Genomic DNA, 54,881 nt, shown 5'->3' on the forward strand with positions numbered 1-54,881 from the left:
TCTCTTTACATCTTAGATGAGGCAAACAAGAATGTTTATTTGTCTTCAAGAAACCTACCTAAGACTAAAGTTCTTACTTACAACGAAATTAGCTCTTATGACCTAATCAATGCAGGTGAGATCGTATTCTTAGAAGGTGCTATCGAGAAATTCCAAGAAAATTTAAAGAAATAAGTCATGTCTATTATTATTAAACCAGTTATCTCAGAAAAGGCTAATTACCTTACAGATTTAAGAGGTTCTTATTCTTTCTTAGTTGATACTAAGGCGAATAAAATCCAGATTAAAAAAGCTGTTGAAGCAGCTTACGGTGTAAAAGTAGCAGACGTTAACACAATGATTTATGCTCCGAAGGTTTCTTCAAAATACACTAAAAAAGGTCTTCAAGTAGGAAAGACAAACAAATTGAAAAAAGCGGTAATCAAACTTGCTGAAGGTGAGGTTATCGATATTTTTGCTGTAAATTAATTATTAATTATAAATAATAGTAATGTCTGTTAGAAAATTAAAACCTATCACCCCGGGACAGAGATTCAGAATTGTAAATAATTTTGAGGAAATTACTACCAACAAACCAGAGAAATCTCTAACAGTTGGTATTAAAAAGTCAGGTGGACGTAACCAAACTGGTAAAATGACCATGCGTTACACCGGCGGTGGACACAAAAAGAAATACAGAATTATTGACTTCAAAAGAAACAAAGCAAACGTTGAAGCAACTGTAAAATCTGTAGAATACGATCCAAACAGAACTGCATTTATCGCTTTATTAGAGTACGCAGACGGAGAGAAGAGATATATCATCGCTCCAAACGGTATCAAGGTGGATCAGAAAGTAATTTCTGGTGAAAGCGTAGAACCAAATGTAGGGAACGCAATGAAGTTGAAAAACATTCCTTTAGGTACAGTAATTTCTTGTGTTGAAATGAAGCCTGGTCAAGGTGCAATTTTAGCGAGAAGTGCTGGTTCTTCAGCTCAATTAACTTCAAGAGACGGAAAATATGCAATCATTAAATTGCCTTCAGGAGAATCTAGAATGATCCTTACTGAATGTTATGCAATGATTGGATCAGTTTCTAACTCTGACCACCAGTTAACTGTATCAGGTAAGGCTGGTAGAAGCAGATGGTTAGGTAGAAGACCAAGAACAAGAGCGGTAGTAATGAACCCAGTAGATCACCCAATGGGAGGTGGTGAAGGACGTTCTTCCGGAGGTCACCCAAGATCTAGAAACGGTAAACCGGCTAAAGGTTACAAAACTAGAAAGAAAAACAAAGTGTCTAACCGTTACATCGTATCTAAAAGAAAATAATTATGGCAAGATCACTTAAAAAAGGACCGTTCATTCATCATACTTTAGATAAGAAGGTTCAGGCAAATATAGAGGCTAATAAAAAAACAGTTATCAAAACTTGGTCTAGAGCATCAATGATTTCTCCAGACTTCGTAGGGCAAACTATTGCAGTACACAACGGGAAATCTTTTATCCCTGTTTATGTTACAGAAAACATGGTGGGTCACAAGTTAGGCGAATTTTCTCCAACAAGATCTTTCAGAGGTCATGGTGGTAACAAAAACAAAGGAAGCAGATAATCATGGGATCAAGAAAAAGAGAAAGTGCATTAGCACGTAAATTAACAAATCAAGATGTAGCGAAAGCGTTACACAATGATTGCCCGTCTTCTCCAAGAAAAATGAGATTAGTTGCTGATATCATCAGAGGAGTAGAAGTAGAAAAAGCTTTAAGCATTCTAAAATATTCTAAAAAAGATGCGGCAAACAAATTGGAGAAAGTTCTTCTTTCTGCAATGGCAAACTGGCAGACTAAAAACGAAGGTGCTGATATTGAAGAGGCAAACCTTATCGTAAAAGAAATTTTTGTAGACAGTGCAAGACAATTGAAGAGACTAAGACCAGCTCCACAAGGTAGAGGGTACAGAATCAGAAAAAGATCAAACCACATTACACTAATCTTAGGTACAAAAGCAAATTAATCAAGGTATGGGACAGAAGACAAATCCAATTGGTAACAGATTAGGTATCATCAGAGGATGGGATTCTAACTGGTTTGGTGGAAACGATTATGGAGACAGAATCGCTGAAGACTACAAAATCAGAAGATACCTTGAAGCAAGATTATCTAAAGGTGGGATTTCAAGAATTTATATTGAAAGAACATTAAAATTAGTAACAGTTACAATTACTACTGCTAGACCGGGACTTATCATCGGTAAGGGAGGTCAGGAAGTTGATAAATTGAAAGAAGAGTTGAAGAAATTGACTAAAAAGGATATTCAGATCAACATCTTCGAAATCAAAAGACCTGAGCTTGATGCAGTATTAGTTGCAGATAGCATTGCTAAGCAAATCGAAAACAGAATCTCTTACAGAAGAGCTGTGAAGATGGCTATTGCAGGTACAATGAGAATGGGTGCAGAAGGTATCAAAGTTCAGATCTCTGGTAGATTGAACGGTGCTGAAATGGCAAGATCAGAATCTTTCAAAGACGGAAGAATTCCTTTGTCTACTTTCAGAGCAGATATCGATTATCACATTGGTGAGGCACTTACTCAGTACGGAAAGCTAGGTGTAAAAGTTTGGATCATGAAAGGTGAAGTTTACGGAAAAAGAGAACTTTCTCCACTAGTGGGACAACAGAAAAAAGGAGGTCAGTCAGACAGAGGAAACAGAGGAGGAGACAGAGACAACAGAAGACCTAGAAAAAACAACAACAATAATAACAATAATAATTAAAAATTTTAGATAGAAATTTTGAATTTTAAATTACCGTTACTTTTTTAAAATAAAAAAAATCTAAAATCTAAAATCTAAAATCTAAAATTTAGAAATTATGTTACAACCAAAAAGAACCAAATTCCGTAGAGTTCATAAGATGAAAATGAAGGGGAATGCCCAAAGAGGTAGTCAACTTGCTTATGGAACTTTCGGGATTAAGGCGACAGAAGGTGCTTGGATCACTGCAAGACAAATTGAAGCTGCTCGTATCGCTGCGACAAGATATATGAAGAGAGAAGGTCAACTATGGATCAAAATCTTCCCGGATAAGCCAATTACTAAAAAGCCAGCGGAAGTACGTATGGGTAAAGGTAAAGGTGCTGTGGAATATTGGGTAGCTGTAGTAAAACCAGGTAAAATTATGTTCGAAATTGGAGGTGTTCCTTACGAGATCGCTAAGGAAGCTTTAAGACTTGCGGCACAAAAATTACCAGTAGTTACTAAATTCATCGTTGCTAACGATTTTGTTAAACCTCTTTAATCTTTGAATACAATGAAAAAAGCTGATATTAAAAATTTAAGCGCGGGTGATATTCAAGCTCAATTAACTGAAGCAAAAGCTCAATATTCTAAATTGAAATTGGCTCACGCAATCAGTCCAATTGAAAACCCGATTCAAATCAAAGATTTGAGAAAAACAATCGCTAGACTAAATACTGAGTTAACTAACAAACAATAATTTCATTTTACAATGGATAGAAATTTAAGAAAAGAAAGAATCGGAGTGGTTTCCAGTAATAAAATGGAAAAAACTATTGTTGTTAGCGAAACTACAAGAGTAAAGCACCCGATGTACGGTAAATTCGTTTTGAAAACGAAAAAATATACTGCACATGACGAGAACAACGAGTGCAACGAAGGAGATACAGTTTTAATTTCTGAAACTAGACCTTTGAGCAAGAGCAAGAGATGGAGATTAGTAAGAATCATTGAAAAAGCTAAGTAATAATGTTACAAACAGAATCAAGATTAAAAGTTGCTGATAACACAGGTGCTAAAGAAGTACTAGTTATTAGAGTTCTGGGAGGAACCAGAAGAAGATATGCTTCAGTTGGTGATAAAATCGTTGTTACTATCAAGGATTCTACACCATCAGGAAACGCTAAAAAAGGTCAGGTATCTAAAGCTGTAGTAGTAAGAACTAAAAAAGCAGTGAGAAGAAAAGATGGTTCATACATCAAATTCGAAGACAATGCTTGTGTATTACTAAATGCAGCGGGAGAAATGAGAGGAACACGTGTTTTCGGACCCGTTGCTCGTGAGTTGAGAGACAAAGAATATATGAAAATCATTTCATTAGCTCCTGAAGTACTTTAATATTTAAAATTTTAAAAAAAATGTCAAAGTTAAAAATAAAAAGAGGAGATAACGTAATCGTAACTACAGGTAAGAAAGGTCTTAAAGGTAGTACTGGTGAAGTTATTGAAGTGATCAAAAAAGAAGGAAGAGACCCTAGAGTTATCGTTGCAGGACTTAACATCGTTAAAAAACACGTTAAGCCTTCAGCTTCTAACCCTCAAGGAGGAATCACTGAGAAGGAAGCTTCTATTCATATCTCAAACGTAGCTTTAGTTGGTAAAGACGGGAAAGCTATCAAAGTAGGTTACAAAATCGAAGGAGATAAGAAAGTAAGAATCAACAAAAAAACGGGTGAAACTTTATAATTTTAAATAACACATGGAATATATAGCAAGACCCAAAAAAGCATATAAAGAAACGATTGTTCCTGCAATGATGGAAGAATTCGGATACAAATCAGTAATGCAGGTACCAAAGCTTGAGAAAATTATCTTATCTCAAGGTTTAGGAGACGCTACTGCTGATAAAAAAATCATCGATTATGCTGTAGAAGAACTTACGAACATCACTGGTCAAAAGGCAGTTGGTACTATCTCTAAGAAAGATGAAGCTGCTTTCAAATTGAGAAAAGGTATGCCTGTAGGTGCTAGAGTTACTTTAAGAGCTAACAAAATGTATGAGTTCTTAGACAGACTTACTGCTTCTGCTTTACCACGTATTAGAGATTTTTCTGGTATTAAGGCTGATGGTTTCGATGGTAGAGGTAATTATAACTTAGGTATTACTGAGCAAATTATCTTCCCTGAGATCGTGATTGACAAAGTGAAAAAAATCCAGGGGATGGACATCACTTTCGTGACAACTGCGAAAACAGATAAAGAAGCTAAAGCATTATTAACTCACTTCGGTTTACCATTTAAAAAGAACTAAGAAATGGCTAAAGAATCAATGAAAGCGCGTGAGCGCAAAAGAGAAGCACTAGTTGCTAAATACGCTGACAAAAGAAAAGCTCTTAAAGAAGCAGGTGATTACGAAGGTTTACAAAAACTTCCAAAAAACGCTTCTCCTGTAAGATTACACAACAGATGTAAACTAACAGGTAGACCAAGAGGATACATGAGAACGTTTGGTATTTCCAGAGTAACTTTCAGAGAAATGGCAAACAACGGTCTTATCCCGGGGGTTAAGAAAGCTAGTTGGTAAGCAATAAAAATTTTACAGCTGACTTTTATATTTATATAAGTCAGCTGTATTTTAATAAATAGAGTACAAAATTAAGTCGGCTTAGGGGCAGAGAAAAAAGTAAATAGTATTTAAATTTTTTTTTGTACTTTTGCAGCCGCTCAGGAAAATTATTTTTTTCTGGGAAACTAATCTTCGTTTTAGCTATGTTTATTAGAATAAAATGAAATTAAAAAAATCAAAGTGACAATTAAGTTGTTGAGATACTGAAGGTAAAGAGATCAGGTGAAGAAACATTCGGAGCCAATAGTCTTTAATCTTCAAGTCTTTTCAATACTGGTTGTCATTAACCAATAATTTAAAACAAAGAAATGGTAACAGATCCAATTTCAGATTTCCTAACTAGAGTAAGGAACGCACAAAGCGCAGGCCACAAAGTGGTGGAAATTCCTGCATCGAAAATCAAAAAGGAGATTACTAAGATCTTATTTGATCAAGGGTATATCTTAAACTACAAGTTTGAAGATAGCGCTGTTCAAGGTACGATCAAAATCGCTTTAAAGTACGACAAACAAACTAGCAAACCGGCTATCAAGTCTATCCAAAGAGCTTCTAGACCAGGTTTGAGACAGTACAAAGGTTCAGCTGAGCTTCCAAGAGTACTAAACGGTTTGGGTATTTCTATCATCTCTACTTCTAAAGGAGTAATGACTGACAAGAAAGCTAGAGAAGAAAAAGTAGGCGGTGAAGTAATCTGCTATGTTTATTAATTTTTAATCAAAGGAAAATGTCAAGAATTGGTAAAGCAATTATAACAGTTCCTGCAGGAGTTACGATCACTGAAAAAGAAGGTGTAGTAACTGTAAAAGGTCCTAAAGGAGAACTTTCTCAGGAGCTTACAGCAGGGATTACTATTGAACAAAAAGATGGAGAACTGAACGTAAACAGACCATCTGACACTAAACAACACAAAGCGCTTCACGGTTTATACAGAGCGTTGATCAATAACATGATTGTTGGTGTTAATACAGGTTTCGAAAAGAAACTAGAACTAGTAGGGGTAGGATACAGAGCTTCTCATTCAGGTCAAAAACTTGAGTTGGCTTTAGGATTCTCTCACGGTATTGTACTAGAACTTCCAGGTGAAGTAAAAGTTGATACATTGACTGAAAAAGGTAAAAACCCAATTATTACTTTAACGTCTCACGATAACCAACTTCTGGGAATGGTTGCTGCAAAGATCAGATCTTTCAGAAAGCCTGAGCCATACAAAGGAAAAGGTGTTAAATTCGTAGGAGAAATTGTTAGACGTAAAGCTGGTAAATCTGCTTAATAAATTATAAGTATTATGGCATTAAGTAAAGTAGAAAAAAGAATAAGAATCAAAAGAAGAGTAAGAGGGAAAATCTCCGGATCTTCTGAATTGCCAAGATTATCTGTATACAAAAGTAATAAGGAAATTTACGCTCAGTTAATCGATGATATCAGTGGAAAAACTTTAGCTTCCGCTTCTTCAAGAGAGAAGGGGGTTGATGCTAAAGGAACTAAAACTGAAGTTTCTGTTGCTGTAGGTAAGGCTATCGCTGTGAAAGCTGCTGCTGCAGGAATCGAAAATATTGTTTTTGATAGAAACGGATTCGTATATCACGGTAGAGTTAAGGCTTTGGCTGATGGTGCGAGAGAAGGAGGACTTAAATTCTAATCATTTAAATTTCGGAAAATATGTTAGGACTAGATAATATAGAAAGAGTAAAACCGGGAGGATTAGAACTTAAAGATCGTCTCGTAGCTGTTAACAGAGTAACAAAAGTAACAAAAGGGGGTAGAGCTTTCGGATTTTCTGCTATTGTTGTAGTAGGAAACGAAGAAGGTATTATCGGTTTCGGATTAGGAAAATCTAAAGAGGTTGCTTCTGCAATTGCTAAAGCAGTTGAAGACGCTAAGAAAAACCTTGTTAAAGTTCCTGTAATGAACCACACTATTCCTCACCAAACTACTGCTAGATACGGTGGTGCAGATATCTTCTTAAGACCTGCTTCTCACGGTACAGGACTTATCGCCGGAGGTGCGGTAAGAGCGGTATTGGAATCTGCTGGTATTCACGATATCCTTTCAAAATCTAAAGGATCTTCTAACCCTCACAACGTGGTGAAAGCTACTTTCAAAGCGTTATTAGACATCAGAAGACCTGAAGAAATTGCTAGAATGAGAGGAGTTTCACTAAGTAAAGTGTTTAACGGTTAATATATAAACAATGGCAACAATCAAAGTAAAGCAAGTAAGAAGCGCTATTGGAAGAACGAAAACCCAAAAGAGAACGCTTGAAGCATTAGGATTAAAGAAACTTCACCAAGTTGTAGAACACGAAGCTACTCCTTCTATTTTAGGAATGATAGCTGCAGTTAGTCATTTACTTGAAGTTCAAAAATAATTTTTAAAATAATTTTAAAATGAATTTAAACAACATAAAACCAGCTGCAGGATCTACTTTCAATTCAAAAAGAATTGGTAGAGGTCAAGGTACTGGAAAAGGAGGTACTGCTACGAAAGGTCACAAAGGACAGAAAGCAAGAGCCGGTTACTCTCAGAAAATCGGTTTTGAAGGAGGTCAGATGCCTTTACAAAGAAGATTACCGAAATTCGGATTCAAAAACGTAAACAGAAAAGAGTTTAGAGGGGTTAACCTGGATACGATTCAGACTTTAATTGAAAATAAATCTATCACTGGAGATATTACAAAAGAAGTTCTTATTGAAAACGGGATAATTACTAAAAACGAATTAGTGAAAATTATGGGTAGAGGAGAATTGAAATCTGCGGTTTCTATCTCAGCTGACAAATTCACTAAATCTGCTGAAGAGCTTATCGCTAAAGCAGGTGGAAAAGCAATTACCTTATAATAGTAACTAATGAAAGAATTTATACAAACACTCAAAAATATTTGGAGTCTTAAAGAGCTTAGAGATAAAATTCTCTTTACTTTGGGAATTATCCTTGTGTATAGATTCGCATCTTATATCTCACTGCCTGCAATTAACCTTGCAGAGGTGGGAGATCTCTTAGAGCATTATAAAAATCAAGGCGGTAACAAGCAAGGAGCAGGTCTCCTTGGCTTGCTTTCGTCGTTTACGGGGGGAGCTTTCAGCCACGCTTCCGTAATGGCGTTGGGTATCATGCCTTATATTTCTGCTTCTATTATTGTTCAGTTGATGGGGATGGCTATCCCTTATCTTCAGAAGCTTCAGAAAGATGGAGAGTCAGGTAGAAATACATTGAATCAAATTACAAGATGGTTAACGATCGGAGTTTGTTTAGTACAGGCACCTTCTTATTTAACCTCTATTACTCAATTATTCTTACCATATGCTCAGTTCCAGTCTGCATACTATGTAGAGCCAAATTCTATTATGTTCTGGTTGCCAAGTATTGTAATCTTGGTGGCAGGTTCAGTATTCGCAATGTGGTTGGGTGAGAAAATCACTGACAAAGGTATCGGAAACGGTATCTCTATCCTGATTATGGTGGGGATTCTTTCAAGATTACCTGAAGCATTCGTACAGGAAATGGCCGTGCAGAACGGAAAAGGAGGGATGGGATCAATCATGATCCTTATTGAAGTGATATTCTGGATGTTGGTGGTTCTTTTAGCTGTAATCTTGTCGGTTGCTGTTAGAAAAATCCCGATTCAGTATGTAAGCAGAGCTCAAGCAAGAGGAGGTGTAAACAGAAATCTCATGCAGGGCGCAAGACAGTGGATTCCATTGAAAGTAAATGCTGCGGGTGTAATGCCGATTATCTTTGCTCAGGCATTGATGTTCGTACCCGGATTATTAACCAAGTTCGATGAGTCCAATACTTTTCTTGCAGGTTTCAAGAATGTTTTTAGCTGGCAGTACAATGTATTGTTCGCGCTATTAATTATTATCTTCTCGTTTTTCTATACTGCAATTACGATTCCGGTGAACCAAATGGCTGATGACTTGAAGAGAAACGGAGGTTTAGTACCGAAAGTAAGACCCGGTAAAGAGACCGCTGATTATTTAGATGATATTTTATCAAAAATTACCTTGCCAGGTGCAATATTTTTATCTATCTTTGCAATCCTTCCGGCAATTGTGCATGGAACCTTTGTTCAGACAGATGCGTTCGCCCTATTTTTCGGGGGAACATCACTATTGATTATGGTGGGTGTAATTTTAGATACAGTTCAACAGATTAATACGTATCTGCTGAACCATCATTATGATGGCTTAATGCAGTCTAAATTATCAAGAACGACTGGATATTAATTTATGGCGAAACAAAAACATATTGAACAAGACGGCGTTATAACGGAAGCACTTTCGAACGCTCAGTTCCGTGTAGAACTAGAAAATGGGCATATTCTTATCGCTCATATTTCTGGTAAAATGCGAATGCATTATATTAAACTTTTACCCGGAGATAAGGTAAAATTAGAAATGTCTCCTTACGATTTAACGAAAGGGAGAATTACATTTAGATATTAAAAACAATCTGCCAAATGGAGCACTCGTTCCATTTGGCTATTGTTAAAAAATAAATACTATCAAAATGAAAGTAAGAGCATCAATTAAAAAAAGAAGTGCTGATTGCAAAATCGTACGCAGAAAAGGTGTACTGTTCGTAATCAACAAGAAGAACCCAAAATTTAAACAAAGACAAGGCTAAAATTAAATTATGGCGAGAATTTCAGGTATTGATTTACCAAAAAACAAAAGAGGAGTTATCGGTTTAACTTATATTTATGGTGTTGGAAGAAGTACTTCTTCTGAAATCCTTAAGGCTGCCGGTATCAGCGAAGACAAAAAAGTCAACGAATGGAATGACGATGAATTGGCTGCAATCAGAACGTATATCTCAGAAAACGTAAAAGTAGAAGGAGAATTAAGATCTGAAGTGCAATTGAACATCAAGAGATTGATGGACATAGGATGCCAACGAGGAATACGTCACAGACTTGGATTACCTTTAAGAGGCCAGAGAACGAAGAACAACTCTAGAACTAGAAAAGGAAAGAGAAAAACTGTTGCTAACAAGAAAAAAGCTAGTAAATAATCGTTAGGAATTATGGCAAAACAAACTAAAGTAGTTAAGAAAAGAAAAGTAAAAGTTGAAGCTATTGGTGAAGCTCATATTCAGGCTTCTTTCAATAACATCATCATTTCTTTAACAAATAAAAACGGAGAGGTTATCTCTTGGGCTTCTGCCGGTAAAATGGGTTTCAGAGGTTCTAAAAAGAATACTCCATTTGCTGCTCAGATGGCAGCTGAAAATTGCTCTGCTGTAGCTCACGAAGCTGGTTTAAGAAGAGTAAAGGTGTTTGTGAAAGGTCCTGGTGCAGGTAGAGAATCTGCGATCAGATCTATCCACAATTCAGGAATTGAAGTTTCAGAAATCGTTGACGTGACTCCTATGCCACACAACGGATGTAGACCACCAAAAAGAAGAAGAGTTTAATTTTTAGAATTTACCCATTATGGCAAGATATATTGGACCTAAAACTAAGATTGCTAGAAAGTTTGGTGCTGCAATCTACGGAGATGACAAAAACTTCGAGAAGAGAAAAAACCAACCGCCAGGACAACACGGTCCTAACAAAAGAAGAGGTGCTAAAAAATCTGAATACGCAGTTCAGTTAGCTGAAAAACAAAAAGCTAAATATACTTACGGTATTTTAGAAAGACAGTTTGCTAACTTATTCGATAAAGCACACAGAAGTAAAGGTGTAACTGGTGAAGTTCTATTGCAACTTTGCGAGTCTAGATTAGATAACGTTGTTTACAGATTAGGTTTTGCTAAAACTAGATCTGGAGCTAGACAATTGGTTTCTCACAGACACATCACTGTGAACGGAGAAATTCTTAATATCCCTTCGTATTTGGTAAAAGCTGGTGATGTAATCGCTGTAAGAGAGAAATCTAAGTCTCTTGAAGTTGTTACTAATGCATTGGCTTCTAAAGCAAATTATGAGTGGTTACAATTCAACGATGAGAAGAAAGAGGGTACCTTCATTTCTGCTCCTGAAAGAATCCAAATCCCGGAAGACATCAAGGAGAACCTTATCGTCGAACTTTACTCTAAATAATTTTTTAATCAAATTTTTGCTCAACCCAATAATATGGCAATTTTACAATTCATAAAACCCGATAAAGTAATTTTACTTAACTCTGATGATTTTAGAGGTCAGTTCGAATTCAGACCACTAGAACCAGGTTTCGGGCTTACAATCGGTAATGCTTTGAGAAGAGTGTTGCTTTCTTCTCTGGAAGGATACGCTATTTCATCTATCAAAATAGAAGGTGTAGAGCACGAATTTTCAACTATTCCAGGAGTAATCGAAGACGTTACCGAAATTATTCTTAACCTTAAGCAGGTAAGATTAAAAGCTACGGCAGAAAACCAATCTAACGAGCAGGTTGTTGCTAAAGTTTCGGGACAAACGGTTATTACTGCTGGTGATTTAGGTAAATCTATCAACGGATTTGAGGTGCTAAACCCTGATTTAGTGATTTGTAACCTAAACAGTGATGTAACTTTCGAAATTACTTTCAACATTGAAAAAGGTAGAGGATATGTTCCTTCAGAACAAAATAAGTCGAACAATGCGCCTGTAGGTACTATTGCTATCGATTCTATTTTCACGCCAATCAAGAAAGTTCAATACAGCATTGAAAATTATCGTGTAGAGCAAAAAACAGACTACGAAAAACTTGTATTAGATATAGAGACTGATGGTTCTATCAGCCCTCAAAATGCTTTAACTGAAGCTTCTAAGATATTAATTTATCACTTCATGTTGTTCTCTGATGAGAGAATCACTCTTGAAACTGAAGCTGTAAAAGCATCTATCCAATATGACGAGGAAACTCTTCATACAAGACAACTACTTAAGTCTAAATTAGCAGATATGGATCTTTCTGTAAGAGCCCTTAACTGTCTTAAAGCTGCTGAAGTAGAAACTCTTGGAGAATTGGTTTCTTACAGTAAGTCTGATTTGATGAAATTCAGAAATTTTGGTAAAAAATCTTTGACAGAACTAGAAGAATTAGTGCATTCAAAAGGTCTTAACTTCGGTTTCGACGTTGCAAAATATAAATTAGACGCTGATAATTAATTAATAATGAGACACGGTAAAAAATTCAATCACTTAGGAAGAACAGCCTCTCACAGAAGCGCTATGCTTTCTAATATGGCTTGTTCTCTAATTGAGCATAAAAGAATCAACACTACTGTAGCTAAAGCTAAGGCTTTGAGAGTATATGTTGAGCCTCTATTAACAAAAGCAAAAGAAGATACTACACACAATAGAAGAATTGTTTTTTCATATCTTCAAAACAAAGAGGCAGTTACTGAATTATTCAGAACTGTAGCTCCTAAAATCGCTGAGAGAAACGGTGGTTATACAAGAATCATCAAAACAGGTTTCAGACCAGGTGATGCTGCTGATACTGCTCTTATCGAATTGGTAGACTTCAACGAGCTTTACAATCCTAATGCTGAAGAGAAGAAAACTACAAGAAGAAGCAGAAGATCTGCAACAGCTCCTAAGAAAGAGGCTGTAGTAGCTGAAGCTCCTGTAGTAGAAGAAAAAGCTGCTGAGCCAACGGCTGAAGCTGCTGATTCTACAGAGGAAAAAACTGAAGAATAATATTCATCAGATATATAAAAAAAACCGTTCAGATTTCTGAGCGGTTTTTTTATGTTTTAGATCTTCGTTTTTACAAGCTGAATCAAATTATCTCCCTGATCGAGAATCAGGCTGTCGCCTTTCACAGTGGCCTTCATATCCATCTTTTCGTAAGTGGTTTCATTTCCTTTAGATTCCACTTTATTTAAGATGAAAGTTTTATTGTTGCTTCTTACGCTCATGGTATTTTCATCATAATTGAAAACCACCTTCACCAAATTTCCGTCTGTTGCTTTATAAACGTAATCTGTTTTTACAGATTTTTTTCCGTTTACATCCGTCGAGTAATGAATGGTGGAGTCTACCTTGCCATTATCTGCCAAAATAGGTTCCGAACCATCAGATTTCATCACACTTTTATTTCCGCTTTCTGTTGATTTTTTACAGCTAATTACCGCCAACATTAGTATAGCGTTTAGCACTATTACAGTTTTTTTCATGATTCTTACAGTTTGATATTTTGCTTGATTTTTATTCTTTAATTTTATGAAAATTACACCTTACAATATGAAAAAAATTATCCAAAACTTCGGTACAATTGTTTTGATTTTTTTGAGCAGCTTTTTGTTTTCACAAAATACAAATTCAAGCTTCGAAATCAAAAATAGCAGTTTTTTGTTAAACGGAAAACCATTTACCATTTATTCCGGTGAGATGCATTATCCGCGAGTTCCTCAGGAATATTGGAAACATCGTTTGCAGATGATGAAAGCCATGGGTTTGAATACCGTTGCCACCTATGTTTTCTGGAATTATCATGAAGAATCACCTGGCAAATGGAACTTCTCAGGAGAAAAAGATTTAAAAAAATTTATTAAGACCGCTCAGGAAGTTGGTTTGTATGTAATCATTCGCCCCGGACCTTACGTTTGCGCGGAATGGGAATTCGGTGGTTATCCGTGGTGGTTGCAGAAAAATAAAAACTTAGAGATCCGAACAGATAATAAAGCGTTTCTTGATGAATGTGAGAAATACATTACTCAGCTAACGAAGCAGATTGTTCCTCTTCAAATCGATCATGGAGGCCCAATCATTATGGTTCAGGCTGAAAACGAATTTGGCTCTTACGTGGAGCAACGAAAAGAGATTTCCTTGGAGCAACATCGAAAATACAGTTATAAAATAAAAGACATGCTTTTAAAACATGGGATTACCGTTCCTTTGTTTACTTCGGATTCAAGCTTTTATTTCGTGGGCGGTTCTATTAAGGGAGCACTTCCTACCGCAAATGGTGAAAATAATGTTGATGTTCTTAAAAAAAGCGTGGATGAATACCATGGCGGAAAAGGACCTTATATGGTGGCTGAATATTATCCCGGCTGGCTGGATCATTGGGCGGAACCTTTTGTGAAAGTCAGCACTGAAGATGTGGTAAAGCAGTCTGAAATTTATATTAAAAATGGGGTTTCATTTAATTATTATATGATTCATGGTGGAACTAACTTCGCCTTTACGAGCGGTGCCAATTATGATAAAAATTCAGATATTCAACCTGATCTCACGAGCTACGATTATGATGCGCCAATAAGTGAGGCGGGCTGGGCAACTCCGAAATACAATGCGTTGAGGAATATTTTTCAGAAACTGAATAATAATCAACTTCCTGAAGTGTCAAAACCTGTTAAAGTGATTAGCATTCCCGAATTTAAAATCACCAAAACGGCTTCGCTATTTGATGTTATTGAGGGAAAGAAATCGATTGTGAATAATCAACCTGTGACTTTTGAAGATTTGAATATCGGAAGTGGCTATATTTTATATCGAAGAATATTTGAAAAAGATGAAAAAGGAAAACTAGAAATAAAAGGACTGCGGGATTATGCGACGATATACATCAATAAAGATTTCGTTGGCGAACTGAACCGAATTAATAAAAAATATGATCTTGACATTGAAATCAAGAAAGGAGATCAGCTTGATATTTTGGTGGAAAATATGGGAAGGATTAATTATGGATCGGAAATTAATCATAATTTAAAAGGGATTATCAGTCCGGTAAAAATCAATGAAAGTGAAATTTCCAGAAACTGGCAGATGTTTCCTTTGCCTTTTGATGAATTTCTTAAGCATAATTTTAAAACGAAAAATATTCCTGAAAATGTTCCGGTTATTCAGGAAGCAGAATTTATTCTGGATGAAACGGGAGATACATTTTTAGATACTCGAAATTTTGGAAAAGGAATTGTTTTTATTAACGGTAAAAATCTTGGGCGCTATTGGAAGGTTGGGCCGCAGCAGACATTGTTTGTTCCCGGAGTTTGGTTGAAAAAAGGTAAAAATGTAATTCAGATTTTCGAACAATTGAATTCTAATGAAACGGTGAAAACAATCGATCATCCTATTTTAGACCAATTGAATAAGTAAAACTTGTCTTAAATTATCATTATTTTAATATTAACTAAAATTAATTATAAATAATTCTTCATAATAATCAATTGTAAATGAAAAATTGATTAAATTTAATCAAAACTAAATTTAAATAATAACCGCGAACTCAAAACGCAAGATTACACAAAGGGGTAATTGTTTCTGCTTTGTTTTCTGTTGAAATTTGTCTTAAACAAAAAGAGCATGAGTATTTCCATAGCCATAGTAGAAGACGAGAAAAACTACAACAATGCGTTGAAGAAGGTAATTAATTACCAAAAAGACATGAAAGTGGTGGCTCAGTTTTTTGATGGGAATGATGCGCTTCATAATTTGCCAGATTTTTCTCCGGATGTTGTGATGATGGATATTCAGTTGCAGGATATGTTGGGTATTGAAATCATCGAGAAGCTGAAAAAAGATATGCCCGAAACACAATTCATCATGTGTACAAGCTTTGAAGATGATGAGAAAATTTTCAATTCTCTAAAAGCTGGTGCGATAGGCTATCTCATTAAAGGAGAAAGCATGGATAAAATTTTGGCATCAATTCGGGACGTCTACAACGGCGGTGAGAAGAAAAATATCAATATTATGGATTTGAAAAATATGCATGAAGCCTATCAATGTAATATTAAATCAAAAATAGTTAGCGCAAGTACTGATATTAAAAATACTGATTATGTGAAGGTAAATGTTGAGCAATTATTTGATTATATAAAAAAAATTAAAACATATCTTCCAAAAGCAAAAAAAATGAAGTTTGAACTAACTGAGACGACCCCTGATAATAAAGCTTTTTTAAGTGATCAAATTGGATATCTTGCTTTTTTTAATAATGTTACTGACAATAGTGGTAAAAATATTGCTGAACTCTCAGATTATAATATGAACTCCCTTTGTCCTAATCAATGTCCATAAGTAAAGTTTACGAAATTGTTGTTCTGGTATGTTTTTTATATTCGATGTATTTATGGATATTTAAATCAAAATCAAAACAGCAATTTTATTTTTTTATATATCTACTTTTAGTAATATTAGTAGATATTATCCCTGTGCATTTTCCAAAGATTATTGGCTTTAATAGAAATATACTTTTCACAGGATATATCATTCTTTCCATAATGTATTTTGGCATTATTTATCATCAAAATATTTCATCTAAAATTTTCAGAATTTTTAATGTTGTTTTAATAATTATTCTAGTATTTCTGAATATGTTTCAGTTTAATATTCCCAAGATGGAAAGATTAAATCTAGTTCCAATGGCTAGCTTACCGATTTTATTCATTTTCGAATCTTTGTTGTGGTATTATCATAAACTAAAAAATATAAATGAATATAAAATAACAGATGATTTTTTATTTTGGATCAGTTCAGGTTTACTGATTTGGTCTGTCTTTTTTATTTTCAGAGCAATTCCTATGTATTTTTTACAAGACAATGATCCGAATTTATTAAGCTTTGTTATTGATGCTTTTTCAGTGGTTAATATACTTACTTATTTACTTTTCTTAATTGAGCTAATATTCATGAAAAAAAATGAAAGATCTTCCAGAAGAACTTAGAGCTACTTATTTTTTAGCAATTGTCATAATGATGTTCTTCGTTGGGTTCATCATTTTTGTCGTTCTCATGTACAATCGTAGACAATTACTTTATTTAAAAGAAAAACAGCTTCGGGAATCCGAACACCAGAATCAGCTTCTTCAAAAAGAACTTGAGAAACAGAAGTCTATTGAAAAGGAACGTGAACGTATTTCTCACGATATGCACGATGATTTAGGAGCAGGAATTTCTGCATTGAAACTTCAGGCAGAGTTTTTAAAGCAACGTCTGCAGGATGAAGAATTCAGAACGGATATCGATGAATTGTTGAAAACTTCAGAAGAGATGAATCTTTCGATGCGGGAAATGTTGTGGAGTTTGCATTCAGGGAATGACACTGTGGGAAGTTTTATTAATTACGCTAAAATGTATGCCGTAAACTTTCTCAAAAAAACAAAAATAAAACTTCAATTTGAAGAGGAAAATGTAGTTTCAGATTTTCCTATTTCAACAGAATTAAGAGGGAATTTATTCTTATGTGTAAAAGAAGCACTGAACAATGCATATAAACACAGTGACTCTGTTCAACTAAATGTTTCGTTTAGACAGAATGTTGAAAAATTCTCCATTAAAATTTCAGATGACGGAATTGGAATTAATCATGAAAATAAGGAGGGTAACGGACTTCGTAACATGCATCGCAGAATGCAGGAATGTAACGGTTCTTTGAAAATTTTACCTATAAAAAAAGGAACAGTCCTTCTTTTTGAAGTACTCTTTTGATTTGGTTTAAATATTTACCAAAAAGACAAATTGACACATTTTTAAAATTAACTAAAATTTAACGTGAAAATTCCCTATAAAATAGCCTGAAATTAGGTGAAAAAGTGAAAATTTAATTAAATTTGTATAAACTATAAAAAAAGAACAATGAGTTACATTTCTTACATAGAAGCGAGACAAATCTTGGATTCCAGAGGTAATCCTACAATTGAAGTTGATGTATTTACAGAAAATGGTGCGATGGGACGTGCTGCGGTACCTTCCGGAGCGTCTACAGGAGAACATGAAGCAGTGGAATTACGTGATGGTGGTTCGGAATATTTAGGAAAAGGAGTCCTGAAAGCTGTTGAGAATGTAAGAGAAATTATAGCGCCGGAGTTGGTAGGTCTTCCTGTTTATGATCAGAATTTTATTGATCAGATCATGATTGACCTTGACGGAACTAAAAACAAAGGAAATTTAGGAGCAAATGCTATCCTTGGTGTTTCTTTAGCTGCTGCGAAAGCTGCTGCTACAGAATTGAAAATGCCATTATACAAATATGTGGGGGGTGTCAATGCCAACACACTTCCAGTTCCGATGATGAACGTAATCAATGGTGGTTCGCACTCTGATGCGCCTATCGCTTTCCAGGAATTTATGGTAATGCCGGTAAAAGCGGATTCTTTCTCTCACGCTTTGAGAAAAGGAACGGAGATTTTCCACAGCTTAAAATCTATCCTTCATTCAAGAGGTTTATCTACTGCAGTAGGTGACGAAGGTGGTTTTGCACCAACTTTCACTGGAACTGAAGATGCTTTGGATACATTGCTTCAGGCAATTGAAAAAGCAGGTTACAAGCCTGGTGATGATATCATGATCGCATTAGACTGTGCAGCTTCAGAATTCTACAAAGACGGAATTTATGACTACAGAAAATTCCAGACTCCGGATGCTGCGCAATTCTCAAGCAGCGAGCAGGTTTCTTACCTTGCTGAATTGGCAAATAAATATCCGATTATCTCTATTGAAGATGGTATGCAGGAGAACGACTGGGAAGGTTGGAAATTGTTAACTGAGAAAATCGGAGACAGAGTACAGTTAGTGGGTGACGATTTATTCGTAACAAACGTAGAAAGATTGTCAAGAGGAGTTCAGGAGGGTATTGCTAACTCAATTTTGGTGAAAGTAAACCAAATCGGATCTCTTTCTGAAACAATGGCTGCAGTACAAATGGCTCAACACAACAAGTTCACTTCAGTAATGTCTCACAGATCAGGAGAAACTGAAGATTCTACCATCGCTGACCTTGCTGTAGCAATGAATTGCGGACAGATTAAAACAGGATCCGCTTCAAGATCAGACAGAATGGCCAAGTATAACCAATTACTGAGAATTGAAGAAGCTTTAGGCGAAACTGCAATTTTCCCAGGATTGGATACTTTTAAAATTAAAAGATAATTAATTGAAATTATAAATTACGGCAAGCGAAATTTTTTGTTTGCCGTATTTTATATAATGTAGTATATTTAAGAAAAAATAAATAAATAATGTCAGACAACAAAGTAATATTGAATTACGCAGGTAATTCGTATGAATATCCCATCGTGGATAGTACTATCGGAGACAGAGGAATCGATATTTCAAAATTAAGAGACCAAACAGGTTTAATCACTCTAGATTTAGGTTATAAGAACACCGGTGCTACACTTAGCGACATCACTTACTTAGACGGAGACAAAGGAGAATTATTCTATAGAGGTTATCCAATCGAGCAGATTGCTGAAAAATCTAACTTCACAGAGGTTATGTACCTTCTATTACACGGAGAATTGCCTACTCAGGATCAATTCAGCAGCTTTAACAGTAATATCAAAAAATATAACTTTGTAGCAGAGGAGATGAAAAAAATCATCGATGCTTTCCCTCGTTCTGCTCACCCAATGGGAGTTTTATCTACATTAACTTCAGCTTTAACAGCATTCAACCCTAAGGCAGTTAACGTAAACTCTAAAGAGGAAATGGATATAGCAGCCGAGTTGCTTATCGCTAAATTTGCTCATCTTGCGGCCTGGACGTACAGAAAAACCTTAGGTCTTCCGTTAAACCACGGAGATAACGGCCTAAACTATGTAGAAAACTTCTACAAAATGGCTTTCAGATTACCAAACGAAGAGTTCGAAATGAATCCTGTGGTAATTGATGCTTTAGATAAATTATTAATCCTTCACGCTGACCACGAGCAAAACTGTTCTACTTCTACCGTAAGAATGGTAGGTTCTGCTCACACAGGTCTTTTCTCTTCTGTTTCTGCAGGTATTTCTGCGCTTTGGGGACCACTTCACGGTGGGGCGAACCAGGCAGTAATCGAAATGCTTGAGTTAATTGAAAAAGATGGAGGAGATGTTTCTAAATACATCGCTAAGGCTAAAGATAAAAACGATAGCTTCCGTCTAATGGGATTCGGTCACAGAGTATACAAAAACTTCGACCCGAGAGCGAAAATCATCAAGAAAGCAGCAGACGATTTGTTAGCAGCTCTTGGTATCCAGGACAAAGCACTAGATATCGCAATGCAGTTGGAAAAAGTAGCGTTGGAAGACGAGTACTTCATTGAAAGAAAATTATATCCAAATGTAGATTTCTATTCAGGAATCATCTACAGAGCATTAGGAATTCCTACAGAAATGTTTACCGTAATGTTTGCATTAGGAAGACTTCCGGGATGGATTGCTCAGTGGAAAGAAATGAGACTGAAAGGAGACCCAATCGGTAGACCAAGACAGGTATATCAGGGGGCTCAGAAAAGAGACTACGTTGATTTGATCAACAGGTAATCATTATATTATCATAATAGAATCCCAAGGCTTGCTTTGGGATTTTTTGTTGGAAAAAAGTATAATTTTATATGATTGCTTATTCAAGCTAAATTTTATTAATATGAATGAAGTTATTTCTGGAATTTTTGTTTATTATTGCGATTTATACATTTTATTTAAATATTATTTACTGAATAATTTAATATTTGGTTAAATTTTTACCGTATTTTAATTAATTGTGTGTTTTTTTTATATATTTGTGAGAACATAAATTTAAATCACATGGTTAAAAAATTATTTGTTGCCAAGCGAAATTATTTTACGCTTGGCATTCTATTAATGAGCCCTTTTACTTTTGGGCAAGTAGGTATCAATATACCATCACCATCTGCAACGCTTGATGTACAGGCAAAAAACGCGGCAAATGCACAATCTTTGGAAGGAGTAATCGCACCAAGATTATTAGGAAGTCAGCTTTCTGCTAAAACCTACACAGCAGCGCAGACAGGTGCAATCGTTTACATTACGGATGCTACGGCTACCCTCACTGGGCAAACAATTAATGTCAGTAGTGCAGGATATTATTATTTCGATGGCACTGTTTGGAAAAGAATGCTCACGACAATTGCCAATAATGGTTGGATGCTTGCAGATACAGCACTAAGCTCAAGTATTAATTCTCTTCAAACTCTCATGTTGCAGCCACAGCCGGGAGGAGGTTCTTACGAATTAGTTAATGACACCACATTAATTGTTACTATCCCCGTAAACTATACTCAAAATAAAGTTATTCTTAGATGGGATATATGGGGAAGCTCGGGTATTGCGACAGAAGGGCAGCCTGCACAGGGCAGTTTACGTTACGCGATACAACGGGAATTCGGCAGTACTGTAACTGAAATACCAAGTATAATGATGAGTGGCTGGGCGAATGCAATTGGTGGGGTGAGACTCCCAGATGGAATGCTCCGGTAGCATATACCATAAGTAATCTTCCAGCCGGAATCTATACATTCAAGCTAAAGATACATAGAGAAGCAGAAAATAATGGTGGTGGTATTCAAGTTTGGGGAGTTCAGGGAAAAGCTGATGTATATGTAAAATAAAGATTTATATAAAGTAAAACCTGCTTTTAAAAGCAGGTTTTTAAATTTTATTAAGGGCAATGACATCTGTCGCAGGTCCAGATAAAGCAGTTTCCTGCATCGTCCCATTCACAGCATCTTCTATTGGCATTTCCAACGCCACCTTTGATTGCTTTTTGCTCTTCTCTTCCTAATTTTTGTGCGTTTTTCAGCACGGGATTTTTCTTGTTCATGATTCTTGTGATTTGATTTGTTAATAGTTAAGTTTAAATTTTAGCTAAAATTTATATCACTAATATATGAATATTATTTCAATGTTAGCCAAATTTTAAATGTAAATTAATCAAAAACAATAGGTTGTATTTAAAAATATCTTTAAAATCGATGTTTTTCAGTAATTAAATTTATGAATGAAAAATAAAGAATGAGCGAACAACTGTCTAAAGTAAATTCTCTAGAAGAAAACTGCTGTTTGCAGCTAAAAAACCGTTAAAAGTTTCCCAAATAGCTCCCTTTACTTATATTTGTAGCATTGCATAAATCTTTATGAAACTAAACATTAAAAATGAAACGGGTAGGCTGAGGTCGGTGGTTTTAGGCCAGCCCAATTCTATAGGAGCCGTTCCTACGCTGGAGGAAAGCTATGACGCAAAGTCGTATTACTCAATAGAAAACAATATTTATCCAAAAGAATCAGACATCATCAATGAGATGAATGCTTTCGAAGAAGTGTTGAGAAAATATGATGTGGAAGTTCTTCGTCCCGATATCATTGAGGATTATAATCAGGTTTTTGCAAGAGATGTTGCTTTTGTGATCGACGATAAAATGATTATCTCAAATGTAATCGCAGACAGAGCCGACGAGCAGGAAGCATACAAGAAAGTTTTTGAGCAGGTGGCCTGGAGAAAGATTATCAATCTTCCGGAAACAGCACATATTGAAGGTGGAGACGTGATTGTCTGGGACGATTTCTTATTCATCGGAACATGTTTCAGTGAAGATTACAGAAATTACAAAACGGCAAGAACCAACGAATATGCGATTGAAATTCTGAAAGAATATTTTCCGAAGAAAAGAATTATCGATCTTGAATTAAAGAAAAACGATAAAGTTCCGTACGAAGGAATTTTGCACTTAGACTGCACATTTAACCCGATTGGTAAAGATAAATGTATCATTTACAAAGACGGTTTTGTGGATGAAAGCGATTACCGTTTGATCATTGATATTTTTGGTGAAGAAAACTGTTTCCACGTAAACGATGAAGAAATGTTTGAAATGTTCCCGAATATTTTCTCTATTTCTCCGGAAGTTGTGGTTTCAGACAAAGCGTTCACCAGAATGAACAATCAATTGAGAAACGAATGGGGAATGACCGTGGAAGAAATTCCTTACCGGGAAATTTCCAAAATGGGAGGTTTGTTGAGATGTTCTACGATGCCGCTTATTAGGGATTAATTGTGTTGGAGAGTAGGAGAGTGATAGGGTTTTAGAGTTTTTTTTGTTGGAGAATTGTAGAGTTTGAGAGTTGTGGAGTGATTTGTTGATATTTTTTCTATTTTAGTTAAAAATACACAGATGTCAACAATTAAATTTCATCAGGATTTAAAAGTTTATCAAAAATCTTTTGAAACTGCAATGATGATCTTCGAACTTTCAAAGTCTTTTCCAAAAGAGGAATTATATTCTTTAACAGATCAAATCAGAAGATCCTCACGATCTACCTCTGCAAATATCAGTGAAGCTTGGGGAAAAAGAAAATATGAAAAATCTTTTATCGCAAAACTCACCGATTCGGAAGGCGAAGCAAGAGAAACTCAGACTTGGGTACAGTTTGCTTTTGCCTGTAAATATATTAGCGAAGAACAGTTTATTAGTTTAAACAATCAATACAATCAAATAATTGGGATGTTGGTCAATATGATGAGTCAGTCACAAAGTTGGTGTACATTTTCCCCTAATAATAAGGAAGAAAAATAATTTTGCACTAAAACACTAAAACACTAAAACACTAAAACACTAAAACACTCATACTCTCAAACCCAACACCCTCTCAAATTCAAAACTATGCAAACAACAGATACAGTATTAATGATAGAGCCGATTGCGTTCGGATATAATGCAGAAACGGCGGAGAATAATTATTTTCAGGTTGAACAAAAAGGAGCTGACATTCAGTCTAAAGCGTTAGCAGAATTCAATATTTTTGTTGAAAAGTTAAGAAGCAAAGGTATCAATGTGATTACGGTAAAAGATACCATCGATCCTCATACGCCAGATTCTATTTTCCCGAATAACTGGGTGAGTTTTCACAAAGACGGAAAAGTGGTTTTATATCCGATGTTTGCGTCCAACAGAAGAGTGGAAAGAAGAGAAGATATTATCGAAACCATCAAGAATCAAGGATTTGAAGTAGAGGAAATCGATGATTGGTCACTTCCTGAAATTCAGGGGCATTTTTTGGAAGGAACGGGAAGTATGATTTTCGATCATGATCATAAAATCGCGTACGGATCTGTTTCTTTGAGATTGGATGAAAACCTGTTCAGAGAGTTTTGTGAAAAATATGGTTTTACACCAGTTGTTTTTCATTCTTTTCAAACGGTGGGTGAAGAAAGACTTCCGATTTATCATACGAATGTTATGATGTGCGTAGCTGATCAATTTGTTGTAATTTGCCTGAACTGTATCGATGATGAAGCTGAAAGAAGCAACGTAGTTAAAACCATCCAAAATTCAGGAAAAGAGATCATCGAAATTTCGGAAGCACAGATGCAGCAGTTTGCAGGAAATATGCTTCAGGTTCAGAATACAGACGGTGAAAAATTTTTAGTGATGAGCCAGACTGCGTATCAGTCTTTAAACCAAGATCAGGTTTCTGCAATAGAAAAATACTGCGAAATCATCTATTCAGATTTAAATACAATAGAAGTAAATGGCGGAGGCAGTGCGCGTTGTATGCTTGCTGAGGTTTTCTTGCCGAAAAAATAGATTAGTGCTTTACTCTGAGTTTTATTTAAAATTTAAAACAAAAGAGTTCGGTATCCATACATTTAACCTCAACGCTCTGAAATTGGAGTGTTGAGGTCAATTTTTTAAGCTAGATACTCAAATTTTTGACCTAAAAGATTAAAATTCCGACCTTATCAATCTAATTACCGAGCAAAAAACTCCGATCACTGAGCAAATGACTCTGATTGTTGAGTATTAAACTTAAATTAAGGAGGTATTCACTTATTTTCGAGCTATTTACAGAGTAATTTTTTGGCAATCTGAATAATTATTATTAGCTTTATGAAGATCCAATGTAAACATTTGCTTTACAGATTGGTATATTACAAATTACTAAACAAAATTATTATGAAAAACGTCGTTAAATTGAATGCGAAAAAACTCAGCAGAGAACTTTTAAAGAAAATTGAAGGTGGCAGTGTTCCTATTGATGGTGGAGGTTGTAAATGGCCGGAATGTATGAACAATTTTGGAAGATGCTCCAGAATTTTTTGTATTTAAATAAAATTATAGATAGCCGTTGCAGATTAATTTTTGCAACGTTTTTTTTATGTCCGAATCTAAATTTTATTGATATGTTTTTGATAAAATTTGAAAAAAGAATTTTATATAAACTCTTCTTCGAAATTAACTGATTAAATTTGCCTTTAAAGTAAAAAATATGAAGATGCAGAAGTACTTTTTCTGGATAGCTATTGTGTTGGAGTTGAGTTTGCAGGCACAGCAAAAAACATTTTGTAACCCCATTAATATCGATTACGGATATACGCCGTTTGAGGTTTTTTCAAAACAAGGGAAACACCGTGCGACAGCAGATCCTGTGATTGTCAATTTCCAAAAAAAGATGTTTTTATTTTCCACCAATCAGGAAGGATATTGGTATAGTGATGATATGCTGGACTGGAAATTTGTGAAGAGAAAATTCTTAAGAGACAAAAAATATATTCATGATCTGAATGCGCCTGCAGTTTGGGCTATGAAAGATACCTTGTATGTTTTCGGTTCAACCTGGGAACAGGATTTTCCGATCTGGAAAAGTACAAATCCCACAAAAGACGACTGGAAAATTGCCGTTGATACCTTAAAGGTTGGTGCGTGGGATCCTGCATTTCATTATGATGAAGATAAAAATAAATTGTATCTGTATTGGGGTTCAAGCAATGAATGGCCGTTGCTGGGAACAGAAATTAAAACTAAAACATTGCAGTCCGAAGGTTTTGTAAAGCCTATTTTAAGGTTAAAACCTGAAGATCACGGTTGGGAAAGATTTGGAGAATATAATGATAACGTTTTCCTGCAACCTTTTGTAGAAGGTGCATGGATGACGAAGCACAACGGAAAGTATTATATGCAGTACGGCGCTCCGGCAACAGAATTCAGCGGATATTCGGATGGAGTATATGTAAGCAAAGATCCTCTGGAAGGTTTTGAATATCAGCAGCACAATCCGTTTTCTTATAAGCCGGGAGGTTTTGCAAGAGGAGCGGGGCACGGTGCAACGTTTGAAGATAACTATAAAAACTGGTGGCACGTTTCAACTATATTTATTTCCACAAAAAATAATTTTGAAAGAAGACTGGGAATCTGGCCTGCCGGATTTGATAAAGATGATGTGATGTATTGCAATACAGCGTATGGTGATTATCCTACTTATCTTCCGCAATATGCGCAGGGAAAAGATTTCACAAAAGGATTGTTCTCCGGTTGGATGTTGCTGAATTATAATAAACCGGTTCAGGTTTCGTCAACATTGGGAGGTTATCAGCCCAACTTGGCGGTAGATGAAGATATTAAAACGTATTGGAGTGCCAAAACAGGGAATTCTGGTGAATGGTTTCAGACTGATTTAGGCGAAGTTTCAACCATTAATGCGATTCAGATCAATTATGCTGATCAAGATGTAGAGTTTATGGGGAAAACTTTAGGCAAAATGCATCAGTATAAAATTTACGGTTCCAACGATGGTAAAAAATGGAACGTAATTGTGGATAAAAGTAAAAATACAAAAGATGTTCCTCACGATTATGTAGAATTGGAAAAACCTGCAAAAGCAAGATTCCTGAAAATGGAGAATTTGAAAATGCCGACAGGGAAATTTGCATTAAGTGGTTTCAGAGTATTTGGGAAAGGAGCTGGAAATGTTCCTGCAAAAGTTCAGAATTTCGTTCCGCTGAGAGCTGATGCTAAAAAATATGGAGAAAGAAGAAGTATCTGGATGAAGTGGCAACAAAATTCGGACGCCGATGGATATGTGATCTATTGGGGAAAATCTCCGGATAAATTGTACGGAAGTATTATGGTTTACGGTAAAAATGAATATTATTTCACAGGAGCCGACAGAACGGATCCTTATTATTTCCAGATCGAAGCTTTCAACGCCAACGGAATTTCAGAAAGAACAGAGATTTCTAAAGCAGAGTAATTTTTAAGTTAAAGGTAAAAAGTAAAAGGAGCCAAGGTTGGTGAAGTCATTATTTTAAATTCAACATCAGTAGAAATTATGATGTGAAAACCTCCATCCTCAAGCTTCCTTCCTCCAGCCCATAAATTGGAGTTTGTTAAAATATATTCAAACCCTTCAGAATTTCTGAGGGGTTTATTATTTATTTGAAATTATTAATAAAATTTAGCGAAATTTACCACACCAAATAAATAACTAAGCAGCCATGCAAAAACTCAAATTTATAACGCTGTCTCTGGCTTTATTGTTTTCTTTAAGTTGTAAGAATAATAATGAGGCAGACGATTATCAGAACAATCTGGATAATTCAGTTAAAAACATCCATACCAATCTTCAGAAAGAATTAAATACCGATATTCCTTCGCTTAGCGTGTATGTGGTTTCTCCAAAAGGTACTTTTTTCAGTTCTGTGATGGGCTCCAATGGTTCTGCGGTGAACAAAAAGACGTACTTCCGATTTGCGAGTAATACCAAAAATTTTACATCAACTGCTATTTTAAAAATGATGCAGGACGGATGGCTGAACCTTGATGATAAGATCATCGCGAATATTCCGGGAACTGCTGTTCCGTATCTTCCAACAGGAGCAGATTGGGAATTCAAGTATAAAAATGATATTACGATTCGTCAATTATTGCAGCATAATGCCGGAATTTACGATCTCACCAATGATACTTCGCAATACAGTGTAGGAGGAAAAACGTATGCAGACAATAAATTGGAAACATCTCCTAATTTCCAGTTTTCGGCAGCAGATTATGTGAAAGTGTTGGCGAGTAATAATCTTTCGTATGGTCCGCCAAACACGGTTTATCATTATTCAAATACGGGTTTTACGATTTTAAGTGAAATTATTGCTAGGGTTTATACTCAAAAATCAGGTACAGCAAAGACATACGGTAATTATATGTATGACAAAATTGTGGGACCGTCTTCCAAAGTTCCTTTAGATATTAAGTTTCCGGAATTGGGTACAGATCAGCAATTGCCTGTTTCTTATGTTACAGGTTTCATCAAATATTCCGATCATTCTGAAATTACAGATAAGAAAAATGCAAGTGCTCATATTGGTGAAGGAAATGGAGTAGGTTCTATGGAAATGCTTTCGCAATACATCAGAAGTGTAATGAAAGGCGAAAATGTACTGAATTCGGCAAGTGTTCAGCAAATGAAAACCAGTAAAGGCCCTGCAACCACAGGAAATTACGGGCTAGGGTGTTCTTATTTTCCCGGAATTGGCTATGGACATAACGGAGCGACCGAAGGCTATCTTTCGTTAATGACTTACGACCCTGATAATGACGTTTCGATTATTATCTTACTTCCGTTTTGGGATTTGCGAAGCGATGCTAATTTTGAAAAATGTATTATGACTTTAAATACAACAGGTCTGGAAACCAAGAAAGCTTTAGGATATTAAAAATCAAGCTCATTGAGAAATCAGTGAGCTTTTTTATTTTGATGATTTTTAACATAATAAAAAAGATTAAAAAAAATATATTCCCATAATAGTGAAAAAGAAAATAATCGTATACTTGCATTAATATTATAATATCAAATAATATTTTATGACACGTAAAGGAATTTTATTACTTCTATTTATTTTGAATTTTGGATATATTTTTAGCCAAAATAATACTAAAGCAGATTTGGAAGTTGTATACTACTTTAAGATTATTTCTGATTCATTAAACAGATCAAGTTTCATTGAGTCGAATATGATATTATTATGTAATAAGGAAAAATCATCTTATTTTAATCCTTCAATGGTTAAATATTTCGATTATTTGAATGAACAGGCAAAAACTATTGATAAAAATAATATTTCAACAAATAATCTTCAGTCTATACCTAAAGTTAGACATAATGTATGGAAAGATGGAAATGCAATAACAGCAACTATTCCATTAGGAATGTATTTTTACTCTTATAGAGAGCCTGAACTTGAATGGGAACTTTTAAATGAGCACAAAGATATTCAAGAAATGAATTGTCAGCTGGCAAAAGTTCATACAGAAAATGATATTTTCTATGCTTGGTACGCTCCTTCAATACCTTTTCAAGATGGACCGTTTAGGTTTAAAGGTTTACCAGGGCTTATACTTGAGGTGTATAATAAGAATAGGACAATTGAATTTTCTTTAGCTAGTATAAAAAATAATCCTGAAAAAAATATTGAAAAGATTCAAAAAGTTGCAACTTTTGATTTTCATGACAAGAGAGACTTTTTTAAAGCAAGAGAAAATTGGCTAGAACACCCCTTTATTAGCATTGTAAACAAAGAAGCTCAAAAAAGAGCGATTGAAAACGCAAAAAAAACAAATGTATTTTTAGATTAAAATTTTTTAACAAAAATAAGTAACAATTATGAAAAAATTATTAATTATCGGAACATTAATTCTATCAGCAGTTTCCTTTGCTAAGACTGCTGAAAAAGCTTCAGTAAAAGAAGAGAAAGTATCTGAATCTAAGTTATTTCGCCCAGGAGGTTTATATGGGGTAACTTTTGGCCTTCCTTGCGGAGGTACTGTAACTGTTCATTACATTACAAATTTTGTAGAAAACACTGCAGGTTTTAATCAAGATTTAGCATGGATAGTAAATAATGCAGTAGAAGAAAACTGTGGAGCTGGTAATTCAGGTGTTTAAAAAATAAAAACCGCTTCATCAAAGAAGCGGTTTTATTTTACTGATTTTGCTTTACATTTTTAGGAATATATAAATCTAATTTCTCTTCGGAATGCTTACCGTAAGAAATATCATTTTGAAAATCGAATGAAATATTATTTTTCAAATTCAACGTTTTCTCTTTACAACCCGAAAGAAAAAGAATCAAAAACAGAAAAAGAAAAGGTAATTTTTTCATAGATAATAAAGATAAAAAAACTCACCGATACATCGATGAGTTTGTACAAAAATAATTGAATATGAAGAATGAGATGTTATCTCGTTCTGTTTTTTATGGCATCGGAAGCGCCCTCAATGTCTCTTACTTTTTTCACCTTTTGGTTTCCGAAGCTGTAAGTAAGACTCACGGTTACACTTCTTCTGTACATGTCATTTTTTACATAATTGTAATTTCCGTTGGCCTGATAATCTTCAATTTCCACAACATTGGTTCTTAGAACGTCGTTTACATTTATTGCAAACGTCCAGTCGTTCCAGTTTTTCTTGATGCTTAAATCTAAACTCATTAAGTTTTTCAACATTCCAAGCTCGATTTGCTGCTTATCAACATAGAAGAAATTAGCACCTAGAAACCAAGTTTTCTTTTTATCAAGACGTAAAGTATTGTTACTTGTAATCACCAAACTGGTAGATTTTACTTTGTTGGTATATACCAATTCTTTGCCGTCAATATCTACAAAAGTATCTCCAGTTGTTGGGTCTACAGCCAATGTTCCGTTGTTGATATTGTGTTGAAATCCTGCATTGAAATTCAATGTTAAATATTGCTTGAAGAAAGTTCTCTGAACTCCAACCATTGCAGACATTTCCTGTTTATCTCCAAAATTGGTTCTGATGTAACGAAGCATATTCTGCTCGCTTACTGTTCCATCCAAAGATTTCACATATCCCTGTAAAGGAACCTGAGTGATTTGATCTTTTACATAAGAGTGATTCAAAATCAGGAAATAAGAATTTTTATACATATACGTCAATTCCTGATTGTAAGTAGAAGAAGCTTTTACAAACGGATTGTTTTGTGTGTAGTTATATTCAGAAATATAGTTTCTTACCGGATTTAGTTCCCAGAAACTTGGTCTTCTCATTCTGCTTGAAAATGCATAAGAAATATTATTCTTATCATTAATAGCATAATTTAAGCTTAAATAAGGAAGTAAATTATTATAATTTCTTTCAATTCTGCTGTATTCCGGAGAAGCGTTGTCCGAAGTTCCTAAACTATTGGTGATCTCATATCTGGCACCTACTTTTCCTGAAAATTTATCTGAAAATTTCTTTTCAAGCGTTAAATAAGCTCCGTAAATATTCTCATCGTAGATAAAATGATTAGGACTTGCTGAGTTTATCGCAACAGGAAGAGGTTTTTGATCTTCACCTGTGAATATAGTAGTAAAGTTTTTAGTATCGTTATCTGTTTTTGTTTTGTTATAATTTCCTCCGATAGAAACCGTGAAATCATTTTTAAATTTTTGAATATAATCCACCGTTCCCGAAAAGTTATTGATTACCTGAGGGATATTCTGAATAATTTGTTTTCCAATGGTTGAGTAATCATTAAAATCACCCGGAACTAGAGTTCTGTTATCAGAATACTGAAATCTTCTGTAATTTAAATAGGCCGCATTGGCATTCAATTTACTTCCCAAAGAATCAAGCTTAATTTCATAATTCAAATTCACCGAGTTGTTATAATTTCTCGCATCTTCTTTGTTGCTCGTTCTTGTGTAAGTTGTCTTTTTTAGGCTTCCGTCTGTATTATATTCTGTTAAGGTATTGAAAAGATTAATGGTAGAATTGTAACTTTTATTTGCCCAAGAATTCCAAGATAGAGCTAGATTGCTTTTGTCATTTAATTGATAATCAATATTTAAATAACCTCCGATGTTTTTATTCGGATCATCAATATCTCCTACAGACTCATTTTTAACCAAATTGGTTCCGTTTCTCAGTACATAACTTTGAGGCTGAATGTTTTCACCACCGCTCAGATTGGCACTGATTCCCAGTTTGTTTTTTCTGTAGTTCAGAGAAAAACTTGCATTGCTTGCGTTGTATTTATTCTGAGTGTTAGACATTCTCATGTTTCCGCTGGTTCCGTCGCTCATTTTTTTCTTCAGAATAATGTTGATGATTCCGTCTGAAGATTCTACCTGATATTCACTTCCCGGAACAGTAATCACTTCAATTTTCTGAATATTTTCTGCCGGTGTGTTTTTCAAAAACTGTGTTAAAGATTCCGCATCCATATTCGTTTTTCTACCGTTAATGTAGATCAGCGCGTTATTCTTTCCTGCAATTTTCAACGTTTTATCATCCGTAGTAGAAAGTAGGGGAGTTTGTTTTAAAATATCAAAGGTTGTATTTCCTTTTGTAACTGGAGAAGCAGCAACATCATACACAAAACGGTCGCTTTGTTTTTTGAACACCTGCTTGGTTAAGGTTACACCTTCTATGCTTTGAGTTTTTACCGAATCTGATTTTTTCTCCTGTGCAAAAGTGAATCCGCTGAAGAAAATGGCTGCTATAAGAATTTGAGTTTTCATGACTGTAGTATTTAGAGTGGCTTGATTTAATTTATTAGCTTGTATTTGTTATTATTTAACATTGCAAAGATATATAATAAAAACAGTATTATGCAATACAAAGTACTTGAAATGTTTTTGAATTTATTTTAATCAATTGATTATCAGTGATTAAAATTTTGGTTAATTTTTCATGTATTTTGATTTTCTACAATGATAAGACAGCTATAACGTCAGTTTTATTACAGTGAATTGAAAAAATGATGAAAAAAATATTGTTAAATTTTGAGTTTTTGAAAAATAACCGTGCTTTTTCCTGTCACAAATGCACGAATGATGCTGTTTTTCATTTTCCCTGTTCGTAGATGATCCAGGGTATTTTATGATACTTTCAAATAGTACTTTGTAGTCTTTTAAAAGTGGAACGGCTTGGTGAAGCTTAAAACGGTCAGTTATCAAAAATCTTACTGGACTTTGCGTTGACTATAAATTTTAAAAATCAATTTGTGTCATCTGCAAAATCTGCGAGAGCAAAACATGAAATATAAAGTCAAAAAACAAAATAAAATTCCTACAGAAAAATCAGTGAAAGAATAATTGTGGTATTTTTGAAAATATTTGTGTGATTAGTGTTTAATTAAAAAGAAAAACGCAATCCTATTTTCCTGCTTAAATCTAAATTTTTCGGAATTATTCTCTATCGAAACGAGCCAGTTTTTTATCAACCCAAACAGTAGCGAAAGGAAAGAATGCAGAAAGCAAAGCGAAAACAAAATCTTCATCATCCCAGGAATATATTTTTCTTGCGGGAAGACAAAGCAATAAGTAAAGAGTGAAGAAAAGCCCGTGCAGACTTCCGATCACACTGATAAAAATAATAGAATATAAGTTTTCATCATAACGAATCCAGATCATGGCAACCCCATACAATAACATACAGGAAATGGCTTCTGCCAAACAGATTTGCTTAAACCATTTAATGATTTTTTCCTGAGAATATTTTGAGAAAAATTTGTCGATGAAATCCATAATTGTCTGGTTGCAAGTTAGTAGTTGCCGGTTTGTAGTACATACTCATTTTCATTTCCGGCCTCTCATTCTTTTCCGCAAAATTACTTATAAAAATTGCTTCCATCCAAATATTCAAAGACTTCTGGAGGCAACATCGGGCGCACATTCTTACTGTCTTTTATCATATTTCGGATCTCGGTTGCAGAAAGTTCAATGATCGGTGCTTTTATCAGGGAAATGTTTTCATGCTGAAGATATTCAGACTCTTTTTTCTCGCCTTCAAAAACTCTAGGATAAACAATGATGTGATGATTTTTAATCAAAAGATCTGCATTTTTCCATTTATGGAGATTGCTGAGATTATCTTCACCCATAATTAAACTAAACGAATAGTCAGGATGTTTTTCATGAAGGTATGTTAATGTATCAATCGTATAGCTTGGTTTAGGCAAAGAAAATTCTACGTTGGAAGCCCTCATTTGCGGATAATTTTTTACGGCAAGCTCTACCATTTCCAATCTGTTATGATCGTTGAGCAGGGATTTTTTATCTTTAAAAGGATTCTGAGGACTTACGACGAACCATAACTCGTCCATATCCGAATGTTCAAGAATATAATTGGCAAGGATCAGGTGTCCGATATGAATCGGGTTAAAAGAACCGAAAAATAATCCTATTTTTTTCATAATTAATGGGGGAGTAGAGAGAAAATATTTTGTTTAATCTGTAAACTTCACATCCTTGATGTTCAGATAATGGGTTACATTTCCTTTCCAGTGGTTTTCTTCTATAGTAAAAGCCAAATCAAAACTTTTTGTTTTGAAGTCTTCTGAAAACTGGCCGAGTTTAAAACCTACACACTCAATATTCCGTCCTGAAAATTCCTGTTTGATATAAAATTTTAAATGATTGTTGTCTTTCCCCATTGTTTTTACATAGCCCGATAATTTTTGGTTTTTCAAAACAAAGATAGGCTTCATATTGTGAGGTCCGAAAGGAGCCAGTTTTCGATGGAAATTGATAAACTCGCGGTTAATTTCTTCGATATCAATCTCAGAATCAATGGTGATGGAAGGTTCTTTTTGATGGTCCTTGATTTTTTCAGAAACCACACGTTCAAACTTTTCTTTAAAAGCTTCAAACTTCACCTTTTCCATGGATAGCCCTGCAGCAGCATGATGTCCGCCGAATTTTAAGAAATATTCAGAGCACAGATCCAGGGCTTCATGCACATCAAAGTCAGAGATCGAGCGGGCGGAAGCTACCATTTCACCATTATTTCCATCGGTAAACACCAAAGTAGGCTTGTAATAGGTTTCAATCAATCTTGAAGCCACAATTCCGATTACTCCTTTGTTCCATTCTGGATGATAAACAATGGTTGAGAATTTCGTTTCCTGCTGAGATTCGATGATCTGGTTTAATGCGGACATGGTGGAATTCATATCCAGTTCACGTCTTTCATCATTGAGATTCATAATATCACTCACAATTTGATGCGCATGCTTCAGATTGTCTGAAACCATCAGCTCCACTGCTGCTTTTCCGTGTGAAATTCTTCCTGCAGCATTAATTTTGGGAGCAATTTCAAACACAATATTTGAAATTTCAAAATGAGAAAGCTTATCTTCCGGAATCAATAATCTCAATCCCAGATTTCTTGTTTTTCTTAAGGTCTTAAGTCCCATTTTCGCCAAAACCCTGTTTTCCCCGGTCATGGAGACAATATCCGCTGCTATCGAAATGGCCAGCAAATCGGTGAGTTCAAATACTTCGGCTTCAGGAAGTTTATAAATGGTATTCAGCCCCTGACAAAGCTTAAAGCCAACTCCGCATCCCGAAAGTTCTTTGAAGGGATATCGGCAATCACTTCTTTTTGGATCGAGAACGGCAACGGCATCAGGAATTTCATCCCCCGGTAAGTGATGGTCACAAATAATGAAGTCGATGTCCAGATTTTTAGCGTAGCTAATCATATCTAATGCTTTGATTCCACAGTCTAAAGCAATGATTAACGAAAAGCCATTTTGTTTAGCGAAATCAATACCTTCAGTGGAAATGCCATATCCTTCAGAATTCCTGTCAGGAATATAATAGTCGAGATATTTTTTCTCAACAATTTTACTAAGATAAAGGTACATTAAAGCGACAGCGGTCGTTCCGTCTACGTCGTAATCGCCGTAAACAAGTATTTTTTCTCCATTTTCAATCGCGGTGGCAATTCGCTCTACAGCTTTCTGCATATCTGCCATTAAAAAAGGATTGTGTATATCGGTAAGGTTTGGTTTGAAAAACTCTCGGGCCTTTTGATAATTGTCAATTCCTCTCAAAACGAGGAGTTTAGATTCAAAAGTTCCAAAACCAAGTGACGAACTTAATCCATCCACAACTTCCTCATCGGGTTCGGGCTTGTAAATCCATTTTTGACTCATTTCACAAAAATAGGGAAAAAGTTTTTAAAAGCCTAAGATAAAAAATACCCTTTCAACTCATTGTTTCAAAATTTTAATTTTAAAATTATAGCTAAAATTATTATCTTCGCGATCCAAATCAATTTTAAATATTATAGTATGAAAAAAATTACTGTCTGCCTTATTCTATTAGGGGCGATGCAAGTGGTGAATGCACAAAAAATCAATCTTGGAAAGGCTGCAAGCGTAGTTTCTAACGGCGCAAAAGCTTTATCTTTCACCAACGAAGATGCTATTAAATTATCCAAAGAATCTGTAGATTGGATGGATAAAAATAATAAAGTGGCGGGTCCTAAAGATCCTTACACTGTTCGACTGAACAAACTTTTTTCAAAACATAAATCTCAGGACGGTCTTAATCTTAATTATAAGGTTTATTTGGTAAAAGATATTAATGCCTTTGCCTGTGCTGATGGGAGTGTACGTGTATTTTCATCGTTGATGGATATTATGACGGATGATGAATTATTAGCAGTAATTGGTCATGAAATTGGTCACGTTAAAAATCAAGATACGAAAGATGCTATGAAGTCGGCTTATTTAAAAGCGGCGGCTTTGGATGCGGCTTCTTCAGCTTCAAATACTGTTGCAACTTTGAACGACAGCCAGGTTGGAAAAATGGCAAATGCTTTTTTAGATGCTTCTCACAGCAAAAAGCAGGAATCTGAAGCAGATACGTATTCTTATGATTTTATGAAATCAAACGGATATAATGTTGTGGGTGCTTATACGGCATTTAAAAAATTAGCTTTGCTTTCTGAAGGTGGCGCGGCTCAGTCTGGATTCCAAAAGATGTTCAATTCTCACCCGGATAGCAATAAAAGGGCAGAGGCTATCAAGAAAAGAGCTGAAAAAGATGGCTTATGGAAAGATCCGGGAACGGTTGCTTTGCCAACGGCTAAATTGACAAAATAGTTTTAGGCTAAATAATAAATAATTGAAAATAAAAATTCCTCAAATCAAATTTGAGGAATTTTTTTATGTGAATTTTAATGTTGTCTTGAGATTAAGAATACATTTTTTCTCTTAATTCTTTTACTTTTTTGTCGGCAAGATATTCATCGTAAGTCATTTCTCTGTCGATGATTCCGTTTGGAGTCAACTCGATGATTCTGTTACAGACTGTTGAAAGCATTTCGTGGTCATGAGATGCCAATAAAAGATTTCCTTTGAAGTTAGACAATGAGTTATTCAACGTTGTGATACTTTCAAGGTCTAAGTGGTTCGTAGGTTCGTCTAATAAAAGGATGTTTGCTTTCTGAAGCATCATTCTGCTGAACATACATCTCATTTTTTCACCTCCTGAAAGTACTTTACAAGATTTCAACGCTTCATCACCTGAGAAAAGCATTCTTCCTAAGAATCCTCTTACGAATTCTTCGTGACGCTCTTCGTCATTTTTAGTGAATTGTCTCAACCAATCAACCAAGCTAAGATCTTCCTGGAAGAAATTTGTGTTGTCTAAAGGCATGTGAGATTGGTTTGTTGTAACCCCCCAAGCAACAGTTCCTTTGTCTGCTTCTACATTTCCAGCTAAAATTTCGAAAAATTCTGTGATAGCTAATGAGTTTTTAGACAAAACAGCAACTTTATCTCCTTTTTTAAGATTTAAATCGATGTTTGAGAATAATAATTCTCCGTCTTTTGTCTTTTCTAAACCTTTAACATCTAAAATTTGATCTCCAGCTTCTCTTTCCATTTCGAAAATGATTGCCGGATATCTTCTTGAAGATGGTTTAATATCATCGATGTTTAATTTATCGATCATTTTCTTTCTTGCAGTCGCCTGTTTAGCTTTTGCAACGTTTGAACTAAATCTCGCGATGAAATCCTGAAGTTCTTTCTTCTTTTCTTCCGCTTTTTTATTAGCCTGAGCTCTTTGTCTTGTCGCTAACTGAGAAGCCTGATACCAGAAAGAGTAGTTACCTGTGTAAAGGTTTAATTTAGCATAATCAAGGTCACCGATGTGTGTACAAACCGTATCCAAGAAGTGACGGTCGTGAGATACAACGATTACCGTGTTTTCGTAGTCTGCCAAGAAATCTTCTAACCAAGAAATTGTATCAATATCAAGATCATTCGTAGGTTCATCCAAGATTAGTACATCTGGATTACCGAAAAGCGCCTGAGCCAATAGAACTTTTACTTTGTCCTTATTTTCAAGCTCGCTCATCATTTGCCAGTGCATATCGTCTTTAATACCAACGTTTGAAAGCATGGTTTGTGCATCAGATTCTGCAGTCCAACCACCCATTTCGTCGTAGATTAGACTTAAATCACCAGCTTTAATTCCATCTTCGTCAGAGAAGTCTTCTTTCGCATAAAGCGCGTCCATCTCTTCTTTTATCTCGAATAATTTTTTGTTACCTCTCAAAACCGCTTCAAGTACCGTAAATTGATCGTAAGCAAAGTGATCCTGCTCAAGAACTGACATTCTTTTTCCAGGTTCCAAAGATACGTGTCCTGTGGTTGGGTCTTGTTTTCCAGTCAATATTTTAAGAAATGTAGACTTTCCTGCACCATTTGCTCCGATAATCCCGTAGCAGTTTCCTTTCGTAAACATAATGTTTACCTCGTCAAAAAGAACTCTTTTCCCGAATTGTAAAGATAAGTTAGATACTGTTAACATATAGTTTTGTAAATTTGGCGCAAAAATACGAAAAGAATTTGGGTATTTTGCAATAATGTAATAGTCAGGTTTTTAAATGTGGGGTATTTTTTATATATTTCATTAAAGAAATTTTACAATGAAGATCGAAAAGACAGTCAATATATTAAATAAAAGAGCAAGATTCGAGTATGAAATCCTCGAAGAATATGAAGCGGGAATGGTTTTGACGGGTACCGAGATAAAATCTTTACGCTCTTCTAAGGCATCGATCACAGAATCCTTCTGTCAGTTTATTGACGGGGAATTGTATATCATAAATATGATGATTGATGAGTACAAATTGGGAACATTTTATAATCATAAAACAAAAAGGGAACGGAAATTGCTGTTGCACAAAAAAGAATTACAGAAACTTGAAAAAAAGTTAAAAGATGCAGGAAATACGGTAATCCCTTTAAAGCTATATATCAATGACCGGGGAAAGGCTAAGGTCTTAATCGCCTTGGGAAGAGGGAAAAAGCTGTATGATAAAAGGGAGAGCATAAAAGATAGAGAAAATAAACGAAACCTGGACAGAATATTAAAGAAAAGTTAAAAATCATTTGAAAAACTTTGTATATAAAGAAAAATTATATTTATTTTGCATTATCAATTATTTAATCATTTAATTCTATGAAAAATCTAAAATTAGGAATTTCAGCATTGGCACTTACTGTTGCTTCTACTGTATTCGCCCAGACTACCAACAATCCGTGGATGATCGGAGTTGGTGCTCATGCGGAGAACCATACAGCTCAGAGAAACAGCTTCGGTAATACTTTTGCTGCAAAAAATTTAACGAAGACAATGTTCAATACGAACAACTTCTCTATTACACCTCCACTATCTAAACTTACAGTTGCTAGAAACGTAGCAAAAGGTTTTGTAGTAGATTGGCAAACTTCTGTTGGTAATGTTGCTAACAAAAGATTTGATATGGGGAAAGAATTCTTCTTAATGACAGGTCTTGGTTTACAAGTGAAGGCTGCAGGGCTTTTATGGAACGAAGAGTCTTGGTTTGATCCATATTTAAGAGTAGGTGCTAACTATTTGAGACACGATTATACTGCACTTACATTCCCGAGAACGGATGTTAATGGTGAAGTTGTAACTAACGGTGATAATGGTAACGAAAATGGAAAAGCTAACTTCTTTACAGTTTCTACTGGTGCTGGTGTAAACTTCTGGTTAACTAAAAACTTCGGTTTTGGTGTTCAGGGTGATTATGTATCAACTCCTGGAGATAAAGCTAACTATGCTAACTTCTGGCAAGCTTCAGCTTCATTGAACTTCAGATTTGGTAACAGAGATAGAGATAAGGATGGTATCTTAGATAAAGACGATTTATGTCCGGATACTCCAGGTCTACCAGAATTCCAAGGATGTCCTGATACTGACGGTGATGGAGTTCCAGATAAAGACGATCAATGTCCAGATGTTGCTGGTCCAGTTGAAAACAACGGTTGTCCTTGGCCAGATACTGACGGTGACGGTGTAATCGACAAAGATGATGCTTGTCCTACTGTTGCAGGTCCTGCTGAAAATAACGGTTGTCCTTGGCCAGATACAGATGGTGACGGTATCTTAGATAAAGATGATGCTTGTCCTACTGTTCCAGGTCTTCCAGAATACAACGGATGTCCTAAGCCAAAAGAACAAACTGCTATCGAATTAGAAGCTAAGTTTGGAAGCGTATTCTTTGATTTCAACAAAGCAACTATCAAAGCAGAATCTAAAAATGCTTTAGATGAAGCTGCTGAATTAATTAAGAAAGACGGAGGTAACTATCTATTAGAAGGTAGAACTGATGCTAAAGGTGCTGCTGCTTACAACTTGAAATTATCTAGAGAAAGAGCTGCTGCTGTGGTTGCTGCTTTAGATGCTAGAGGTGTTGATGCTAACGCGCTTAAATCTATCGGTGTAGGTGCTGCTAAAGCTACGGTTCCTGCAACTGCTTCTGATGCTGAAAGACAGGTTGATAGAAAAGTTGTTGTGAAAGCTGTTACTGATGCTGCTCAATGGAGTGCTATTCAAAAAAGAGATTATGCAGATCCAACTCCAGTAAAAGTTAAAAAAGCTACTAAAAAAGGTGGAAAAAAAGCTCCAGCTAAAAAAGTAGTTAGAAAGAAAAAATAATTAAATTTTTCTAAATATAAATGCCTCCGGTTTTCCGGAGGTATTTTTTTTTTGTATACTTTTAAGTAATTTTGTTGAAAATTTAAAAATAAAAATGGGAAGAGCATTTGAATATAGAAAAGCTTCTAAAATGGCCAGATGGGACAAAATGGCCAAAACATTCTCAAAGATAGGGAAGGATATTGCCTTAGCTGTAAAAGCAGGCGGACCAGACCCTGAGTCGAATCCTGCATTGAGAAGATGTATCCAGAATGCTAAAGGAGCAAACATGCCAAAAGATAACGTGGAAAGAGCGATTAAAAAGGCAAGCGGAGCGGATGCGGAAAACTATGAAGAAATTACTTATGAAGGATATGGACAAGGTGGTGTTGCATTTTTCGTGGAATGTACCACAAATAATACCACAAGAACTGTTGCCAATGTAAGAGCGGTTTTCAATAAGTTTGACGGTAACCTTGGTAAAAATGGTGAATTGGCATTTATCTTCGACAGAAAGGGGATTTTCACAATCGACTTAGCTCAGATTAAGATGGATTGGGATGATTTTGAAATGGAAATGATTGATGGTGGTGCTGAAGATGTAGAAAAAGATGAGGAAGAAGTAATGATCACGACTGCTTTTGAAGATTTCGGTTCTTTATCTCACAAGCTGGATGAACTTAAAATCGAAGCTAAAAGTGCAGAACTTCAGAGAATTCCAAACAATACAAAGGAAGTTACGCAAGATCAGTTTAAAGCAAATATGAAAATGCTTGAGCGTTTCGAAGAGGATGATGATGTACAGAACGTTTATCACAACATGGAAATTACTGAAGAGCTTTTAAACTCTTTATAAAAAATAGGTAGCTATATGCTACAACTAAAATACTTCGCCGCGAATTCACGAACTTTATCAAAGAAGTTTTTTTTAGAAACTTTGGTAATTCATTCGAGTATTCGTGGCTATTTTTATGTTTACAGATTAGTATAGTAAAAAAATAACATTCCATTCATATACAGTTTATTTTCAATTAGTTTCTTTGCATAAGAATCAATTGTGAAATCGCCATCAGTGGTAAATTGAAATACTTACAGTTATGGCGATCACATTTGATCTTGGTAAGATAAATATCTGCAAATGAAAAGAAACGTTGAATTGGTTGTCATTTCGGATGTTCATTTAGGAACTTATGGATGTAAGGCTAAAGAATTATTAAGATATCTCAATTCCATTCAGCCAAAAACATTGGTGTTGAATGGAGATATTATTGATATCTGGCAATTTAAAAAGTCTTATTTTCCTAAACCTCATTTGAAAGTAATTAAAAAGATTCTTTCACTGGCAACTAAAAATACGGATGTTTACTATATTACCGGAAATCACGACGAGATGTTCCGAAAGTTTACCGACTTCGAATTGGGTAAGCTGAAAGTCTGCAACAAGATTTGTCTGGATCTTAATCACAAGAAAACATGGATTTTTCACGGAGATGTTTTTGATGCCTCTGTTCAGCATTCAAAATGGATTGCGAAATTAGGCGGAAAAGGATACGATTTATTAATTGTAATAAATAATGTTGTAAATTGGTTTTTAGAAAAAATGGGTAAAGAGAAGTACTCATTTTCAAAAAAAATTAAAAACAACGTAAAAAAAGCAGTAAAGTATATCGGTGATTTTGAATTGACAGCTTCTGAATTGGCTATAGACAATCATTATGACTATGTGATTTGCGGACATATCCATCAGCCGCAGATTCGTGAGGTGGTCACTAAAAAAGGCTCCTGCACGTATATGAATTCCGGAGACTGGATTGAAAATTTATCCGCCTTGGAATATCATAATAATGAATGGAAAATTTTTTATTATGATGAACATAAACATTTGCTGAAAGATGATGAAGCGGAAGAAATTCAGGATATCGATAACTCTGAGCTGCTGAAAATAGTAACCAACTTCACGAAATGAAAATCCTATACGCCTTTCAGGGAACAGGAAATGGTCATATTGCACGAGCGCAGGAGATTATTCCGATTCTTAAAAAACATGTGTCTGTTGATACCCTTATCAGTGGCCATCAGTCGCAGTTGAAAGCTACTTTTGACCTCGATTATCAATATAAAGGTATCTCGCTGCTTTACGATAAAACAGGCGGTTTGTCCTATTGGAAAACATTTACAGAGAATAAATTTCTTGAAGCCGTCAAAAATATCAATAATTTAGATTTATCAAAATACGATCTCATCATCAATGATTATGAGCCCTTGACGGGTTGGGCTTGTAAGATGAGAAAGCTTCCGATGATTGAACTGAGCCATCAGGCTTCCATGTTGTTTAAGGAAACGCCGAAACCTGAAAAGAAAGACTTTTTCGGAGAGATGATCTTGAAATATTATGTTCCGAGTGACCGAAAAATTGGCTTTCATTTTGAAAATTATCATCCACAAATTAAAAAACCGGTTATCAGAAAAAAAATTCGGGATTTGAATCCTGACAAGAAGGGGTATTATGTCGTTTATCTTCCCAGTTTTTCTGATGAAAATAGTATTAAAATTTTAAAGCAGATTCCGGTAGAATGGAAAGTTTTTTCAAAATATAGTAAACTTCAGTTCAAAGAAGGAAATGTTGAGATTTTTCCTATCGATGAAATTCAATATTTAAAATCGTTTGAAAATTGCGACGGAATTTTGTGTAATGCAGGCTTTGAAACCCCTGCTGAAGCGCTTTTTATGGATAAAAAACTCTTCGTTATTCCTATCCATAATCAATACGAACAGGAATGTAATGCCTGTGCCTTAGACAAAATGGGAATTCCTAATTCTAAAATTTTAGACCTGAAAGAAATTCAGGATTGGGTAGCTTCCGACCATCATCTTCAGGTAAACTACCCAGATGATATTGAAGAAATTTTACTGAACGAGGTATTAGTTCTTTAGAAAAATATCCTCAACATCATTCATTCTTGTCATCACAGCTCTTGCATAGGAACAATGTGGATACACTTTCCATTGGTTTTCTCGTGCAAATTTAATAGCTTCTTCAACCAAGTATTTACCCATTCCGCGACCTTCAAATTCCGGATGTACCAAAACGAAAGATATGATAAATTTGTTCTCTTCCGGAAAAATAGTATAGGTCAATCTGCCGATTTCTTTGATTTCGTTATTCAACGTAATAACTCCGCCGTTTCCCGATTTATTATTTTCAAATCTCATAATCTAAGTTTAATTAAGAATAAAAATACAAAAACCACACCGCAGTAATTTTGATGTACATCAAGAAATTTTCTAAACACTGATGGCACAAATGTTTTTCACGTGTTACACAGATTTAATTTTTATATGGCTTATCAATAGGAGCGGGCTTTAGCCCGTTTAAAAAAAATGAATCAAATCGGCTTTAGCCAAAAAAATCAATTAATTATCTTTCCCGGTATAATAATTATAATCTTTAATCACCACTCCAATAAACTGTCTCTCTGTCATTTTTGCAGGATCAATATCAAGCTTTAAAATACTTTTAATTTTGTCGGAAAGTTTTCTGATCACTTGTCTGTCATCAACTCGCAGGGCTTTGGTAAAGTTATCTTTAATGATTCTCATATCATTATCGCTCAAAGCAATAACCTGTGGGAAAGTGGGAATATAATCATCGTTAATATTTTCAAGAATGGTATGAGATATATTGATGTTGTTTTTTAATGAAATAACTGCTGTTCCCGAGGCGATATCGCCTAAACGCTGATTGTTTTTGGAGACAATCATGGATACAAGTCCAATAATGCCGCTCATCATCAGGATATCAATCAGTCTGAAGATCCAACGGATCAGATAATCTCCGAAGCTCGCCTGATAGCCATCGATTTTTACCACGCGGATTTTCATTACTTTTTTTCCTGGTGTTTGTCCTTCCATCAGGCTTTCCAGAATCAGGGTATAAATATGGATTGGAAATGTGATGGCAATATAAATGGCCATTTGCGACCACTGATCAAGTCCGTTCATGATCAATCCGAGTCCCAGAAACTCAAAGCAAATGTAAAGCGTAACAATGACATACGCCACCTTGATGGCAAGATCAATAAAAAATGCCAATATTCTATCTCCTGCACTGGCAGTGTTGAAGTTAATATTTACATTTTGTGAGGTATTAATCGCAATTTGAGACATAATTTTTATTATTTTAGCCTTACAATTATGAGAGAAGTTTATTTCATTAAACAAAATAAAGAAAAATGGTTGGGAATTGAACAGGTTATTCAAGGGAAAATTAAAAAAAATCCTGATGACCTGTCTTCGTTGTATATCAACCTTGTGAATGATCTTGCGTTTGCGCAGACCTATTACCCTAAAAGTAATACGACAGTCTATTTGAATCATTTGTCGTCTCAGATCTTCCAGAAAATTTATAAAACCAAAAGGGTAGAGCAAAACAGAGTTCTTCATTTCTTTAAAACTGAAGTTCCGATGCTGGTGTTTGAATACAGAAGATATCTGATGTATGCGTTTTTATTTTTTATTCTTTTTACCTGCATTGGTGTACTTTCCGGGATTTATGATAAAGGTTTTGCCAATATTATTTTGGGGGAAGGTTATGTGAATGACACCATCGATAATATCAGGAAAGGAAATGCGGTCGGGGTCTATCAAAGTGGTTCTACTTGGGGAAGTACGATCGGGATTATCTTTAACAATATCGGAGTAGGAGCCAAACTTTATATTTACGGCGTTTTTGGTGGGGTAGGAACTTTGTATGCCTTGCTTTCAAATTCTGTCATGTTAGGATCTTTTCAGTATTTTTTCTATGATTACGGAGCGTTGAAAGACAGTGCAAGAGGAATCTGGCTTCACGGAGTTTTCGAAATTTTTGCCATGGTGGTGGAAGCGATGTGTGGACTGATCTTAGGGACTTCCATTTTATTTCCCGGAACATTTTCCCGGTTTGAATCTTTTAAAAATGGTTTCAAAAATTCATTTAAAATATTTTTAAGTACCATTCCATTTACAATCTGTGCGGGAATCATCGAAGGGTACGTCACAAGACATGCCTTAAAAATGCCTTTAATTTTAAATCTGATCATCATCTTCGGATGCCTGGGTGTTATCGGGTTTTATTATTTTGTTTATCCTTATATTGTCAATAGAAATATTAATAGCCAAATCAATGATACAGTTTTATAAAAAAAGAGATTTCGGAACTTTTATAAGTGACAGTTTCGCTTTTTTCAAATTATACGGAAAAAATTACTTTAAAAATTACCTTCTGATCAATGGCTTGCTTTTGATCTTAATGGTGACGATTGTTATTTTTGGGTTTAAGGAATTATTCTCTACAATGTTCGGCTCTAATATGAGCGGACAGGCGAACTATCTGGATCGTTATTTTGAGGATAATTTAGGTATGCTGATCGTTGTTGGTATTTTAACATTTGTTCTTTTTGTTATTTTAATGATCATCAATTATCTGTATCCTGTATTTTATATGAAGAGAATAGCACAGGGAAGTACAAAGGTAAAGACAGATGAAATTTTAAGTGACCTTAAAAATAATTTAGGCAGAATTGGGATTCTTTGTCTGGGCATGACATTCTTGGTTACTCCTTTGGCATTAATTGTTATTGGAATTTCATATGCGCTTATTTTGATCTTCATCGGAATCATACTTATGTTTCTCGTGTATCCTACGATTTTCAATGTCGTTACATTTTTAATGTTTGATTATTTTAATACGCAAAGAGGATTTTTTGAAAGCTTAAGCTACGCGATGAGGTCACAGTTTTCTTATGCCAATGGGAGAGAAAAATCACCCTATTGGAAATATTGGGGAGCATGCTTAGTTATTTTCATCATCATGTACGTCATTACCACGATCTTTACGATGATCCCGATGCTGTTTTTCTACGGATCATTGCTTACTTCTCCCTCCTCAGCTCAATATGAAGAAAACCCTTTCACCGGAACGGTCGGAATATTATTTTTTGTGATGTATGGTGTTTCCATGCTTGTGTCACTATTACTTTCCAATTTAATGTACATCAATGCAGGATTAATGTATTATGACAGCAGAACAGACCTTCACCAAAAAGTTGAACTTGCAGAAATAGATACCATCGGAATCAATGAATAAAATTCTTATTTTTTTTCTGATCTTTTTTTCTGCCGGATCTACCTTTGCACAAAATGGCTATGATGAGTCCGCTGTGGATCAATATGTTGATTCAATGACCACCGAACATTACAAAAATATGTTGCGCGCAGATTCTGTTTTGCTTAAAAAGCCGATAACAGAAAATTCAACCTATCCGAAAAAATTCAAGGAAAATTTTAATACAAAATATAAAGACAAGGACTTTGATTATACGACAATAAAGCCAAGAGAGTCTTTTCTTCAGAAGCTTGAGCGTAAGATTGCAAAGATCATGCGGACACTTTTCGGAACGTCTGTTTTTAATACTTCTTCAGATATCGCCTGGCTGGTTGTTCGTTTGTTGGGAATTCTTCTTGTCGGTTTCCTGTTGTATGTTATCATTAAATTTTTAATGAATCAAAACGGTGGTTTTTTCTTTGGTAAAAAGAATAAAAAAGTGATAATCAGCGAGCATGAGCTTCATGAGAATATCCATGAGATCAACTTTCCGGAAAGCATTGCTCAATTTGAAAATTCGGGAGATTACCGTTCTGCAGTCCGGTATCAGTTTTTATTTACCCTGAAAAAATTAAGTGATAAAAAGGTCATCAACTGGAATCCTGAAAAAACAAATAAAGATTATATTTTCGAATTAAAAGTAGCTCATCTGAAGAATGATTTTTCCAACCTTGCCTATATTTTCGATTATGTGTGGTATGGGGAATTCAAGATCGATCAGCAGAGTTATCTTAAATTTAAAAATCAGTTTCAATCTTTTCAACCGTAATTAAATTTTTCAACATGAATAAAACTTTCAAAATATATGCTGCAATTTTCATCATCGTTATGGTGATTCTGGCATTGCTTGAAGTTAATAAAAAGGAGGTTGTAGATTGGCGAAAAAACTTTAATGTTACCCAAAAATCTCCTTTCGGGCTCTTTGTTTTTAATGAAGAAGTAAAAGGGCTTTTTAAGAATAAAATTATTAAAATAGATCAGTCTCCATTTGATTATTATAACGAACATCAGAAGGAAAAACACAATATTTTAGTCATTGAAAGTGATATTGACAGCGAATCCTGGTCGAAAATCTTAATTGAAGTTTCCAAAGGTTCAGATGCAATGATAATGGTTTCCGATATGCCGAAAGAAATTTCTGACAGCATCGGATATTATGATTCCGAGATCTCATTTGAAGAACAAAATGTTTTAAAACTGACTGATAAAAAATTCCAAAATGACTTTATAAAACTGGATAAATTTCCCTCAGGCAGAGGTTTTACTTATATTAAACCCAATGTTGAAGTTTTGGGGAAAACAGTTGAAAAAAATAATCAGGATCAGGCTAATTTTATTAAAGTGAAATTCGGAAAAGGAAATGTGTATGTTCATAGCGAGCCACTTTTTATCACGAATTATTATTTATTAAAACCTGGAAATATAAAATATACGCAAGATGTTTTTTCTTATCTTGATGATAAAGAAACGCTTTGGTTCGTTAAAGGAAAGACGAGTGAATCACGTTTTTTTATGAGGTTCATTCTTTCAAATCCAGCGTTGAAATATGCGTGGTGGGTCTTTTTAGGAGGATTGTTATTGTTTATTTTCTTTAATGCGAAACGTAAACAGCGTATTGTTCCAAAGATAGAACCGCTAAAGAATACCTCGGTAGATTTTGTGAAAAGTATTGGGAATCTCTATCTTCAGGAAGGCGACTTTCATGATATGATGGCGAAAAAAGCACAGTATTTTCTGAATAAAGTAAGAATGGATTTGCTGATTGATACGCAAAATTTAGATGAAGAATTTGCAAAAAAGCTTCAGTTAAAAACCGGAAAACCGATCGAACTTATTCAGGAAGTGATTAACTTGATTAAAAAAGGTCAGGATCCTTATGCGAGTGTGATGCAGGAAGATCTGGTTCGAATGAATAAAATTTTAGACGAAATCGTATAATAATGTAACAATATAATAATGTAAAAATGTAACAATCTTGTTGTCATGCCGAGTAAAAGGAGTAACCCAATTGGTAAATTGTTATATTGATTCACTGTTAAATTAATAATTAATATGGAAAACTTTGATAACCCCAATATAGAAGATCAGAATTCTATTCAACTCAATAAGAAAGATGATGAATTTCAGTCAAGAATTGATATGATTGAACTTCGCTCGAGTTTAGAGAAAGTAAAAACTGAAATCGCAAAAGTAATTGTTGGTCAGGAAAATATGGTCGAGCATCTTTTGGCAGCACTTTTATCGAACGGACATGTTCTGATTGAAGGTGTTCCTGGAGTTGCAAAGACGATTACAGCAAAATTACTAGCGAAAACGATTGATGTAGGGTTCAGCAGAATACAGTTTACGCCAGACTTGATGCCTTCTGATATTCTGGGTACCTCAATTTTTAACGTGAAAAATTCTGAGTTTGAATTTAAAAAAGGGCCTATTTTCTCCAATTTTATTTTGATTGATGAGATCAACAGATCACCTGCAAAAACTCAGGCTGCCTTATTTGAAGTTATGGAAGAGCGCCAGATCACGATGGATGGAATGCGATATATCATGGAAGAACCTTTCCTGGTTGTAGCAACTCAAAACCCAATCGAGCATGAAGGAACGTACAGGCTTCCGGAAGCGCAGCTTGACCGTTTCTTGTTTAAAATAAACGTAGGTTATCCTAATCTTGAGCAGGAAATTGCCATTATCAAAAATCAACACGAAAGCAAGAAAGAGGACAAAACAGAAGTGGTGAATCGCGTGATCTCTGCACAGCAACTTAAAAGTTATCAACAATTGGTCAAGGAAATTGTTGTTGAATCTCAGTTGATGGAATATATTGCAAAAATTATCATTAATACAAGAGAAAATCAGTTCTTGTATTTAGGAGCTTCGCCAAGAGCAAGTTTAGCATTATTAACAGCATCAAAAGCTTTTGCAGCGTTAAGAGCCAGAGATTTTGTTACACCGGAAGATATTAAAGAAGCAAGTTATGCCGTCTTAAGACACAGAGTAATCGTATCGCCGGAAAGAGAAATGGAAGGCTTAACAGCAGACGAAATTATCAGACAGATTTTAGAGGGAATAGAAATTCCTAGATAGGTAGTAGGAGTCAGGTAGCAGGTAAGAGGTTTTAGGTTATAGTTTGCAATTCGGTGTTTTAAAATTTTATATATGGCTAATTTTAAAGAACTTTTAGTTTGGCAAAAATCTATTGATTTTGTAACCGAAATCTACAGGATAACTGATACCTTTCCTAAAGATGAAACCTTTGGCTTAAGATCACAAGTAAGAAGAGCTTCGGTTTCGATTCCATCCAATATTGCGGAAGGAAATTCCAGAAGAAGCAAACCTGATTATTTGCAGTTTTTAAAAATTTCAAGAGGGAGCTGTGCAGAGGTTGAAACTCAATTAATTATTTCTAAGAACCTCAAATTTTTAAAGGAAGAAGAATATTTGAAATTAAATAATGATATTATCGAAATTTCGAAAATGCTAAACGGACTTATTAATTCTCTAAAATAAACGCTCACAAAAACTGCAACCTAAAAACTACGATCTGCAACCTAATAAATGAAAAACTTATACATCAATACCCGTTTTTTTTTCGCGCTCATCGGAGTGGGGATTTTATATGTCTTTGCATTTTTCTTCCCTTTTTTGATGTGGGCAGCTCATATCGTTTTGCTGTTATGTTTTTTGGCAGCGATGGTGGATTATTTACTTTTATTTAATCAAAAGGATGCGGTTTTAGCCCAACGGATTTTACCTGAAAAATTGTCCAATGGTGACGAAAATCCGGTGAAAGTTGATGTTAAAAATAATTACGGTTTTAAGATCAATGTTAAAATTATCGATGAAATTCCGTTTCAGTTTCAGAAAAGAGATTTTGTGATTACAAAACAAATCGATTCCGGTAAGAATACGTATTTCCAATATATTTTAGAACCTAAAGAAAGAGGCGAATATAATTTCGGGAGTTTAAATGTGTACGCTGAATCACCGATTGGCTTGGTTTCCAAAAGATTCAGGTTTCAGAAGGATGCGAGTTTGGCTTCTTATCCGTCTTTTATTCATCTTCGAAAGTATGAATTGATGGCTGTTCAGAGCGAATTTCTTTTAGGCGGAATCAAGAAAATCCGCAAATTAGGTCACACGATGGAATTTGAGCAAATCAAAGAGTATGTTCCGGGTGACGACATCAGAACCATCAACTGGAAAGCGACTTCCAAGACAAACCGCTTGATGGTAAACCAGTTTCAGGATGAAAAATCACAACGTATTTTTATGCTGATCGATACAGGAAGAACGATGAAAATGCCTTTCAAAGGATTGAGTTTGCTGGATTATTCCATCAATGCAGCCATGGCACTTTCACATATTATTCTGAAGAAAGGCGACCGTGCCGGAATGATGACCTTCTCTAAGAAAACAGAAAATAAAATTGCGGCGGAAAACAAATCGGGACAATTGAAGAAAATTTCTGAGGCGCTTTATAATATTAATACCAATTTTTTTGAAAGTGATTTCAACAGATTGTATCAGGATGTGAAATATTCGATCAATCAGAGAAGTTTGATTTTGCTTTTTACCAATTTTGAAACATTAGATGGTTTAAACCGCCAGTTAAAATACCTTCGCGGAATTGCCAAAAACCATTTATTGGTGGTTGTTTTCTTTAAAAATGCAGAACTACAGACTTTGATTCATCAGAACCCTGAAAGTATGCAAGGGATTTATGATGAAATTATTGCTGAAAAATTTGAGTTTGAGAAAAAATTAATTATTCAGGAACTTCGCAAATACGGGATTTATACGGTGTACACACTTCCTGAAAATTTGAATATCGATGTTATCAATAAATATCTGGAGATAAAAGCGAGAGGAATTTTATAGATTTGCAATAAGCAATAAGCAATAAGCAATAAGCAATAAGCAATAAGCAATAGAAATAAATCGAATGAAAATAACACTTAATAGAATCAACGATGATTTTTTGTTTGAATGTACCAATTCTCAGGGAAATTCAATTCTTTTAGATAATACTTCGCAGCCCGGAGCAAAAGGCGTTTCACCAATGGAAAGTGTGATGATGGCAGTTGCTGGATGCAGTGGAATAGATGTGGTTTCTATTTTGAAAAAACAAAGACAGGAAATTACGGATTTCAAGGCTGAGGTAGAAGGTGAGAGAGTGCAGGTGGACGATGCAAAACCTTTTAAGGCAATTACTGTGAAATTTCTTCTGGAAGGAAATATTGATCCTAAAAAAGCTCAGAAAGCGGCTCAGTTGTCTTTCGAAAAATATTGTTCTGTTTCCAAGACTTTAGAACCGAATGTTGAAATTGGGTATGAAGTATTCGTGAACGGAGAAAAAGTGTAAAAAATATACTCTTATATACAAAATAAAATGCCGGACAATATTTGCCCGGCATTTCTAATTGAGTTATAATGGTTGACTATCTTTTAATTACTTTCTGTGTCTGAACAGAACCGTCTTTCAGATTCAGTGATAAAATATAAACACCTGTTTTAATTCCGTCTAACTGTAATGTTGAAGAAGGATTGTCGATCACCTTCACGGTAACTCCCGAAAGGTCTGTAAGAGTAGCACGTTTTACATTTTCTGATTTTTCAATACGTAAAACATCAACAAACGGATTAGGATAAGCGATCAATTTCTTTTCCGCTTTTACTTCACTTGTCGATAAGTTGATAGGTTCTACAGTTACAGTGACTGTCCAGGTGCCGTCATCAACTTTATTAAAGCTGGCATCACAGCCTAATGCTTCTTCTCCCCAAACTCTCCAGGCTCTTAATTCGAAGTTTACTGCGCCTGTAAGGTCATTGGCCAATGGTAAATCCGTTCTGTTATAAGAATATGTTCCTCCGTTACCAGAACCTTCGGCTACCTCAGTTTCAGAATTTCCATTGGTCGTACAAACGAGGAAGCTTCTTTGCTCAGACATCCATGCGCCAGACTGCGTAGTCATTTTGTACGAAACATTGGTAGATTTTATTTTATATCCGGCCGGAACGTTTACCGTAAGAGCGCCCGGACAGCCCGATATCGAAGTGGTGGTTGGGTCAAGATCTGCAAAATCGGTATTAATATCACCTAAAGTGTAAGTAACAGGTATCTCACCGGTGGTGAATGAATGCATTTTCCAGAAACCTTGGCTGGATCCACAATTTGATCTTACCCAGAAATAGTAGGTTTGCCCTGTTGCCAGGTTATCAATAGTTACAGAAGTTGACCCTGCAGCTACACTTCCTGACGGATTGGTAGTTGCAGTGGGTGCTGTAGCAGAGGTGCTGTAATAATATTGATATCCCGAAGATGGAGCACTTACAGATGCAGTCCAGTTTATCGTTCCGGATGTTGTGGTGGTGGTAGAGGTAATGTTGGTAGGCGCAGAACATGGAGAATAAGCATCTGCTGAAACCGCAAAAATATTGGGAATACTGCCTCCGGTACTGGTTTTTGTTATGGTAAGGCTGGTGATGTTTTTAGATTGATTTGAGGGATCAATGGCTAATGGGATCTGATATAATCTTGGATTGGTATTGTTTCCTGATTCCAGATTGTTATTGTTTAGATTGATCCTTCCAATTCCGCGGATGGCATAATTAAGCCCATCATACCAGTCAGAAATATTTAATCCGGTAAAGGTTTGGGACGTAGAATCAGAAAAGTTGACTACTGCATCCACGGTTGCGGCACCGCTTCCTCCTGTAGCCAGCAAATAAAGGCTTATCGCAGGGGTCGGAGTTGAAAAGGTAAGAGTACCGGACGGTATGGTACTGCTCAGACGAAGCGAGTTATCTCCATTGTAGGGCGCCATCTGATAGCTAAGACCGTTGGTAGTTGTTACCGCTGAGTTGACAAGCCCGTTTACAGGTAATCCGTACGTGAGTGGCGTACTGCTGGATGTCAACTGAAAATCACGGGAGATAAATACATAATTTACCCCATCCACATCAGAGGTTGTAGAGCTGGAGGCTGTTCCTACGCCATTGGCAATGACGTCAGCATTAAAACCACTTTGAATGGCGATGGGTTGATATTCCTGTGCATTTACATTGTTGATAAACAAGCCTGACAGAAACAGACCCGCAATAGGGAATAGTTTTCCTTTCATGAGATTACTTTTTAGTTTTTAGTCCGGTAAATATAGAATATTTTAATGAAAGTAATTTATTGTTTTTTGTAAATGAATATTAAATTTTGAACAGATGGGTGAAATTCGTAGTGATTTTACTTGTGTTTTTGATGACTTGTTGTGAATGTCATACTGGGTGATGGGCGTTCAAAAAGTATTGTGAGCAGTATAAGATTGAAATTAACCGAGCGGTTAATTCTTGATTTTTTTTAATTTTTTTTCCTTTGTGATTTTGACAATAGCAAAATCTATCTAAAAAAAGAGGCTGTCCAAAAATTTTACGCAGCCCTTTTTTGTTATTATTTTCTCTAAAAATATTACTGACAAATGCTAATAATTTTTTATTCATGTAACATTAGATTTAATAATACTAATATATGGTTTTTAATGCGAACTGTTTTGTTTCATATGGAATAAAATGAATGTTTAATTTAAATAATCGATTTTAATTGATAATATTTAATTTTTAAAGATGCTTTATTGATAATTTTATATTTTATCGCGGTTTGGGTTAATAATAAAAAAGCCTCTTAAAAAAAGAGGCTCACATTTATATATTTAATCTCGGTTTCATCAATTTTGCGACCGTTGCCGTCCATCCTGTTTGATGGGAAGCACCGACCCCGCGGCCATTATCTCCATGAAAATATTCAAAGAAAGTGATATAATCTTTAAAATTTTCATCATAATTAAATTTAGCATTTCCGCCATTGAAAGGTCGTTGTCCAAATTCATCTTTTAAGAAAATAGAGCACAATCTGTTGCTGATATTATGAGCGACTTCATCAAGATTTCTCTTGTCCCCACTTCCGGTTGGCAATTCTACTTTCAGGCTGTTGCCGTAATAAAAATGAAAACGCTGTAAACTTTCAACAATCAAAAAGTTGATGGGGAACCAAATCGGTCCGCGCCAGTTGCTGTTTCCGCCAAACATGCGGCTGTCACTTTCTGCAGGCGTGTAATAAACCACATTTTCATTACCATGAACTGAAAACACAAACGGATTTTCCTCATACACTTTCGACATGGCACGAATTCCGTATTGACTTAAAAATTCTTTCTCGTCGAGCATTCTCGTTAATACCTTTGTTAAACGGT

General features: G+C 35.2%; 69 protein-coding genes (2 of these 69 cut by a window edge). 56 read left to right on the forward strand and 13 right to left on the reverse strand.

Features of this window, described 5'->3' with window-relative positions; translation table 11 throughout:
- The 27 genes from rplD to rplQ all read left to right on the forward strand — a co-directional run.
- Positions 1 to 174: the end of a 50S ribosomal protein L4 gene (rplD, locus tag VUJ46_RS17505; protein ID WP_039364048.1), read on the forward strand. It extends 456 nt beyond the left edge of the window; 174 of the gene's 630 nt are visible here — the last part of the coding sequence; its start codon lies off the left edge, out of view; the stop codon is at positions 172 to 174.
- Between the two features lie 3 nt (positions 175 to 177).
- Positions 178 to 468 carry a 50S ribosomal protein L23 gene (gene rplW / locus VUJ46_RS17510; protein WP_042720941.1) on the forward strand — a complete coding sequence of 97 codons (291 nt, stop codon included), beginning with the start codon at positions 178 to 180 and terminating at the stop codon, positions 466 to 468.
- Positions 469 to 490: 22 nt separating this feature from the next.
- Positions 491 to 1,312 (forward strand): 50S ribosomal protein L2, encoded by an 822-nt coding sequence (rplB, locus tag VUJ46_RS17515; protein ID WP_047422407.1) that lies wholly within the window; start codon positions 491 to 493, stop codon positions 1,310 to 1,312.
- Positions 1,313 to 1,314: 2 nt separating this feature from the next.
- A complete protein-coding gene (rpsS, locus tag VUJ46_RS17520; protein WP_034678015.1) occupies positions 1,315 to 1,593 on the forward strand; it encodes a 30S ribosomal protein S19 in 279 nt (92 codons plus the stop codon).
- A 2-nt stretch (positions 1,594 to 1,595) separates the two neighbouring features.
- Positions 1,596 to 1,994, forward strand: coding sequence for a 50S ribosomal protein L22 (rplV, locus tag VUJ46_RS17525; RefSeq protein WP_326982003.1), 399 nt, complete (start codon positions 1,596 to 1,598; stop codon positions 1,992 to 1,994).
- 7 nt (positions 1,995 to 2,001) lie between these two features.
- A complete protein-coding gene (gene rpsC / locus VUJ46_RS17530) occupies positions 2,002 to 2,754 on the forward strand; it encodes a 30S ribosomal protein S3 (RefSeq protein ID WP_326982004.1) in 753 nt (250 codons plus the stop codon).
- A 97-nt stretch (positions 2,755 to 2,851) separates the two neighbouring features.
- A complete protein-coding gene (gene rplP, locus VUJ46_RS17535) occupies positions 2,852 to 3,277 on the forward strand; it encodes a 50S ribosomal protein L16 (protein WP_042720939.1) in 426 nt (141 codons plus the stop codon).
- A 12-nt stretch (positions 3,278 to 3,289) separates the two neighbouring features.
- Positions 3,290 to 3,475, forward strand: coding sequence for a 50S ribosomal protein L29 (gene rpmC / locus VUJ46_RS17540; protein ID WP_002983223.1), 186 nt, complete (start codon positions 3,290 to 3,292; stop codon positions 3,473 to 3,475).
- 12 nt (positions 3,476 to 3,487) lie between these two features.
- Entirely contained in the window at positions 3,488 to 3,742 is a 255-nt protein-coding gene (gene rpsQ, locus VUJ46_RS17545; RefSeq protein ID WP_034678021.1) for a 30S ribosomal protein S17, read from the forward strand.
- Between the two features lie 2 nt (positions 3,743 to 3,744).
- Positions 3,745 to 4,113 (forward strand): 50S ribosomal protein L14, encoded by a 369-nt coding sequence (gene rplN / locus VUJ46_RS17550; protein ID WP_007839504.1) that lies wholly within the window; start codon positions 3,745 to 3,747, stop codon positions 4,111 to 4,113.
- A gap of 20 nt (positions 4,114 to 4,133) precedes the next feature.
- On the forward strand, positions 4,134 to 4,460 hold the full coding sequence (rplX, locus tag VUJ46_RS17555) for a 50S ribosomal protein L24 (protein WP_072953568.1): 327 nt from the start codon (positions 4,134 to 4,136) through the stop codon (positions 4,458 to 4,460).
- Between the two features lie 13 nt (positions 4,461 to 4,473).
- Positions 4,474 to 5,025 carry a 50S ribosomal protein L5 gene (rplE, locus tag VUJ46_RS17560; protein ID WP_326982005.1) on the forward strand — a complete coding sequence of 184 codons (552 nt, stop codon included), beginning with the start codon at positions 4,474 to 4,476 and terminating at the stop codon, positions 5,023 to 5,025.
- Between the two features lie 3 nt (positions 5,026 to 5,028).
- On the forward strand, positions 5,029 to 5,298 hold the full coding sequence (rpsN, locus tag VUJ46_RS17565; RefSeq protein WP_027387207.1) for a 30S ribosomal protein S14: 270 nt from the start codon (positions 5,029 to 5,031) through the stop codon (positions 5,296 to 5,298).
- Between the two features lie 350 nt (positions 5,299 to 5,648).
- A complete protein-coding gene (gene rpsH / locus VUJ46_RS17570) occupies positions 5,649 to 6,047 on the forward strand; it encodes a 30S ribosomal protein S8 (protein ID WP_326982006.1) in 399 nt (132 codons plus the stop codon).
- Positions 6,048 to 6,064: 17 nt separating this feature from the next.
- Positions 6,065 to 6,610: a 50S ribosomal protein L6 gene (gene rplF, locus VUJ46_RS17575; protein ID WP_326982007.1), complete on the forward strand. Its 546-nt coding sequence runs from the start codon at positions 6,065 to 6,067 to the stop codon at positions 6,608 to 6,610.
- A 15-nt stretch (positions 6,611 to 6,625) separates the two neighbouring features.
- On the forward strand, positions 6,626 to 6,979 hold the full coding sequence (gene rplR / locus VUJ46_RS17580) for a 50S ribosomal protein L18 (protein ID WP_326982008.1): 354 nt from the start codon (positions 6,626 to 6,628) through the stop codon (positions 6,977 to 6,979).
- A gap of 20 nt (positions 6,980 to 6,999) precedes the next feature.
- Positions 7,000 to 7,521, forward strand: a complete 522-nt coding sequence (gene rpsE / locus VUJ46_RS17585) for a 30S ribosomal protein S5 (protein WP_045491132.1) — start codon at positions 7,000 to 7,002, stop codon at positions 7,519 to 7,521.
- A 10-nt stretch (positions 7,522 to 7,531) separates the two neighbouring features.
- A complete protein-coding gene (gene rpmD / locus VUJ46_RS17590; RefSeq protein ID WP_029297759.1) occupies positions 7,532 to 7,708 on the forward strand; it encodes a 50S ribosomal protein L30 in 177 nt (58 codons plus the stop codon).
- A gap of 19 nt (positions 7,709 to 7,727) precedes the next feature.
- Positions 7,728 to 8,177, forward strand: a complete 450-nt coding sequence (rplO, locus tag VUJ46_RS17595; protein ID WP_326982009.1) for a 50S ribosomal protein L15 — start codon at positions 7,728 to 7,730, stop codon at positions 8,175 to 8,177.
- 9 nt (positions 8,178 to 8,186) lie between these two features.
- Positions 8,187 to 9,566, forward strand: a complete 1,380-nt coding sequence (secY, locus tag VUJ46_RS17600) for a preprotein translocase subunit SecY (RefSeq protein WP_267405779.1) — start codon at positions 8,187 to 8,189, stop codon at positions 9,564 to 9,566.
- Between the two features lie 3 nt (positions 9,567 to 9,569).
- Complete coding sequence (infA, locus tag VUJ46_RS17605; protein WP_034684855.1) at positions 9,570 to 9,785, forward strand: translation initiation factor IF-1; 216 nt, start codon at positions 9,570 to 9,572, stop codon at positions 9,783 to 9,785.
- Between the two features lie 64 nt (positions 9,786 to 9,849).
- Positions 9,850 to 9,966 (forward strand): 50S ribosomal protein L36, encoded by a 117-nt coding sequence (rpmJ, locus tag VUJ46_RS17610; RefSeq protein WP_007839480.1) that lies wholly within the window; start codon positions 9,850 to 9,852, stop codon positions 9,964 to 9,966.
- Between the two features lie 9 nt (positions 9,967 to 9,975).
- Positions 9,976 to 10,353, forward strand: a complete 378-nt coding sequence (gene rpsM / locus VUJ46_RS17615; protein ID WP_007839478.1) for a 30S ribosomal protein S13 — start codon at positions 9,976 to 9,978, stop codon at positions 10,351 to 10,353.
- A gap of 12 nt (positions 10,354 to 10,365) precedes the next feature.
- On the forward strand, positions 10,366 to 10,755 hold the full coding sequence (gene rpsK / locus VUJ46_RS17620; protein ID WP_034694697.1) for a 30S ribosomal protein S11: 390 nt from the start codon (positions 10,366 to 10,368) through the stop codon (positions 10,753 to 10,755).
- A gap of 19 nt (positions 10,756 to 10,774) precedes the next feature.
- Entirely contained in the window at positions 10,775 to 11,383 is a 609-nt protein-coding gene (rpsD, locus tag VUJ46_RS17625) for a 30S ribosomal protein S4 (protein WP_326982010.1), read from the forward strand.
- 33 nt (positions 11,384 to 11,416) lie between these two features.
- Positions 11,417 to 12,412, forward strand: coding sequence for a DNA-directed RNA polymerase subunit alpha (locus VUJ46_RS17630; RefSeq protein ID WP_267405785.1), 996 nt, complete (start codon positions 11,417 to 11,419; stop codon positions 12,410 to 12,412).
- A 6-nt stretch (positions 12,413 to 12,418) separates the two neighbouring features.
- Entirely contained in the window at positions 12,419 to 12,946 is a 528-nt protein-coding gene (gene rplQ, locus VUJ46_RS17635) for a 50S ribosomal protein L17 (RefSeq protein WP_326982011.1), read from the forward strand.
- Between the two features lie 56 nt (positions 12,947 to 13,002).
- Here the strand turns inward: rplQ and VUJ46_RS17640 are convergent, their stop codons facing one another.
- Positions 13,003 to 13,425, reverse strand: coding sequence for a hypothetical protein (locus tag VUJ46_RS17640; RefSeq protein ID WP_326982012.1), 423 nt, complete (start codon positions 13,423 to 13,425; stop codon positions 13,003 to 13,005).
- Between the two features lie 67 nt (positions 13,426 to 13,492).
- On the opposite strand from VUJ46_RS17640, the gene VUJ46_RS17645 reads away from it, so the two are divergent.
- The 7 genes from VUJ46_RS17645 to VUJ46_RS17675 all read left to right on the forward strand — a co-directional run bounded on the left by VUJ46_RS17645 (position 13,493) and on the right by VUJ46_RS17675 (position 21,456).
- Positions 13,493 to 15,349: a glycoside hydrolase family 35 protein gene (locus tag VUJ46_RS17645; RefSeq protein WP_326982013.1), complete on the forward strand. Its 1,857-nt coding sequence runs from the start codon at positions 13,493 to 13,495 to the stop codon at positions 15,347 to 15,349.
- A 207-nt stretch (positions 15,350 to 15,556) separates the two neighbouring features.
- Positions 15,557 to 16,273, forward strand: a complete 717-nt coding sequence (locus tag VUJ46_RS17650) for a response regulator (RefSeq protein WP_326982014.1) — start codon at positions 15,557 to 15,559, stop codon at positions 16,271 to 16,273.
- Positions 16,274 to 16,593: 320 nt separating this feature from the next.
- Entirely contained in the window at positions 16,594 to 16,920 is a 327-nt protein-coding gene (locus VUJ46_RS17655; RefSeq protein ID WP_326982015.1) for a hypothetical protein, read from the forward strand.
- On the forward strand, positions 16,895 to 17,683 hold the full coding sequence (locus VUJ46_RS17660) for a sensor histidine kinase (protein WP_326982016.1): 789 nt from the start codon (positions 16,895 to 16,897) through the stop codon (positions 17,681 to 17,683). Before VUJ46_RS17655 ends, VUJ46_RS17660 begins: the two co-directional genes overlap by 26 nt.
- A gap of 147 nt (positions 17,684 to 17,830) precedes the next feature.
- Positions 17,831 to 19,123, forward strand: coding sequence for a phosphopyruvate hydratase (gene eno / locus VUJ46_RS17665; protein WP_326982017.1), 1,293 nt, complete (start codon positions 17,831 to 17,833; stop codon positions 19,121 to 19,123).
- Positions 19,124 to 19,212: 89 nt separating this feature from the next.
- Positions 19,213 to 20,499, forward strand: coding sequence for a citrate synthase (locus VUJ46_RS17670; protein ID WP_326982018.1), 1,287 nt, complete (start codon positions 19,213 to 19,215; stop codon positions 20,497 to 20,499).
- A gap of 321 nt (positions 20,500 to 20,820) precedes the next feature.
- Entirely contained in the window at positions 20,821 to 21,456 is a 636-nt protein-coding gene (locus tag VUJ46_RS17675; RefSeq protein ID WP_326982019.1) for a hypothetical protein, read from the forward strand.
- Positions 21,457 to 21,637: 181 nt separating this feature from the next.
- Here VUJ46_RS17675 and VUJ46_RS17680 read toward each other — a convergent pair whose 3' ends face one another.
- Positions 21,638 to 21,799 carry a hypothetical protein gene (locus tag VUJ46_RS17680; RefSeq protein ID WP_326982020.1) on the reverse strand — a complete coding sequence of 54 codons (162 nt, stop codon included), beginning with the start codon at positions 21,797 to 21,799 and terminating at the stop codon, positions 21,638 to 21,640.
- A gap of 313 nt (positions 21,800 to 22,112) precedes the next feature.
- Here VUJ46_RS17680 and VUJ46_RS17685 point away from each other — a divergent pair, with 313 nt between their 5' ends.
- From VUJ46_RS17685 to VUJ46_RS17720, 8 genes are all read left to right on the forward strand, one after another.
- Positions 22,113 to 23,027, forward strand: a complete 915-nt coding sequence (locus VUJ46_RS17685; RefSeq protein WP_326982021.1) for a dimethylarginine dimethylaminohydrolase family protein — start codon at positions 22,113 to 22,115, stop codon at positions 23,025 to 23,027.
- Between the two features lie 120 nt (positions 23,028 to 23,147).
- Entirely contained in the window at positions 23,148 to 23,549 is a 402-nt protein-coding gene (locus VUJ46_RS17690; RefSeq protein WP_326982022.1) for a four helix bundle protein, read from the forward strand.
- A gap of 87 nt (positions 23,550 to 23,636) precedes the next feature.
- Positions 23,637 to 24,560 (forward strand): citrulline utilization hydrolase CtlX, encoded by a 924-nt coding sequence (gene ctlX, locus VUJ46_RS17695; RefSeq protein ID WP_326982023.1) that lies wholly within the window; start codon positions 23,637 to 23,639, stop codon positions 24,558 to 24,560.
- Between the two features lie 369 nt (positions 24,561 to 24,929).
- Positions 24,930 to 25,082, forward strand: coding sequence for a hypothetical protein (locus VUJ46_RS17700; protein ID WP_326982024.1), 153 nt, complete (start codon positions 24,930 to 24,932; stop codon positions 25,080 to 25,082).
- A 166-nt stretch (positions 25,083 to 25,248) separates the two neighbouring features.
- Entirely contained in the window at positions 25,249 to 27,003 is a 1,755-nt protein-coding gene (locus tag VUJ46_RS17705) for a discoidin domain-containing protein (RefSeq protein WP_326982025.1), read from the forward strand.
- A 244-nt stretch (positions 27,004 to 27,247) separates the two neighbouring features.
- Positions 27,248 to 28,462 carry a serine hydrolase domain-containing protein gene (locus tag VUJ46_RS17710; protein ID WP_326982026.1) on the forward strand — a complete coding sequence of 405 codons (1,215 nt, stop codon included), beginning with the start codon at positions 27,248 to 27,250 and terminating at the stop codon, positions 28,460 to 28,462.
- A gap of 148 nt (positions 28,463 to 28,610) precedes the next feature.
- Positions 28,611 to 29,381 (forward strand): GLPGLI family protein, encoded by a 771-nt coding sequence (locus VUJ46_RS17715; RefSeq protein ID WP_326982027.1) that lies wholly within the window; start codon positions 28,611 to 28,613, stop codon positions 29,379 to 29,381.
- A 28-nt stretch (positions 29,382 to 29,409) separates the two neighbouring features.
- Entirely contained in the window at positions 29,410 to 29,691 is a 282-nt protein-coding gene (locus VUJ46_RS17720; protein ID WP_326982028.1) for a hypothetical protein, read from the forward strand.
- 37 nt (positions 29,692 to 29,728) lie between these two features.
- On the opposite strand, the gene VUJ46_RS17725 is transcribed toward VUJ46_RS17720, so the two are convergent.
- From VUJ46_RS17725 to recJ, 5 genes are all read right to left on the reverse strand, one after another.
- Positions 29,729 to 29,908, reverse strand: a complete 180-nt coding sequence (locus VUJ46_RS17725) for a hypothetical protein (RefSeq protein WP_326982029.1) — start codon at positions 29,906 to 29,908, stop codon at positions 29,729 to 29,731.
- 76 nt (positions 29,909 to 29,984) lie between these two features.
- Positions 29,985 to 32,273, reverse strand: a complete 2,289-nt coding sequence (locus VUJ46_RS17730; RefSeq protein WP_326982030.1) for a TonB-dependent receptor domain-containing protein — start codon at positions 32,271 to 32,273, stop codon at positions 29,985 to 29,987.
- A 669-nt stretch (positions 32,274 to 32,942) separates the two neighbouring features.
- The gene (locus VUJ46_RS17735; RefSeq protein WP_326982031.1) at positions 32,943 to 33,281 is read right to left on the reverse strand and encodes a DUF3817 domain-containing protein; all 339 of its coding nucleotides are present in this window, start codon (positions 33,279 to 33,281) and stop codon (positions 32,943 to 32,945) included.
- 83 nt (positions 33,282 to 33,364) lie between these two features.
- Complete coding sequence (nadD, locus tag VUJ46_RS17740) at positions 33,365 to 33,949, reverse strand: nicotinate (nicotinamide) nucleotide adenylyltransferase (protein ID WP_326982032.1); 585 nt, start codon at positions 33,947 to 33,949, stop codon at positions 33,365 to 33,367.
- Positions 33,950 to 33,982: 33 nt separating this feature from the next.
- A complete protein-coding gene (gene recJ / locus VUJ46_RS17745; RefSeq protein ID WP_326982033.1) occupies positions 33,983 to 35,695 on the reverse strand; it encodes a single-stranded-DNA-specific exonuclease RecJ in 1,713 nt (570 codons plus the stop codon).
- A gap of 138 nt (positions 35,696 to 35,833) precedes the next feature.
- Here recJ and VUJ46_RS17750 point away from each other — a divergent pair, with 138 nt between their 5' ends.
- Positions 35,834 to 36,649 (forward strand): M48 family metallopeptidase, encoded by an 816-nt coding sequence (locus VUJ46_RS17750; RefSeq protein ID WP_326982034.1) that lies wholly within the window; start codon positions 35,834 to 35,836, stop codon positions 36,647 to 36,649.
- A 91-nt stretch (positions 36,650 to 36,740) separates the two neighbouring features.
- Here VUJ46_RS17750 and VUJ46_RS17755 read toward each other — a convergent pair whose 3' ends face one another.
- Positions 36,741 to 38,363 (reverse strand): ABC-F family ATP-binding cassette domain-containing protein, encoded by a 1,623-nt coding sequence (locus VUJ46_RS17755; RefSeq protein ID WP_326982035.1) that lies wholly within the window; start codon positions 38,361 to 38,363, stop codon positions 36,741 to 36,743.
- Between the two features lie 118 nt (positions 38,364 to 38,481).
- Here VUJ46_RS17755 and smpB point away from each other — a divergent pair, with 118 nt between their 5' ends.
- The 5 genes from smpB to VUJ46_RS17780 all read left to right on the forward strand — a co-directional run bounded on the left by smpB (position 38,482) and on the right by VUJ46_RS17780 (position 43,433).
- Complete coding sequence (gene smpB, locus VUJ46_RS17760; protein ID WP_326982036.1) at positions 38,482 to 38,940, forward strand: SsrA-binding protein SmpB; 459 nt, start codon at positions 38,482 to 38,484, stop codon at positions 38,938 to 38,940.
- A gap of 77 nt (positions 38,941 to 39,017) precedes the next feature.
- On the forward strand, positions 39,018 to 40,520 hold the full coding sequence (locus VUJ46_RS17765; protein ID WP_326982037.1) for an OmpA family protein: 1,503 nt from the start codon (positions 39,018 to 39,020) through the stop codon (positions 40,518 to 40,520).
- A gap of 94 nt (positions 40,521 to 40,614) precedes the next feature.
- Positions 40,615 to 41,355: a YebC/PmpR family DNA-binding transcriptional regulator gene (locus VUJ46_RS17770; RefSeq protein ID WP_326982038.1), complete on the forward strand. Its 741-nt coding sequence runs from the start codon at positions 40,615 to 40,617 to the stop codon at positions 41,353 to 41,355.
- 282 nt (positions 41,356 to 41,637) lie between these two features.
- Complete coding sequence (locus VUJ46_RS17775) at positions 41,638 to 42,465, forward strand: UDP-2,3-diacylglucosamine diphosphatase (protein WP_326982039.1); 828 nt, start codon at positions 41,638 to 41,640, stop codon at positions 42,463 to 42,465.
- The gene (locus tag VUJ46_RS17780) at positions 42,462 to 43,433 is read left to right on the forward strand and encodes a glycosyltransferase family protein (RefSeq protein WP_326982040.1); all 972 of its coding nucleotides are present in this window, start codon (positions 42,462 to 42,464) and stop codon (positions 43,431 to 43,433) included. Before VUJ46_RS17775 ends, VUJ46_RS17780 begins: the two co-directional genes overlap by 4 nt.
- On the opposite strand, the gene VUJ46_RS17785 is transcribed toward VUJ46_RS17780, so the two are convergent.
- Positions 43,422 to 43,712, reverse strand: a complete 291-nt coding sequence (locus VUJ46_RS17785; RefSeq protein ID WP_326982041.1) for a GNAT family N-acetyltransferase — start codon at positions 43,710 to 43,712, stop codon at positions 43,422 to 43,424. The two genes, VUJ46_RS17780 and VUJ46_RS17785, sit on opposite strands and share 12 nt — an antisense overlap.
- 201 nt (positions 43,713 to 43,913) lie before the next feature.
- Positions 43,914 to 44,666 (reverse strand): RDD family protein, encoded by a 753-nt coding sequence (locus VUJ46_RS17790; protein ID WP_326982042.1) that lies wholly within the window; start codon positions 44,664 to 44,666, stop codon positions 43,914 to 43,916.
- Positions 44,667 to 44,693: 27 nt separating this feature from the next.
- Between VUJ46_RS17790 and VUJ46_RS17795 the strand changes: the two genes are divergently transcribed.
- From VUJ46_RS17795 to VUJ46_RS17830, 8 genes are all read left to right on the forward strand, one after another.
- Positions 44,694 to 45,677 carry a stage II sporulation protein M gene (locus VUJ46_RS17795; RefSeq protein WP_326982043.1) on the forward strand — a complete coding sequence of 328 codons (984 nt, stop codon included), beginning with the start codon at positions 44,694 to 44,696 and terminating at the stop codon, positions 45,675 to 45,677.
- Positions 45,661 to 46,623: a DUF4013 domain-containing protein gene (locus VUJ46_RS17800; protein WP_326982044.1), complete on the forward strand. Its 963-nt coding sequence runs from the start codon at positions 45,661 to 45,663 to the stop codon at positions 46,621 to 46,623. The genes VUJ46_RS17795 and VUJ46_RS17800 overlap by 17 nt, the downstream gene beginning before the upstream one ends.
- Positions 46,616 to 47,410: a DUF4129 domain-containing protein gene (locus VUJ46_RS17805; RefSeq protein WP_326982045.1), complete on the forward strand. Its 795-nt coding sequence runs from the start codon at positions 46,616 to 46,618 to the stop codon at positions 47,408 to 47,410. The genes VUJ46_RS17800 and VUJ46_RS17805 overlap by 8 nt, the downstream gene beginning before the upstream one ends.
- A gap of 14 nt (positions 47,411 to 47,424) precedes the next feature.
- Entirely contained in the window at positions 47,425 to 48,579 is a 1,155-nt protein-coding gene (locus VUJ46_RS17810) for a DUF4350 domain-containing protein (protein ID WP_326982046.1), read from the forward strand.
- Positions 48,580 to 48,693: 114 nt separating this feature from the next.
- Complete coding sequence (locus VUJ46_RS17815; RefSeq protein WP_326982047.1) at positions 48,694 to 49,725, forward strand: AAA family ATPase; 1,032 nt, start codon at positions 48,694 to 48,696, stop codon at positions 49,723 to 49,725.
- 72 nt (positions 49,726 to 49,797) lie between these two features.
- Positions 49,798 to 50,148, forward strand: a complete 351-nt coding sequence (locus tag VUJ46_RS17820; RefSeq protein WP_326982048.1) for a four helix bundle protein — start codon at positions 49,798 to 49,800, stop codon at positions 50,146 to 50,148.
- Positions 50,149 to 50,196: 48 nt separating this feature from the next.
- Positions 50,197 to 51,519 carry a DUF58 domain-containing protein gene (locus VUJ46_RS17825; RefSeq protein WP_326982049.1) on the forward strand — a complete coding sequence of 441 codons (1,323 nt, stop codon included), beginning with the start codon at positions 50,197 to 50,199 and terminating at the stop codon, positions 51,517 to 51,519.
- Positions 51,520 to 51,583: 64 nt separating this feature from the next.
- Entirely contained in the window at positions 51,584 to 52,003 is a 420-nt protein-coding gene (locus tag VUJ46_RS17830; protein ID WP_326982050.1) for an OsmC family protein, read from the forward strand.
- Between the two features lie 76 nt (positions 52,004 to 52,079).
- Here the strand turns inward: VUJ46_RS17830 and VUJ46_RS17835 are convergent, their stop codons facing one another.
- The 3 genes from VUJ46_RS17835 to VUJ46_RS17845 form a co-directional block, all read right to left on the reverse strand.
- On the reverse strand, positions 52,080 to 53,762 hold the full coding sequence (locus VUJ46_RS17835; protein WP_326982051.1) for a T9SS type A sorting domain-containing protein: 1,683 nt from the start codon (positions 53,760 to 53,762) through the stop codon (positions 52,080 to 52,082).
- 148 nt (positions 53,763 to 53,910) lie between these two features.
- On the reverse strand, positions 53,911 to 54,132 hold the full coding sequence (locus VUJ46_RS17840) for a hypothetical protein (RefSeq protein ID WP_326982052.1): 222 nt from the start codon (positions 54,130 to 54,132) through the stop codon (positions 53,911 to 53,913).
- Between the two features lie 201 nt (positions 54,133 to 54,333).
- Positions 54,334 to 54,881 carry the end of an MGH1-like glycoside hydrolase domain-containing protein gene (locus tag VUJ46_RS17845; RefSeq protein WP_326982053.1) on the reverse strand. 2,068 nt of this gene lie beyond the right edge of the window, so the window shows 548 of its 2,616 coding nt (coding positions 2,069-2,616); the start codon falls outside the window, past its right edge; its stop codon occupies positions 54,334 to 54,336.

Source organism: Chryseobacterium sp. MYb264, assembly GCF_035974275.1.
Lineage (GTDB): Bacteria > Bacteroidota > Bacteroidia > Flavobacteriales > Weeksellaceae > Chryseobacterium.

What these genes read in the sequence shown, in the direction of transcription:
- rplW (WP_042720941.1), top strand. Translation starts at nt 178, where the DNA reads ATGTCTATTATTATTAAACCAGTTATCTCAGAAAAGGCTAATTACCTT.
- rplB (WP_047422407.1), top strand. Translation starts at nt 491, where the DNA reads ATGTCTGTTAGAAAATTAAAACCTATCACCCCGGGACAGAGATTCAGA.
- rpsS (WP_034678015.1), top strand. Translation starts at nt 1,315, where the DNA reads ATGGCAAGATCACTTAAAAAAGGACCGTTCATTCATCATACTTTAGAT.
- rplV (WP_326982003.1), top strand. Translation starts at nt 1,596, where the DNA reads ATGGGATCAAGAAAAAGAGAAAGTGCATTAGCACGTAAATTAACAAAT.
- rpsC (WP_326982004.1), top strand. Translation starts at nt 2,002, where the DNA reads ATGGGACAGAAGACAAATCCAATTGGTAACAGATTAGGTATCATCAGA.
- rplP (WP_042720939.1), top strand. Translation starts at nt 2,852, where the DNA reads ATGTTACAACCAAAAAGAACCAAATTCCGTAGAGTTCATAAGATGAAA.
- rpmC (WP_002983223.1), top strand. Translation starts at nt 3,290, where the DNA reads ATGAAAAAAGCTGATATTAAAAATTTAAGCGCGGGTGATATTCAAGCT.
- rpsQ (WP_034678021.1), top strand. Translation starts at nt 3,488, where the DNA reads ATGGATAGAAATTTAAGAAAAGAAAGAATCGGAGTGGTTTCCAGTAAT.
- rplN (WP_007839504.1), top strand. Translation starts at nt 3,745, where the DNA reads ATGTTACAAACAGAATCAAGATTAAAAGTTGCTGATAACACAGGTGCT.
- rplX (WP_072953568.1), top strand. Translation starts at nt 4,134, where the DNA reads ATGTCAAAGTTAAAAATAAAAAGAGGAGATAACGTAATCGTAACTACA.
- rplE (WP_326982005.1), top strand. Translation starts at nt 4,474, where the DNA reads ATGGAATATATAGCAAGACCCAAAAAAGCATATAAAGAAACGATTGTT.
- rpsN (WP_027387207.1), top strand. Translation starts at nt 5,029, where the DNA reads ATGGCTAAAGAATCAATGAAAGCGCGTGAGCGCAAAAGAGAAGCACTA.
- rpsH (WP_326982006.1), top strand. Translation starts at nt 5,649, where the DNA reads ATGGTAACAGATCCAATTTCAGATTTCCTAACTAGAGTAAGGAACGCA.
- rplF (WP_326982007.1), top strand. Translation starts at nt 6,065, where the DNA reads ATGTCAAGAATTGGTAAAGCAATTATAACAGTTCCTGCAGGAGTTACG.
- rplR (WP_326982008.1), top strand. Translation starts at nt 6,626, where the DNA reads ATGGCATTAAGTAAAGTAGAAAAAAGAATAAGAATCAAAAGAAGAGTA.
- rpsE (WP_045491132.1), top strand. Translation starts at nt 7,000, where the DNA reads ATGTTAGGACTAGATAATATAGAAAGAGTAAAACCGGGAGGATTAGAA.
- rpmD (WP_029297759.1), top strand. Translation starts at nt 7,532, where the DNA reads ATGGCAACAATCAAAGTAAAGCAAGTAAGAAGCGCTATTGGAAGAACG.
- rplO (WP_326982009.1), top strand. Translation starts at nt 7,728, where the DNA reads ATGAATTTAAACAACATAAAACCAGCTGCAGGATCTACTTTCAATTCA.
- secY (WP_267405779.1), top strand. Translation starts at nt 8,187, where the DNA reads ATGAAAGAATTTATACAAACACTCAAAAATATTTGGAGTCTTAAAGAG.
- infA (WP_034684855.1), top strand. Translation starts at nt 9,570, where the DNA reads ATGGCGAAACAAAAACATATTGAACAAGACGGCGTTATAACGGAAGCA.
- rpmJ (WP_007839480.1), top strand. Translation starts at nt 9,850, where the DNA reads ATGAAAGTAAGAGCATCAATTAAAAAAAGAAGTGCTGATTGCAAAATC.
- rpsM (WP_007839478.1), top strand. Translation starts at nt 9,976, where the DNA reads ATGGCGAGAATTTCAGGTATTGATTTACCAAAAAACAAAAGAGGAGTT.
- rpsK (WP_034694697.1), top strand. Translation starts at nt 10,366, where the DNA reads ATGGCAAAACAAACTAAAGTAGTTAAGAAAAGAAAAGTAAAAGTTGAA.
- rpsD (WP_326982010.1), top strand. Translation starts at nt 10,775, where the DNA reads ATGGCAAGATATATTGGACCTAAAACTAAGATTGCTAGAAAGTTTGGT.
- VUJ46_RS17630 (WP_267405785.1), top strand. Translation starts at nt 11,417, where the DNA reads ATGGCAATTTTACAATTCATAAAACCCGATAAAGTAATTTTACTTAAC.
- rplQ (WP_326982011.1), top strand. Translation starts at nt 12,419, where the DNA reads ATGAGACACGGTAAAAAATTCAATCACTTAGGAAGAACAGCCTCTCAC.
- VUJ46_RS17640 (WP_326982012.1), bottom strand. Translation starts at nt 13,425, where the DNA reads ATGAAAAAAACTGTAATAGTGCTAAACGCTATACTAATGTTGGCGGTA.
- VUJ46_RS17645 (WP_326982013.1), top strand. Translation starts at nt 13,493, where the DNA reads ATGAAAAAAATTATCCAAAACTTCGGTACAATTGTTTTGATTTTTTTG.
- VUJ46_RS17650 (WP_326982014.1), top strand. Translation starts at nt 15,557, where the DNA reads ATGAGTATTTCCATAGCCATAGTAGAAGACGAGAAAAACTACAACAAT.
- VUJ46_RS17655 (WP_326982015.1), top strand. Translation starts at nt 16,594, where the DNA reads ATGGAAAGATTAAATCTAGTTCCAATGGCTAGCTTACCGATTTTATTC.
- VUJ46_RS17660 (WP_326982016.1), top strand. Translation starts at nt 16,895, where the DNA reads ATGAAAGATCTTCCAGAAGAACTTAGAGCTACTTATTTTTTAGCAATT.
- eno (WP_326982017.1), top strand. Translation starts at nt 17,831, where the DNA reads ATGAGTTACATTTCTTACATAGAAGCGAGACAAATCTTGGATTCCAGA.
- VUJ46_RS17670 (WP_326982018.1), top strand. Translation starts at nt 19,213, where the DNA reads ATGTCAGACAACAAAGTAATATTGAATTACGCAGGTAATTCGTATGAA.
- VUJ46_RS17675 (WP_326982019.1), top strand. Translation starts at nt 20,821, where the DNA reads ATGAGCCCTTTTACTTTTGGGCAAGTAGGTATCAATATACCATCACCA.
- VUJ46_RS17680 (WP_326982020.1), bottom strand. Translation starts at nt 21,799, where the DNA reads ATGAACAAGAAAAATCCCGTGCTGAAAAACGCACAAAAATTAGGAAGA.
- VUJ46_RS17685 (WP_326982021.1), top strand. Translation starts at nt 22,113, where the DNA reads ATGAAACTAAACATTAAAAATGAAACGGGTAGGCTGAGGTCGGTGGTT.
- VUJ46_RS17690 (WP_326982022.1), top strand. Translation starts at nt 23,148, where the DNA reads ATGTCAACAATTAAATTTCATCAGGATTTAAAAGTTTATCAAAAATCT.
- ctlX (WP_326982023.1), top strand. Translation starts at nt 23,637, where the DNA reads ATGCAAACAACAGATACAGTATTAATGATAGAGCCGATTGCGTTCGGA.
- VUJ46_RS17700 (WP_326982024.1), top strand. Translation starts at nt 24,930, where the DNA reads ATGAAAAACGTCGTTAAATTGAATGCGAAAAAACTCAGCAGAGAACTT.
- VUJ46_RS17705 (WP_326982025.1), top strand. Translation starts at nt 25,249, where the DNA reads ATGCAGAAGTACTTTTTCTGGATAGCTATTGTGTTGGAGTTGAGTTTG.
- VUJ46_RS17710 (WP_326982026.1), top strand. Translation starts at nt 27,248, where the DNA reads ATGCAAAAACTCAAATTTATAACGCTGTCTCTGGCTTTATTGTTTTCT.
- VUJ46_RS17715 (WP_326982027.1), top strand. Translation starts at nt 28,611, where the DNA reads ATGACACGTAAAGGAATTTTATTACTTCTATTTATTTTGAATTTTGGA.
- VUJ46_RS17720 (WP_326982028.1), top strand. Translation starts at nt 29,410, where the DNA reads ATGAAAAAATTATTAATTATCGGAACATTAATTCTATCAGCAGTTTCC.
- VUJ46_RS17725 (WP_326982029.1), bottom strand. Translation starts at nt 29,908, where the DNA reads ATGAAAAAATTACCTTTTCTTTTTCTGTTTTTGATTCTTTTTCTTTCG.
- VUJ46_RS17730 (WP_326982030.1), bottom strand. Translation starts at nt 32,273, where the DNA reads ATGAAAACTCAAATTCTTATAGCAGCCATTTTCTTCAGCGGATTCACT.
- VUJ46_RS17735 (WP_326982031.1), bottom strand. Translation starts at nt 33,281, where the DNA reads ATGGATTTCATCGACAAATTTTTCTCAAAATATTCTCAGGAAAAAATC.
- nadD (WP_326982032.1), bottom strand. Translation starts at nt 33,949, where the DNA reads ATGAAAAAAATAGGATTATTTTTCGGTTCTTTTAACCCGATTCATATC.
- recJ (WP_326982033.1), bottom strand. Translation starts at nt 35,695, where the DNA reads ATGAGTCAAAAATGGATTTACAAGCCCGAACCCGATGAGGAAGTTGTG.
- VUJ46_RS17750 (WP_326982034.1), top strand. Translation starts at nt 35,834, where the DNA reads ATGAAAAAAATTACTGTCTGCCTTATTCTATTAGGGGCGATGCAAGTG.
- VUJ46_RS17755 (WP_326982035.1), bottom strand. Translation starts at nt 38,363, where the DNA reads ATGTTAACAGTATCTAACTTATCTTTACAATTCGGGAAAAGAGTTCTT.
- smpB (WP_326982036.1), top strand. Translation starts at nt 38,482, where the DNA reads ATGAAGATCGAAAAGACAGTCAATATATTAAATAAAAGAGCAAGATTC.
- VUJ46_RS17765 (WP_326982037.1), top strand. Translation starts at nt 39,018, where the DNA reads ATGAAAAATCTAAAATTAGGAATTTCAGCATTGGCACTTACTGTTGCT.
- VUJ46_RS17770 (WP_326982038.1), top strand. Translation starts at nt 40,615, where the DNA reads ATGGGAAGAGCATTTGAATATAGAAAAGCTTCTAAAATGGCCAGATGG.
- VUJ46_RS17775 (WP_326982039.1), top strand. Translation starts at nt 41,638, where the DNA reads ATGAAAAGAAACGTTGAATTGGTTGTCATTTCGGATGTTCATTTAGGA.
- VUJ46_RS17780 (WP_326982040.1), top strand. Translation starts at nt 42,462, where the DNA reads ATGAAAATCCTATACGCCTTTCAGGGAACAGGAAATGGTCATATTGCA.
- VUJ46_RS17785 (WP_326982041.1), bottom strand. Translation starts at nt 43,712, where the DNA reads ATGAGATTTGAAAATAATAAATCGGGAAACGGCGGAGTTATTACGTTG.
- VUJ46_RS17790 (WP_326982042.1), bottom strand. Translation starts at nt 44,666, where the DNA reads ATGTCTCAAATTGCGATTAATACCTCACAAAATGTAAATATTAACTTC.
- VUJ46_RS17795 (WP_326982043.1), top strand. Translation starts at nt 44,694, where the DNA reads ATGAGAGAAGTTTATTTCATTAAACAAAATAAAGAAAAATGGTTGGGA.
- VUJ46_RS17800 (WP_326982044.1), top strand. Translation starts at nt 45,661, where the DNA reads ATGATACAGTTTTATAAAAAAAGAGATTTCGGAACTTTTATAAGTGAC.
- VUJ46_RS17805 (WP_326982045.1), top strand. Translation starts at nt 46,616, where the DNA reads ATGAATAAAATTCTTATTTTTTTTCTGATCTTTTTTTCTGCCGGATCT.
- VUJ46_RS17810 (WP_326982046.1), top strand. Translation starts at nt 47,425, where the DNA reads ATGAATAAAACTTTCAAAATATATGCTGCAATTTTCATCATCGTTATG.
- VUJ46_RS17815 (WP_326982047.1), top strand. Translation starts at nt 48,694, where the DNA reads ATGGAAAACTTTGATAACCCCAATATAGAAGATCAGAATTCTATTCAA.
- VUJ46_RS17820 (WP_326982048.1), top strand. Translation starts at nt 49,798, where the DNA reads ATGGCTAATTTTAAAGAACTTTTAGTTTGGCAAAAATCTATTGATTTT.
- VUJ46_RS17825 (WP_326982049.1), top strand. Translation starts at nt 50,197, where the DNA reads ATGAAAAACTTATACATCAATACCCGTTTTTTTTTCGCGCTCATCGGA.
- VUJ46_RS17830 (WP_326982050.1), top strand. Translation starts at nt 51,584, where the DNA reads ATGAAAATAACACTTAATAGAATCAACGATGATTTTTTGTTTGAATGT.
- VUJ46_RS17835 (WP_326982051.1), bottom strand. Translation starts at nt 53,762, where the DNA reads ATGAAAGGAAAACTATTCCCTATTGCGGGTCTGTTTCTGTCAGGCTTG.
- VUJ46_RS17840 (WP_326982052.1), bottom strand. Translation starts at nt 54,132, where the DNA reads ATGAATAAAAAATTATTAGCATTTGTCAGTAATATTTTTAGAGAAAAT.